Genomic DNA, 57,487 nt, shown 5'->3' with positions numbered 1-57,487 from the left:
GAAAGATGCTGCTGTACCGATCAGCCTGAATCTGGCCAAGTACGATGCGCCGGAGCAACGTTATTGCCCGGCTGGTGTGTATGAAATCGTCGGCCAGGACGAGGGCAGCCCGCGCTTGCAGATCAACGCGCAAAACTGCGTGCACTGCAAGACCTGTGATATCAAGGATCCCAGCCAGAATATCAACTGGTGTACGCCAGAAGGCAGCGGCGGCCCCAACTATCCCAATATGTAAGCGGCCCTTGTCGCTGCTTGTTGCAAAAGCCCGGCATATCGCCGGGCTTTTTTGTGCAATGCAATGTTTTTTACCTGTCTACCTTGACAGGTAGCAGGCCTTGTTGGCAGGATGGTCAGCATGATTACTTTCTCCGCAGTCTTTAACGCCTATTTTTATTGGTACCGCAGCTCACGGCGGCTCCAAGGGGCGTCTCTGGACTAAGAAAAAGTACAAGAGAACGAACAAACCCGATAAATGCCGCCGCGGTCACTCCGGCGGCATTTGTTTTTTCAGCAGACAAATCAGCTCCGGACCCACCCAGGCAAGCCCGACTGGAGATGCAGGTCATGAATGAAGTCAGTGATGCAAGGCAGATAGCCCGAGAAAGCGCCAGTCTGGCGCTGGACGGTGCTGCATGGTCCGTAACCCTGTTGACCGATGGCGAGGCCTTGGCCAACGCTGTCGCACCACAAGCGAACAGCCTGTATCGCTACCTGCAGCAAGACCAGACAGCGGCCACGCCGCTGCTGGAATCGCTGCTGCCGGACATTCGTGCCTTTGCCATGCTGCTGGCTTCCACGCGCCGGCACCACCGCTGTTCGCCCGAACGCTTTGCCGATGCGACGGACTGGCTGGCGGCCCGCATTGTCGTGCTCGAACTCAGCCATGTTGCCGTGACCTTGCCCGAACTGACTCAGCTGGATGAAGCGAACCGCCGCCTCAAGCTGCTGTCGGAACAGTTGCAGCTTACACTGTCGCCGGCAGCCCCCGTGCTGCTGACCGCACCTGAGGCCGAACCCGGCGTACTGCGTGGTTGGAGCCGACAGCGGCAGAGCGGCATGCTGGGCACGGTGCATGGCATGCAATCCATGCTGATGGCCTCGCGCCTGGTGGCGCAGCAATGTCGTCAGCGGCTGCAACCCTTCTGGCACGGCCTGCAGGTAGCACGCCGCGGCTGATACACCGATAAGCGGGAATGTTATGCAACTGCAAACGCGTGATGATGAGCGCAAACTGAATAATCTGACCCTGGTGGTGTATATCCTGCAGGGCTTGAGCCTGTTTACCGGCGTACCCATGCTGGTCGGCGTGATCATCAACTATCTCAAGCTGGATGATAGCCGTGGTAGCTGGTATGAAAGCCACTTCCGCTGGCAGATCAAGACCTTCTGGCTGGGGCTGCTCGGCACGGTGCTGGGCTATGCGCTGGTATGGATATTGGTCGGTTTTGCCATTCTGGGCCTGACCTGGCTGTGGTGCCTGTACCGCGTGCTGCGTGGTTTTCTGGCTTTCAATGACGGCAAGCCGCTGCCGCTGTAAGGCTGGATAAAAAGACGGGCAACCGTTGCCGGCTGCCCCAAGAGGCCCTGAGCCGGTTGCCGGAACGTAATCCGTCCCAATGAAAAACCGTGTGCTGACACGGTTTTTGTGCTGCAGGGCCTGCGTCGCTATCACTAAACTGACTAGGTCTGGCTGGTGCGCAAGGCGGATTGTCACCCCAGACGAAGCGCAACCATGCTAGCTGCCGGTGCGCTTGGCCGATAGCAAAATGACAACGTCACTTGTCGTAGGTCAAGTTCTACCATAGCAGAACAAAACCCCGACAAAACAAGGCTGTGGCGTAATGGCTCCGGCTTTGGCACAATGCGCAACCTTCAGTCCGATGTGAAATCATGCAACAAGAAGATCTGCAACGGCTGGTCAGCACGACCATGCCTTTTGGCAAACACCAGGGCACCCTGCTTTGCGACTTGCCCGGCAACTATCTCAACTGGTTTGCCCGCGAGGGTTTTCCCAAGAGCGAGATTGGCCGCCTGCTGCAATTGATGCAGGAGATCGACCACAATGGACTGAGTTATTTACTGGACCCGTTAAGAAAGCGTTAAAAGCATGGCAATTCAATGGTTTCCCGGCCACATGAACAAGGCGCGCAAAGATGTCATGGAGCGCCTGAAAGACATCGATGTGGTCATCGAAATGCTGGATGCGCGCTTGCCGGCGTCCAGCGCCAATCCGATGCTGGCGCGCATGGCCAAAGGCAAGCCGCGCCTGATGATACTCAACAAGCAGGATCTGGCTGATCCGGCCATCACCACGCAGTGGCTGGACTGGTATCGCGCCAAAAAGCAGACCCAGGCCATTGGCCTGGATGCCGGAGAGCGCGCGCCATCGCAAAAGCTGGTGGCAGCCTGCCGCGAACTGGCCCCCAATCGCGGCGGCCTGGACAAGCCGTTGCGCGTGCTGATCTGTGGTATTCCCAACGTGGGCAAATCCACGCTGATCAACAGCATGAGCAGCCGCAAGATCGCCAAGACCGGCAATATGCCAGGGGTAACCAAGAACGAGCAGCGCATCATCCTGGACGATGATGTTGAGCTTTACGATACGCCCGGCATGCTGTGGCCCAAGATCGAAGTGGAAGAGGGTGGCTATAATCTGGCCGCCAGCGGTGCCGTCGGTCGCAATGCCATGGACGAGGAAGAAGTCTCGCTGGAGCTGCTCAAATACCTGCTGCAACACTACGTGCCACAGCTGACTGCCCGCTATCGCCTGGACGAGGTGGACGGCCTGCAAGACTGGCAGGTGTTGGAAATGATAGGCCGCAAGCGTGGTGCCATGCTCGGTGGTGGTCGCGTCAATATCCAGAAAGCTGCTGAAATCGTGCTCACCGATTTTCGCGATGGCAATACCGGCCGTATTACCCTGGAGCGTCCGCAGGAATGGATCGTGTGGGAAAAGCGTGCCAAGGAGCTGGCCGCACAGAAAGCTGCTGCCCGCGAAGCCATGATGAGCGAAAAGGAAAAGCGCAAGCACGCCTCTCGCGGCCCACAAGATTGATATCGGTTTTGTCGATAACCGGATAGCGCAGAATGCAGCTAGGAGCATGGCGCAATCCTGTTTCGATGTTCGTTTTGAAGTTCATATCACCAGATATGTTTTTGCTCTAGTTTTGTAAGAGAGGCGTTGTCGTGGCTTTTTATGCCATGTGACTTATGGGTTCCAGCCACAATATGTGGGTATGTAGCCTGAATAGACAGTAGCGCTACGGTCCTCTTCTCTTTACCTTGCTCGCCAGTTTGGCTTTCGTCCAGATGCCTCATGAGGCCTGTAGTTCACTGAACTGGTAAATCTCAGTGCACTGTCCGCTCTAGACTAGACATTCGCATATCCCCTACAGGAGGTGATTAATGAGCTTGAAGAAAGACCATACTGCCTTGGCATTCTTTGCTCTAGCCATCATTGGTTTCGTAATTACTTGGTACTACAACCTGCAGTACCTGATGCAGGGTGGTGGTCTGGGGCCTGCCGAGTTCTTTGTTGCCGCCTTTGCCAATCCGCTCACAACAGCTATCACCATTGATGTCTATCTGTCAGCCATTGCATTTTCCGCTTGGGTAATCAGCGATTCACGTCAATCACAGCTTAAGTGGCCATGGGCTTATATATTTCTCTGTTTTTCGATTGGCTTGGCGGTGTCATTCCCCATGTATCTGGCTTTTCGAGAGCGGGCCAAAAATAAGGTCAGCTTCGCCAATCCCTGAATCGGCGCTAACGATTCGGTGTTTTTGCAGCGCAAACTTGCTTATCAGCAAATCCGCCGATCATCCATCAGTCGACTGATCCAGAACTGACGTGGCCATAGCCATGGCAGCCTAGTGTTCAATTGTCTGGCTTTCCGCTTTACTCATTCCTTATTTGCTGCAGGCCAATTTGCTGTGTTCTGGGTCGGGCTGATCTCTATGCCAGTGTGCTGCCAAAGCGGACAGTAGCTGCCAGCATGGTAGCCGACCTACCTTGCACCTCTGTTTCGTCCGCATGGCAGGCCCGGTGTGCTGCCAGCGACACGATTGGGCTAATCCTATCTGGCAGCTAGAGGTGGCAAGGCATGACGCCTGACAAATCGATTTCCCGGCGGCGGCAGATTATTGCGGCGGTCGTGGGCAATACGCTGGAGTGGTACGACTTCATCGTCTACGGCTTCATGACCAGCATTATTTCCAAGCTGTTTTTCCCGGCCGACGGCAATGAATTCATTTCTTTGCTGATGGCGACAGCCACTTTTGGGGTCGGCTTCTTCATGCGGCCTGTGGGTGGTGTGCTGCTGGGCATCTATGCCGACCGTAAGGGCCGCAAGGCGGCCATGCAGTTGATCATGGCCATCATGGCCCTGGTGTCCTTGCTGATTGCCTGCGCGCCACCCTATGCGGCCATCGGCATGGCAGCCCCGTTGCTGATCGTGCTGGCGCGGCTGCTGCAAGGTTTTGCAACCGGTGGCGAATATGCCAGTGCCACGGCCTTTCTGGTGGAAGCGGCACCCGCTGATCAGCGCGGCCTGTACGGTTCCTGGCAGTTGGTGGGACAGATGCTGGCCATTCTGGGCGGTGCCGGCATGGGCGCGCTGATTACACATAATCTGGATCAGGGCCAGCTGGAGAGCTGGGGCTGGCGGCTTCCGTTTCTGATCGGTTTGTTGATTGCCCCGGTAGGTTGGTGGGTGCGCCGCCACATGGACGAAACCGAGGCCTTCCTCGAAGCCAGCCAGCCGCAGGCGACTGCGCCCGGTCTGGGTGGGCAACTGCAACAGAACCGGCGCAATATTCTGCTGACCATCGGCCTGACCATTCCCGGTACGGCAGGGTTTTATGTCCTGCTGGTGAATATGCCGGGCTATGTGCATCGCCAGTTTGGCTTGCCGCTGGATCAGGCCTTTGCCATCCAGATGCTGGCCGTGGCCTGGATGACCATCCTGATTCCCTTTTCCGGGGCCTGGTCCGACCGGATAGGCCGACGCCCCTTGCTGTTATGGCCCTATTTCATTTTCTTGCTCATGGTCTATCCCGGCTTTGCCTGGCTGGCCGACGCGCCGAGCATGGGCCGGCTGCTGGTGGTGCAGCTATTGTTCTGCACGCTGCTGGGGCTGGCTTTCGGACCAGCACCAACAGCGGTATCTGAGCTGTTCCCGGTACGGGTGCGCTCTACCGGCGTTTCCATTGGCTACAATCTGGCCGTCATGATTTTCGGCGGTTTCGCCCCCTTCATCGTCACCTGGCTGGCCGGTAGCACGGGCTCGCCGATTGCGCCGGTTTACTATCTTTTGCTCTCTACCGCACTGGGCGTGATTGCCTGTTATTTTCTGCCTCGTGGCCGCCCGGCGACGACTGAAATCGTGCCGGCCTCGCTGGCCACTTCCAATGCTGCATCCGGGAAATCACTATGACTCAGCCTATTTCAGCTCTTGATCCCATCGTGGCGCTGGATGCGCTTCCCCTGTCGCAGGCGATCCACCAGCGGCAGCTGTCTTGTGTCGAAGTGATGCGCAGCTATCTGCAGCATATCGACCGGGTCAACCAGCAGGTGAATGCGCTGGTGTCGCTGCAGTATGAGGCCTCACTGCTGCAGCAGGCCGCGCAATGCGATACCGAGCTGGCTCGTGGAGAATCCCGTGGCTGGCTGCATGGCATGCCACAGGCGATCAAGGATCTCTCTGCCACGCGCGGCATCCCGACGACCATGGGCTCAAGCCTGTACCGCCAGCATCAGCCAGCCAGTGACGGCATCATGGTGGAGCGCATGCGGGAAGCGGGGGCCATCTTCATTGGTAAAAGCAATACCCCGGAATTCGGTGCCGGTTCGCATACCTATAACGCGGTCTTCGGCGCCACCGCCAATGCCTATCAGCCAGAGCTGTGTGCTGGTGGCAGCTCAGGCGGTGCCGCCGTAGCCCTGGCCCTGCGCATGCTACCGGTGGCCGATGGCAGCGACATGATGGGTTCGCTGCGTAATCCGGCGGCTTTCAATAATGTATTCGGCTTTCGCCCCAGCTGGGGAACAGTGCCGCTGGGGCCAAGCCCGGAGCTGTTCTTGCAGCAACTGGCGACCGAAGGGCCGATGGGGCGTACTGTGCCGGATATTTTGGCATTGCTGCGTACTCAGGCTGGTGCGGATGTCAGAGCGCCGCTGGCGCATGGTGCCATCGCCGGGCTGGAGCAGTCGCTGCAACAGGATGTCAGTGGCTGGCGGCTGGGCTGGTTGGGTGACTGGAATGGCTACTTGCCGATGGAGCAGGGGGTGTTGCAGCAGTGTGAGCAAGCCTTGCCCGACTTTGCCGCTCTGGGCTGCCAGCTTGAGGCTTGCACGGTGAATTTTGATCCGTCGCTGCTATGGGAAAGCTGGGAAGTCCATCGCCACTGGCTGATGGCGGGTAGTCTGCTGGCGGATTATCAAGACCCGCAGCGTCGCCAGCAGCTCAAACCCGAATTGCAATGGGAGATCGAGGGTGGTTTGCAACTGACCGCGCTGGATGTGTACCGCGCTTCGCGCATACGCAGTGACTGGTATCGTGCCGTATTGCAGTTGTTTGAGCAGTTTGATTTTCTGTTATTGCCCAGCGCCCAGGTTTATCCGTTTGCGCTGGAACAGCACTGGCCACGCATGGTGGGTGGCCGCGTCATGAGCAGCTACCACCGCTGGATGGAGGTGGTCATCGGGCCGACCATGGCCGGCTTGCCCGTGATGAACGTGCCGGTTGGCTTGGGCAGCAACGGCTTGCCGATGGGTGTGCAAATCATTGGTCGCCCACGGGCAGATATCGAAGTATTGCAACTGGCCCATGCTTACGATGGGCAACGGCGCTGGGTGCAGACCATCCTGCCTGAGCTGCTGCAGGCGACAGCCCGCTAGTCTGGGTGGAGGTCGGTCCATGAAAAAACCGCGAGGGGCAGACCCGCTCGCGGTTTGTTTTGCTTGCCAGCCGTTGGCGGCTTACTTCAGTGCGTGAATGGCCGGCAGATTGCGCCAGGCACCGCGTACGTCCATGCCGTAGCCAAAGACATAGCGGTCCGGTACATCCAGACCAACAAAGTCACAAGCGATCGGTTTTTCCTTGGAGATCAGCTTGTTGGCAAACACGCCGCTGTAGAATTCCTTGGCACCCATACCCATCACCTTGTCGCGGATGGCCGCCATGGTATGACCTTCGTCCAGGATGTCATCCAGCACCAGTACCACGCGATCGCGTACATCTTCCTTGGGGGCCTGTTTCCATACCAGTTCGCCGCCGTGGGTCTTGTCGCCATAGCGCGATACATGCACGTAGTCGAAATCCAGCGGGAAATTCAGGCGCGGCAGCAACTGGCCGGTAAACACCACGGCACCACCCATCACGGACAGGACCAGCGGATAGGTTTCACCCAGTTTTTCGGTGATTTCCACTGCCATGCGATCGACGGCAGTGCTCACCTCTTCTGCGGTGAACAGAATGTCCGAGCTATTGATCAGACCGCGAGCTTCGGCAATGTTGGGCATGTTGACTCCTTGAAAAAATACAAACGCCGCTCCGTCTACAGAGCGGCGTAATGGAAAATTAGCAGATCAGTTCCGCAGGTCTTGCAGATACTGAGAAAATTCCTTGGCCACTTCGTGGTGCTTCAAACCATAGCTGACGGTAGCTTTAAGATAGCCCAGTTTCGAGCCGCAATCGTAGCGGGTTCCCTTGAATGGCAAGGCCAGTACCGCCTCTTCTTTCAGCAGGGCGGCAATGCCGTCGGTCAGCTGGATTTCACCGCCCGCTCCGGGGGGGGTGTTCAGCAGCTTGTCGAAAATGCGCGGGGTGAGAATGTAACGCCCTACCACGGCCAGATTGGACGGTGCCACATCCGGGTGCGGCTTTTCCACGATGCTCAAGACCTGCTGCTGTCCCTGGGCATTACTGCCGGTTTCGACAATGCCGTAGGAACCGGTTTCCTCGCGGGCCACGGTTTCCACCCCCAGAATCGAGCTGTGCGTGGTATCGAACAGGCTGACCATCTGCTCCATCGCACCTGGCTCACCATCGATCAGGTCGTCGGCCAGGATGACGGCAAAAGGCTCATTGCCCACTACCGGGCGTGCGCACAGCACGGCATGGCCCAGGCCCAGTGCTTCGGTCTGGCGGATATAGATGCAGCTGACCGAGGGCGGGATGATGCCGCGCACGGTGTCCAGCAGCTTCTGCTTGTTCTTGTTTTCCAGCTCGGTTTCCAGCTCGTAGGCCTTGTCGAAGTGGTCTTCGATGGAGCGCTTGTTACGGCCGGTAATGAAAATCAGCTCGGTGATGCCGGCGGCAATGGCCTCTTCTACCGCGTACTGGATAAGGGGTTTGTCCACTACCGGCAGCATTTCTTTCGGGCTGGCCTTGGTGGCGGGCAAAAAACGCGTACCGAGACCGGCTACCGGGAATACCGCCTTGCTGATTTTCTTCATCGTCGTAGAAGTCTTCAATTGAAAATATTTCTGACTGGCGCGCATTCTATCCTGTCTTGCGCGCCGCACCAAACAACAACTCAATCCCGCGGCCATTGCCGCAGCGTTTTTGCCACGCTGGCGATCAGGGGCGGCCAGTCACCAGGGGTGGCCTGCCGCCAGATACGCATGCTGGCATACCAGGGTGAAGTTTCACCCTGGGCCATGAAGAAGGGGGCACTTTCCGCCCGCATCAATACCCATACCGGCTTGCCCAGTGCCCCCGCCAGATGGACGACCGAGGTGTCCACACTGATCACCAGATCCAGCTGACTGATGATGGCAGCGGTATCGGCAAAGTCGCCAATCTGTGGGGCAAATACCCGGTCTTGCAACGCGGCAGGCAGCTCGCCCAGTTGTAGCGAGACAAAGTCAGCGGTCATGTCGTCCAGCAGAGGCATAAAGTCAGTCAGCGGCACGGATTTGTTCTGCCGGCCATGGTCGGCAATGCCAACCCCCCAGCTGCCGGTTTCCCAGACAATGCCAATGCGTAGCCGGCCAGGCTGGCGTGGCGGTAGTCTGGCATCCCAGCTTGTAGCCAGTGCCGGATCGGCTTGCAAATAGGGCTGATCAGACAAGTTTGCCAATGTGACATCCAGTTGCAGCGGCAGCGACATCAGCGGCAGTTGCCAGTCATGCGGCGGAGGTGTGTCCTCCAGCGGCACCAGTTCGATATTGTGTAATTGGGCAAACAGCCGCAGGCAGGCATTCTGGCAGGCCAGGATTAGCCGGGCAGCGGGATGGCGGCGCTGCAGTTTGGGCAGGAAACGCACCATCTGCAGGGTGTCGCCCAAGCCTTGTTCGGCCCAGATCAGCAGGCTTTGCTGGCCCAGCGGCTGCCCTTGCCAGGCCTTTTCACGATAGCGCGGCTGCATGATGGTGCCCCAGCGTTGTTCGTACAGCGGCCAAGCTTCGCGGTAACGGCCCTGCAGCAGCAGGGCCACCGACAGGTTGAAGGCGAGGAAGGCATCGTCGGCCTGTAATGCCATGCCTTGCTGGTAGGCGCTGACCGCCTCGTCCAGTCGTAGCGCGCAGGTCAGCGCATTGCCCAGGTTGTTCAGCCGTCCCGCACTGGCACCCGCCAGTTGCAGTGCATTCTGGTGGCAGATAGCCGCATCGTCATAGCGCAGGGCATATTGCAGCACCACTCCCAGATTGCTCCAGGCATCGACATGCTCGGGTTCCGCCTGTAGCACTTCCAGCAGCAGGTTTTCTGCCAGCGCCAATTCGCCCAGCTCCTTGAGCAGCACGGCCAGATTGCATTTGATATTGCTGGAGGAAGGATTAAGCGCGGCGGCAGCCAGATAGTCTTCCAGTGCCAGCGGATATTGCTTCAGCCGCATCTGCGCCGTGCCACGGTTGAACAGGGCCTGCCAGTCCTGGGCATTGCGGCGCAGGCATTCGCTGAAGGCGGCGATGGCCTGCTGCTGGTCTCCGGCGGCTGCCAGACGGTTGCCCCGTTCGAAAGCGCTTTCGGTCATGCTCGTCCTTTCAACTGGCTGCCGCTTGCAGCATGGCTTGCAGGGCGGCTTCATCCAGCACGGCTACGGCCAGTTCCTGGGCCTTGGCCAGCTTGCTGCCGGCGTCGGCACCGGCCACGACAAAGTGGGTTTTTTTCGACACGCTGCCAGCCACTTTGCCACCGGCTGCTTCAATCAGTGCCTTGGCCTGATCCCGCGACAGTGTGGGCAGGGTGCCAGTCAGTACAAAGGTTTTGCCATCAAACAGCGGGTGGGTGTTCCCCGTGTCTTGTGGCAGGCTGTGCAGGATTTCTGTGCGCAAGTCAGCCAGCTGTTGCAAGGCGCTACGATTGGCCGCTTCGTCCAGCCAGTCGGCCAGCGCATTGATGACCTCGGCTGGCAGTTGCAGCAGCAATAGCTGGCGGCGCTCCATGCGGGCCAGTTGCTCCAGCCCGCTGATTTGTGTCGCCAGCTGCTGGCTGCGCACCTCGGTCAGGCGCGGAATGTTCAGTCGCGCCAGCAGGACTGCTGGCTCCAGCCGCTCGGCCAGCTTGGCTGAAGGCGCATGCTCGTCGGCCGGAGCGACATAGTGCAATAGCGCGTCCAGTGCTGCTTCGTTATTCTCTTCGGCAAAGAAGTCGGCCAGCGACTGGGCTACCACGCCGCCAATATCCGGCAGGGCGGCAAACAAGGCCGCTGGGGCACGACGGATCAGTGCCAGCGAGCCCAGCCAGTCGGCCAGGGTCTTGGCGGTGGATTCGCCGACATGGCGGATGCCCAGCGCAAACAGCAGGCGGGCCAGGGGTGGCTGGCGGCTGGCTGCGATGGCCTGCAACAGATTTTCTGCCCATTTGCTGGCGACCTTGCCGGCTTTGACGGTTTCCGGCGTCACGCCTTCATCTTCGTCGGCGCGGCGCTTCATCTCCAGCAAATCGTCCAGCGTCAGTTGATACAGATCGGCCACGCCGTGGACATAGCCATATTCCACCAGCTTGTCGATATAGCGTTCACCCAGGCCGTCGATGTCCATCATGCGCCGCCCGGCAAAGTGCTGGATGGCCTGGCTGCGCTGCGCCTTGCAGCTGAGTCCACCGGAGCAGCGGGCAATGGCTTCGCCTTCTTCGCGTACCACATGGCTGCCGCACACCGGGCAGTGGCTGGGCAGGCGATAGGGCGGATATTGTGCTTCCTCACCCTGGATGAACAAATCACCGCCAGCGGCCGGTCGCAACGGTCGGCGCTCCAGCACCACGGAGACCACTTCCGGAATCACATCGCCGGCGCGACGCACGATCACCGTGTCGCCGACGCGTACATCCTTGCGCAGCACTTCGTCTTCATTGTGCAAGGTGGCATTGGTGACGGTAACACCGCCAACGAATACCGGCTGCAAGCGGGCCACCGGGGTAATGGCACCGGTGCGGCCCACTTGTGCTTCGATGGCTTCTACCAGCGTCAGTGCCTCTTCGGCGGGGAATTTGTGGGCGATGGCCCAGCGCGGTGCGCGCGAGACGAAGCCCAGTTCTTCTTGTTGGGCACGACTGTTCACCTTGTACACCACGCCGTCAATTTCAAAGGGCAGGGTGGCGCGTCGTTGCAGCACGTTTTCGTAATAGGCCGCCAGACCATCCGCGCCGCTGACGACCGGGCGCAGGCTGGCTTCGACGACTGGAAAACCCAGTTGCTGCAGCCAGTCCATTTCACCAGCATGGCTGAGTGGCCAGTCGGCACCTTCCACTTGGGCGATGGCATAGGCGTAAAAAGACAGCCGCCGTTGCGCGGTAATGCGCGAATCCAGCTGGCGCAGGCTGCCGGCGGCGGCATTGCGCGGGTTGGCGAAGGGCTTGTCACCGCGTTGCTGCTGTTCGGCATTCAGGCGTTCGAAGTCGCGCTTGAGCATCAGCACTTCGCCACGCACCTCCAGCAGCGCGGGTGGCTGCTCCCGCTCCAGCTTGAGTGGAATGGCGTGGATGGTGCGAATATTTTCGGTGACGTTCTCGCCGGTGATGCCATCGCCACGGGTGGCGGCCTGTACCAGTACGCCTGCACGATAAAGCAGGCTGATGGCCAGGCCATCAAATTTGGGCTCGGTGGCGTAGCGGATCGGGGATTCGGCCAGTTCGCGCCGGATGCGTTCGTCAAATTGCACTAGTTCGGCGTGGCGCTGGGCAAAGTCGTCCCGTTGCATGTCGGAAAAAGCATTGCCCAGCGACAGCATGGGCACACTGTGGGTGATCTGGCTGAATTCCGGCAGCGGTGTGCCGCCTACCCGCAGGGTGGGGGAATCAGCTGTTTTCAGTTCTGGATGAGCATTTTCCAGCGTTTGCAGTTCACGGAACAGCCGGTCGTACTCGGCATCCGGCACGCTGGGGGCATCCAGCACATAGTATTCATGGCCATAGCGGGTCAGCTGCTGGCGCAGGGCATGGGCGCGGGCGGCGAGGTCGTTGGTGGTCATCGGATAGTCTCAAAACGGAAAAAGGCCGGCATGTGCCGGCCTGCGCGCTGTGGATTCAGGCGAACAGCCTGAGTGCGGCGACACTGCCTGGTGCAATGCCGCGATCGTCCATGCTGCTGTAAATATGCACCAGTTGGTCGCGGATACGCGACAGTCCGACATCGGACAAGACGCGGCGGTTGTCATCCACCAGTTGCGCGTCGAATTCGGCGGCCAGCTGTTTGGCAAACAGCACGGCGCGGTCGAATACTTCCACACCACCGGCCACGCGCGGCACATCAAACAGCAGCGTCAGCGCCGGGAAGGACTTGTCCAGCAGGGTGTGGAAGGTAAACGGCATCTGGTCGGCTGCCATCAGCGAATACAAGGTGTTGCCAGAGTCGGCCAGGTAATGGAAGGCACCGTCCGGCTCCAGCTGCAGGCCACCGGCCTCGACAAAGCTGCGCAGGCGGGTGCCTTCCACGGCTTCGCGCGGGACGACATTGATGCCGATCAGCACGTCGACATCGGCGCAAAAGCGATCCAGTTCGCGTGCGGCCACCAGTTTTTGCTGGCGTTGCGGAAAGCTGACTGCGGCATCGTGTTCTTCGGCGAAGCGCGATACCTGCTGGCAGAAGCCAGCCAGTTCCGGTTCGGTAACCGAGCCGCTGCGATCCACCATCTGCATGCCGATGTTGATTTGCTTGTAGCGGGTGCCGGGCACGGCTTCGGCCGGTTTCCACAAGCCTTTTTCGGTGCGGCCGATGATGTGGGTGCGCTTGCCGACATTGAAGCGCGGCATGGCTGCCAGCTCGTGCGGTTCGTGGAAAACGACCTCGGCGATGAAATCAAGCGAGGGGTCGAGCAGGGCGGCGACCAGCGCCTGATGATCGGCCGATTCAAACTGGCCGGACTCGTCGTCTTCGCGTTGCGGCATCGGCTCCGGTATCGGTGCCGGGCGTTCTACCGCTGGCGGCAGGGTGAGGGAAGTGTCTTCCGGGATTTCCGGTTCGAACGGTTCGTCGTCGTAACCGGCCGGCAAGTGGGCGCTGTCGACCAGCACCGGTTCCATGCGGTCGGCACGTACGCCATCCCGGACATTGTTTTTCGGGACGTTCAGCAGGACGTCGTCATGAGGGCGCGCGAAAGCCTGGCTGGTTTTCTTGCGAAAGCGCCACTCCTGAAAAACATTGAATCCGAACACCAGGGCGATGACTGCAACGCCCAATATCAGTACACCAATCTGCAATTCGCTCATTAGGCCGTCCGCGTTAAGGCGAATAATTTGCCAATAGTATAACGAAAGCGGGCTGTTGCAGGCTATGGCCGGCACAAACTAGCTGCTTTTGGGCGCATTAACCGCCAGTCATCGACATGATACGGATGAGTTTGCCCGGATTTTCGCGAAATTCGTGCCGTTCCGGCTTCAGCTCGATGGCCTGGCGGATGGCAGCGCGCAAGCCTTCATCGCTGATGCCGGCGCGCAGTAATGGCCGCAATTCGAAACTTTCCTCCTGCCCCAGGCACATATACAGCGTGCCGTCGACCGACAGGCGGACGCGGTTGCAAGTGGCACAGAAATGCTGGGAAATCGGAGTGATCACTCCCAGCGTGAATGCCCCATCGACGCTGCGCCAGTAACGTGCCGGACCACCGCCCATTTCACTGTTCTGTGGAAACAGACCAAAACGCAGGCGCAATTGTTCCAGTACCGGCTGCAAATCGAGATAGGCGGTATTGCGGCCGCTGTCGCCCATCGGCATGGCTTCGATCAGTCGCAGCACAAAACCGTTGGCGATGCAGAAACCGACCATGGCTTCGATGTCCGCCTCGTTGACATCCTTCATGGCCACCATATTGATCTTGATGGGTGACAGGCCGGCGGCGCGGGCTGCCTCCAGGCCGGCCATGACTTGCGGCAGGCTGTCGCGGCCGGTGATGGTGTTGACGCATTCGCGCCGTAGCGAATCCAGGCTGACATTGACACGCTTGACACCGGCGCGGTACAGCGCGTCGGCATGACGCGCCAGCTGGGTGGCGTTGGTGGTGAGCGACAGGTCTTGCAGGCCGGGCAGGGCTGCCAGCCGGCCCGCCAGTTGCGGCAGGTTGCGCCGCAGCAAAGGTTCGCCGCCTGTCAGTCTGACCCGGCGCGTACCCAGGCTGGCAAAGGCCGCCACCACGCGTTCGATTTCGTCGAAGGTGAGCCAGTTTTCCGGTTCTTCGAAGTCCTTGAAGCCTTTGGGAATGCAGTAGCTGCAGCGCAGGTCGCAACGATCCGTTACCGACAGGCGGAGATATTCAATGCTGCGTCCGAAGCGGTCCTGCAGGATATTCATGATGGTGCGACCAGGTTAAGTCACCACGGGGCTGCCGTGATGGTTGATATTGAGCAGAATAGCGCCAAACCTTGCTGGGTAAAAGGCGTTAGGAATTATTGTCGTTTGTCGTGGTCCACTGCTCTTTGTCCTGATTTGTCGGCATTCTGCTACGGTTATGTCTGTGAAAGACGTGGATTTTTCTTAACATTGATTGCAAATTAGTTCTAGTATGAACTATACTGATTCGAACAAAAGGTTGATGACGCTATGAGTCATGCAAAAAAGGAGCCGTCTCTGTCGCTTATCCGGGAACTCGCGCGGACATTCCAGGCGTTTGAACAATTGTCGGCTTTTCATATCCGCCAGATGGATCTCACGCCGCCACAATTTGATGTGGTGGCGACACTGGGCAATACGCCGGGCATGAGCTGCAAGGAACTGTCGGAAAAAACGCTGATCACCAAGGGAACGCTGACCGGGGTGATCGACCGCCTGATTGAAAAAGGCGTCGTCAGTCGCTGCGCGCAGGAACAGGATCGCCGCAGCGTCATGGTGGCATTGACCCCGCAAGGCGAGGCTTTGTTCCAGCACGTGTTTCCGGCGCACATCGCCTATATGAAAACCGCCTTCGACCTGCTGGAACCGGCGGACATGGACGAATTGTGCCGTCGGCTGGCTCAGCTGCGTTCTGCATTTAACCAGGTACTGGAGCAAAAAAAACATGAAATCGAGTGAGCGTTATTCCTCACCGGCCATCGCATTGCACTGGCTGATTGCCGGGCTGATTGTCGTTACCTTTATTGTTGGCCTGCTGGTATCCGACATGCCATTGTCGCCAGCCAAATTCAAATACATCGCCTGGCATAAGTGGGCAGGCATCACCATTCTGGCGCTGGTCGCCGTGCGCTTGCTGGTGCGTCTGCTGAAGCGCCCGCCAGCCTTGCCGGCACACATGAATGGTCTGGAGCGTCTGCTGGCACATGGTGGCCACCTGGCACTGTACCTGTTGATGTTCGCTGTGCCGCTGACTGGCTGGCTGATGAGTTCAGCCTATGGTTTCCCGGTGGTGCTGTTCAAACTGGTGCAACTGCCTGATCTGATCGCCCAAAACGAACAGTTGGCGGCCACCCTGAAGACTGTGCATGAAACCCTGAACTGGATCATGGCCGCCTGTGTGGCAGGCCATGTGCTGGCCGCCATCAAGCACCATGTCATCGACAAGGACGGCATGCTGTATCGCATGAGCCTGCACAGCCCGCGTCAATAAACCCTTACCTGAAGTGAGAACGAGCATGAAACAACTGAGACTGATTCCTGCTGCATTGCTGCTGGTCGCCCCGCTGTTGCAGGCCGCGCCGCTGGACACAGGCAAGAGCCAGATCAACTTCAGCATGAAGCAGCTGAATGTGCCGGTGACCGGCAGCTTCAAGAAATTCAGCGGCACCGTGGTGCTGGACCTGAAGAAACCAGAAACCGGCAAGGCCGACATCAGCATCGACACCGCCAGCATCAGCCTGCCGACCGCCGAAGCAGTGGGCGAGGCCAAGAAGGCAGACTGGTTCAATGTGGCTAAATTCCCGTCGGCCCGCTTTGTCAGCAGCAGCATCAAGAACCTGGGTGGTGGCAAATTGCAGGTGGCTGGCAAGCTGACCATCAAGGGCAATACCCGTGATGTAACGGCTCCCTTCGTGGCCCGTCAGGAAGGTGCCTTGACCGTGGTGGAAGGCGTGCTGCCGGTATCGCGGCTGGCTTACAAGATTGGTGAGGGCGACTGGGCCGATACCGGCACCGTGGCCGATGAAGTACAGATCAAGTTCAAAGTGGCCATTCCGGCCGGCAAATAACACTCAGGAGAGTTAAGTCATGATGAAGAAAGCCTTGTTCGCTGTTGCGTTTTCGGCCTTTGCTGGTGCCGCCCTGGCTGCCCCGGTGAGCTATAGCGTGGACCCGACACACACCGTGGCCCAGTACGAAGTGCGTCACCTTGGTTTCTCGGTACAAACCGGTGTATTCACCAAGACCGCCGGTAATGTGGTGCTGGATACCGAGGCCAAGAAGGGTGCCGTAGACATCACCATCGATACCAACTCGCTGCAAACTTACCTGGCTGCGCGTGATACCCACCTGAAGAGCAAGGATTTCTTCAATGTGGCCCAGTTCCCCACCATCACCTTCAAGTCGACCGATCTGAAGTTTGCTGGTGACAAGCTGGCTGCTGTTAACGGCAACCTGACCATTCTGGGCGTGACCAAGCCGGTTACCCTGACCGTGACCAACTTCGGTGGCGGCAAGAACCCGATGAGCGGCCAGGAAACCTACGGTGCCAACGCCGAAACCACCATCAAGCGCAGCGATTTCGGCATGAAGACTTTCCTGCCGGCGATTGCCGACGATGTCACCCTGAAAGTGAGCATCGAAGCCGTCAAGGCACAGTAATCCCGCTATTGCTGTAGCAAGACCAAAGCCCGCAGATGCGGGCTTTTTTCATGGAATGGCGGGGTGCTCAGTGCGACTGCAGGCTGAAGCTGATTGGCACCAGAATGCGCGATGCGATGGCCGTGCCATCCTGGCGGGCCGGTACAAAGCGCCAGTCGGCCACCGCGGCGCGGGCCGCTTCGTCCAGCCGGCGCGAGTGGCTGCCGTCGACGATGTCGATCTGGCCGGCGCGGCCTTCGGGTGTGACCAGCACCCGCAGCACGACACGGCCTTGTTCGCCCAGTTCACGCGAACGCTCCGGATAGGGCGGCTCGGGGTTATGCAGATAGGCCGTGCGGTATAGCGCGGGATGATTCTCTGCACCGCTGGTCGCCGGCATAGTGACGGCTTTGCCTGGGGGGCTTGCGGCCAGCTTGTCGTTGGCAGGGCTGCTGGCCGGAGTGGCCGGTGCCGGGCTGGCTATAGCCTGCTGTGGTTTGCTGTCCGCCGGCAGGCGTGGGCCGGGTGTCGGTGTGGGCGGGGTGGTGAGCAGGGGCGGTGTGGAGGCTTGCACATGCTTTGTTGGCGGGCTGACGGTGTGCGGCGTCTGCGGCATCCGCGCCGGCATTGTTTGTAACTGTAATTGCAGGCCGGTTTGTGCCGGGGCCGCTGCGGGCGCTGCCGGCCAGAACGCGTGGCCGTAGCCCAGCAGCCCGGCATGCAGCAAGAGCGACAGCAGCAAGGCCGTGGACAGGGACAATGACAGGTGCGGCAGTCGCGGCATGTAGTGACTCAGCAGCGCATGTTGGCCGACGGGCGTGCGTATTGCCACCAGGCGACTGCCATCGACAGCAGATAAAAAACCAGGAACAGCATGAAGGCGGGCACGAAGCTGGCGAACCAGTCCAGTGCGCTGCCGAAGGCCTTGGGGATGAAGAAGCCGCCCAGCGTGGCCGAGACCGAGCTGATGCTCATGGCGGCCACGCCGCGCCGTCCGCCTCGGGCATAGGCGTCGGCAATGCTCTCGCCGCTGCTCTTGGCCTGCCGGCCGGCCTCGATCAGAAATACCTTGGGTGACAGCTGGTAGGACGAGCCATTGCCCACTCCAGCGGCAAAGAACATCAGCAAAAAGGCACACAAGAACAGGATGAAGCTGCCGCCGTCGAGCTCACCGGGCAGGCTGGCCAGAATGAGCAGGGTGCCGATGACCATCAGTGCATTGCACACCAGCGTGGTGATGCCGCCACCGATGCGGTCACCGCACCAGCCGCCTATAGGCCGGGCCAGCGCGCAGATCATCGGCCCCATGAACAGATAGGGTGTGGCATTGACCAGTGGGAACAGCGCGTGCGCCAGCAGCGGAAAGGCCGCGGAAAAACCGATGAAGGTGCCGTAACTGCTCAGATACAAAAGGCAGATATACCAGGTGTGGCGCTCTTTCATCATCAGCCACTGGTCGTGCAGGGTCAGCCGCAGCTTGGGCAGGTCGTGTGCATACAGCAGGCAGAGGGTGGCAATCAGCAGGATGGGGATGATCCAGATATAGCCGGCGTTCTGCAGCCAGATGGGATGCACCTGCGCACCACGGCCCCAGATTTGCGGCTCGCCGGCCAGGCTGCCAAACAGCGGGACGGCAATGGCCAAGGGCACCACGATCTGCACCACCGACACGCCCAGATTGCCCATGCCGGCATTCAGGCCCATGGCAAAGCCCTTGGCCGACTTGGGAAAGAAAAAGCTGGTGTTGGACAAGTGTGATGACGACGCGGCGCCGCCAATGCCGCAGCAGGCGGCCACCAGCAACAGCAAGGGGAAGGGCGCGCTGATGTCCTGCACCAGCCAGCCCACGCCCAGCGCGGGAATCAGCAGGAACAGCGTGGAAATGCCCAGCCAGGTGCCACCGCCCACCCAGCTCCAGATGCAGGCGTAAAACAGCCGCATGATGGCCCCCACCAGTGGTGGAATGGACACCAGCAGAAATTGTTGCTGGCCAGTCATGGCAAAGCCGACTGCCGGCAAATTGCTGACCACGATGCTCCACATCATCCATACATTGAAATTCAGATGCAGGGCGAGGGTGGAGAGCAGGAGATTGCGATTGGCAATCCTGCGGCCGCGGGTTAGCCAGAAAATGATGTTTTCCGGCTCCCAGCGCTTGATGCTTACCGTCATGCCCGAGGTCTCGAAGAAGTCAAAATGTGCGTCATGGCAACGCAAGTCGCGCAGTATGAGCGCCACCTGTCGAGCATAGATTGCGATGTATCAACTGCGCCATGTTGAAACTTGCGTAGATGCGTCATGCAATTTCGCGCATCTTCAGTGCCTCGACAATATCCACCGCCACGATGCGGCTGACGCCCTGTTCCTGCATGGTGACGCCCACCAGCTGCTCGGCCATTTCCATGGTGAGACGGTTGTGCGAGATATACAGGAATTGGGTGCGTTCGGACATTTGCTTGACCAGATCACAGAAGCGGCTGGTGTTGGCATCGTCCAGCGGCGCATCGACTTCGTCGAGCAGACAGAACGGAGCCGGGTTGAGCGAGAACAGTGAAAACACCAGGCTCATCGCCGTCAGCGCCTTTTCGCCACCGGACAGCAGGTGGATGGTGCTGTTTTTCTTGCCCGGCGGCTGGGCGATGATCTGCATGCCGGAATCCAGCAAGTCTTCACCGGTGAGCACCAGCTCGGCACGGCCACCGCCAAACAGGGTGGGGAAAAACTCACGCATCTTGCCATTGACTGCTTCATAGGTGCTTTGCAGCATCTGGCGTGTTTCACCGTCTATCTTCTGGATGGCTTCTTCCAGCGTGGCCATGGCCTGGTTCAGGTCTTCGGCCTGGCTGCCCAGATACTCGCCGCGTTTGCGGGCTTCTTCCAGTTCTTCCAGTGCGGCCAGATTGACCGCCCCCAGCCCTTCCAGGGCGCGGGCCAGGCGGGCGATTTCTGCGGCCAGTGAATTGGGCTTGATGGCATCGGTGAGGTCGGCCAGCAGCGCGGCCTCGTCGGCCTGGGCTTCTTTCAGCTCCTCGGCGAAACGTTCCATGGCCAGGCGGGCTTCCTGGTGCTTGAGCAGCCAGTCGGAACGGCCTTCGCGCAGTGCCGGCAGGGCGGCGTTGACCTCGTGCTGGCGCTGGGTCAGCTGGCGCAGCTGCTCGGTCATGCCGTTCAGGCGGTCACGGGTGTGCGCCAGTGCTGCTTCGTGCTGTTCGCGCAGTTCCAGCGCTTGTTGCATGGCCTCTTCCGGCACGGTGTCGTCGACGGTCTCGGCTTCTTCGGCCAGGGCTTCCAGCCGCTCGGCCAATTGCTGGTCGCGCTCGTCCAGTTCGCTGGCGCGGCGCGCCAGTTCGCCGGCTTTCTGCTCGGCGGTGTTGAGTTCCAGGCGGATTTCATGCAGTTGCCGTTCGGCATCGCGGGTTTTGTTGCGGGCCAGTTGCAGGCCGGTTTCGGCATTCAGCCGGTCCAGCCGCACTTCTTCCAACTGCACGGTCAGCTCTTCCAGTGTCATGGCCGACTCTTCACTCAGCAGTTCGCCTTCTTCGATTTCCAGCGCAGCCTGCTGTTGCTCCTGGCGGATGCGCAAGCGCTCGGCCTCGATAAAGGACAAGCGTGCAGCCCCCTGGCGGGCCGCCTGATCCAGCTTGACGTGCTCCAGCGTCACCGCATTGAGCTCGGCTTCCAGCCGGGTGAGCGAACCTTTTTGCGCCCTGACTGCTTCGGCCAGCATGCCGTTCATGCTTTGCAGCGATTCACGGCGCTTTTGCAGTTTGTCGATGTCCGGTGCCAATTGCTGCTGGCGGCTATGGGCGGCTTCCAGTTGCTGCTTGCGCACCATCACGCCGGCGCCGCTGGCCTCGCTGTGAAAGCTGACACTGCTGGCACTGACCCGGTGGCCCTGTGGAGTCAGCAGGCATTGGCCGGCCAGCAGCTGGGCGCGGCGGGCGATGGCCTGGGCCAGGTCATCGGCCAGATACACGCCATCCAGCCAGTCGGCCAGCGCGGCGGTAAATGGCGCGCTGGCGCTGATCTTGTCCAGCAGGCGCGGCCAGGGCTGGGCGGCCGTGGCCGCTGGCTGTTGGCCATCCACCACGGTCAGCGCTGCCGGTGGCTGCTCGGCGCAATGGGCGGCACGGGCGGTGAGTCGCTCGCCCAGTACCGCTTCCAGCGCGCCCTGCCAGAGCGGGTCGATCTGCACTGATTGCCAGAGCTGCGGGCTGTGGCTCAGGCCTTGTTGTTCCAGCCAGTCGGCCAGTTTTTCACCGGCGGCCTCGCGTTCCAGTACAGCAGTCAGCGCGGCCACTTCGGCTTCGGCCCGCGCCAGTTCGGCACGCTGGCTGGCCAGTTGCTCGTCCAGCTTTTCCCGCTCGGAGGCGAGGTCGGCCAGTTTGGCTTCGTCGGCCACCACCCGTGCGCGCACCGCGTCCTGTGCCGAGCGCGCCCGTTCCACTTCGGCTTGCGCCGCCGCTTGCTGGACGTGGTCGGGGAGGTTGAGTTCGGTCAGCTCGCGCTGCAACGATTGTTCGCGGCCGGCTAGCTGTTCCAGTGCGCGACGCTGGTGCTCGGCCTTTTGCCGCGCCAGGTCGCGTTCGCGGGTGAGGTTGGCCTGCTGTGCCAGCAGCTGTGCCTGCAACTGGTCGCGGGCACGGAATTCGGCCTCGGCCATCGGCAGCAGGTCGGCACCGTCTTCCAGCGCCATCTGCGCCTCTTCCAAACGCATCTGGGCTTCTTCGCGCCGTGGCAGCCAGTCGTCCAGTTCCATGCCGGCCTGACGGCGGCTTTCGGCCAGTTGTTGGCGTTCGCTGCGGGCGGCGGCCAGTTCGCGCTCGACCCGTACCTGGTTTTGCTGGCGATGGCGTTGCTGTTCTTCCAGCCTTGCCAGTGCCGCATTGGCTTCAAACAGCCGCTGTTGTGCTTCATGTACCGCATCGCTCACCGCGTAGTGGCTTTCGCGCACGGTTTCCAGTTCGCTATCCAGATGGGTGAGCGCCGCTTCCATGGCGGCTTCTTCGGTTTCGATGCGCGACAGCTCAGCACGCGCGTGGGCTTCGTTGCGGCTTGCCTCTTCGCGGCGGGCCAGCGCCAGCAGGTTTTGCTTGTGGGTGAGGGTGCCGCGCAGGTCGTGGTACTGGGCGGCCACTTCGGCCTGTTCGCTCAGCCGTTCCACCTGGCGCTCCAGCTCCTGGCGCAGGTCTTCGATGCGCTCCAGATTGGCACGGGTGTCGGCGATGCGGTGTTCGGTTTCGCGGCGGCGTTCCTTGTATTTGGAGACGCCGGCGGCTTCTTCCAGATAGGCGCGCAGCTCTTCCGGGCGGGCTTCGATGATGCGCGAGATCATGCCCTGTTCGATGACTGCATAGCCACGTGCGCCCACGCCGGTGCCGAGGAACAGATCGGTGATGTCGCGGCGGCGCACTTGCTGGTTGTTGATGTAGTAGCTGGACTCGCCCTGGCGGGTCAGTACCCGCTTGATGGCCACTTCGGTGTACTGCCCCCACGGGCCGGTGAGCTGGCCGTCGGCATTGTCGAACACCAGTTCCACCGAGGCGCGGCTGACCGGCTTGCGAGTGGAGGAGCCATTGAAGATCACGTCCTGCATCGACTCGCCGCGCAGCTGCTTGGCGCTGGATTCGCCCAGCACCCAGCGTACCGCGTCAATCACATTGGATTTGCCGCAGCCATTGGGGCCGATTACCGCCACCAGCTGGCCGGGGACCGGAATGCTGGTGGGATCGACAAATGACTTGAAGCCGGAGAGTTTGACGTGGGTCAGGCGCAAGGCGTCCTCGCAGGATGAATGAAGCAACGGCGGCATTTTATCAGGGTGGCGGCATTTGGTCGGATTTGCTGCAGATCAAGCGTCAAACTGCGCCAAGAGTTGTCAGCGCTGTTGTCAACTTTGTTGTGCCATAATGCCCGCATGGAACCGTTATCGCTGACCGATCACTTTCTGATTGCCATGCCCAATATGGCTGATCCCCTGTTTGCCCGCTCGCTCATTTACCTGTGCGAGCACGGCGAACACGGTGCCATGGGCCTGATCATCAACAAGCCATCCGGCATCGCCATGGTGCAGTTGTTCGAGCAGATCGACCTGCCGCTGGAAAACGATCCGCTGCGTGGCGAGTCGGTGTACTTCGGTGGGCCGGTCCAGCCAGACCGTGGCTTTGTGCTGCATGCGCCAGCCGGGCATTGGCAGTCCAGCCTGCAGGTCAAGGACGGCATGGCGCTGACCACGTCCAAGGATGTGCTGATTGCCGTTTCCGAGGGCCGTGCCCCGGAGCGCATGCTGATTACCCTGGGCTATGCCGGCTGGACCGCCGGGCAGCTGGAGCAGGAAATCCGCGACAACAGCTGGCTGACCGTCAAGGCCGAGCCTTCCATCCTGTTTGATCTGGCGGCAGAGCTGCGCTACGACGCCGCCATGTCCTTGCTGGGATTTGATCCCTCCTTGCTGTCGGGAGATATCGGGCATGCTTGAGGGAACGGTACTGGCTTTTGATTTTGGCGAACGGCGCATCGGCGTGGCCATGGGTGAAACCATGCTGGGCATTGCCCATCCGCTGCTGACCATCGATACCGAAATCACCGACGCCCGCTTTGCTGCCATCGGCAAGCTGATCGACGAATGGCGACCGGCGCAACTGGTGGTGGGCCTGCCCATGCACCAGGACGATACCGAACACCAGATGACCCAGCTGGCACGCCGTTTTGCCAACCGTCTCAAGGGCCGCTTCGGCCTGCCGGTGTGGCTGGTGGACGAGCGGCTGACTTCGGTAATTGCCGAATCCATGCTGGAAGAGGCCGGCGTGCGTGGCCGCAAACAGAAACCGGCGCTGGACCAGGTGGCAGCCCAGGCCATTCTGGCCACCTGGTTCGAAAGCCCCGGCATCGCCGTCTGAATCATCCATCATCATGCATCTATCGCCCCGTTTGCAGACATCCATCCTGATGCTGGCCTTCCTGCTCAGCCTGTCAGGGCTGGTATACCTGCTGCTGGACCCGGCACGCAGTGCCAGTCAGTGGCAGCCGGCCCCCGGCCATGTCGAATCCAGCCGTATTCTGGTCAATAGCCCGCCCGAGCATCCCGACCAGATCCACTGGGAGCCTTATGTGCAGTACCTGTACACGGTAAACGGCGAGCTCTACCACGGTGATCAGCTATACGCCGTGGCTGCCGGCCTGCCGGGCGATCACAGCAGTGCCGAAGACATCACCCGTCGCTTTCCTGCCGGCAAGGCCGTGGTGGTGTATTACAACCCGCACGAGCCGACGCGCGCGGTGCTGATCCGCGCCGGCGACAGCAGCATCGGCAGCGGGCAGTTCATTCTGGCGGCGCTCAGCACCCTGTTTGGCTGGGCCTTGCTCGACCGTCTGCTGCAACGCTGGCGGCTGGGGCGCGGCAAGCGGGCGGCAGCGCATGGTTGAAAAGCTGCTGCAAAGCCTGATGCTGCTGGCCGGACTGGCCGCTTTCGGCTATCTATGGTGGCTGGGGGCCAAGGGCGATGCGTCGAGTAGCTGGCCCAGTGCGGTCGGCATCGTGCAGCAAAGCCAGCTGGAACAGCGCCAGGTCAATGCCGGTGGCGATCGCGACAATACCTGGGAATACTTTCCCCACATCAGCTACCACTACCAGGTGCAGGGGCAGGACTATCAATCCACTAACCGGCGCTTTCCCAACCCCGGTTACAGCCGCAGCCAGCAGGAAGTGGCTGCCATCCTGGCGCGCTATCCCGCCGGCGCGCAGGTAAGGGTGTATTACAACCCGGCCAATCCGGCCGAAGCCTGCCTGGAAACCGGTCAGCACTGGACCGCCTGGGTGGGCAAGGCGATTGCGCTGCTGATGGCCGTAGTGGCTGCCTGGCTGCTGTGGCGCGGGCAAGACTGAAGCGTCAGCAGGGAGGCCGGACATCCGGCGGCCCTTGTCAGCAGGTTTTTCCATGCCAATCGACTGCCGTACCGGATAAAGCAATTTATCCCCCCGCCCGATTAAGCCATAATGCCAGCAAAACCAAGCCGCATGGCACTTGCATCCACGCCATGCCATAACAAGGGGACCGACTATGTTGGCCATTATCGGAGGCAGCGGTCTAGCCAAGCTGCCGGTTCTGGAAGTAACCCATCGCCAGGTAGTGAGAACACCGTACGGTGATCCATCCTGCGCGCTGACTTTTGGCCGCATCGGTGAGCAAAACGTGGTGTTCATCGCCCGCCACGGCCACGGCCACTCGCTGGCACCGCATGAAATCAATTACCGCGCCAATATCTGGGCGCTGCACAACCAGGGCGTGAAAGGCATTCTGTCCATCGGCTCGGTCGGCGGCATTCGCGCCGACATGGGACCGGGCACGCTGGTGGTGCCGGACAACATCATCGATTACAGCTGGGGCCGCAAGCACACCTTTTTTGATGGCCCGGAGCGGCCGGTGGTGCATGTGGATTTCAGCAATCCCTACGACGACGGCCTGCGCAGCAAGTTGATCGAGGCGGTCAAGGCCAGCGGCAAACCAGCCGTCAACCAGGGTATCTACGCCTGCACCCAGGGCCCACGACTGGAAACCGCAGCAGAAATCCTCAGGCTGGAGCGCGATGGTGCCGATATAGTCGGCATGACCGGCATGCCCGAAGCCTGCCTGGCCCGCGAATTGAACCTGCCCTATGCCCACCTGTGCCTGGTCGTGAACTGGGCCGCCGGCAAGGGTGGCAGCGCCACGGTGAATTTCGATCCCGCGACGGCCGAAGCCGGCATCAGCGATGTCACCGCAGTGCTGCTGGCGATGCTGTCTTGAGCGCAGCCCCGGCTATCAGGTCAGAGCGGTTTGCCGTAGCCACGGCAACCATGGATGGATTGAAAGGTAAATAATGAGTGAGTTTGCAGGGCAACTGGCCTTGGCGCGGTATTTTGATCCGGCCAGTGGCGCAGCGACTGAAACGGAAGTTCTCGTACTGGAGCAGGCTGATCGACAATGCCTTGTCATGCGACTGCCATTGCCGCTGGTCGACTTGCTGGCCAGTCTGTCCTCGGGCAATGCGCCTGCGGTGGCGGAAATATTTCATCTGGATTCATCGCAGCTGCATGGCTTGCATGCCGCTACGCCGAGTGAGCTGGAGCAAGTGCATCGCTGGGCAGCGCGCTACTGGGTGGCGCGGCATGGCGCCAGCAAGTTCGACCAGACTCCGCCTTTTGTCCCTGGACAAACTACCGTTCCCCCATCCGGCAAGGTGATTGGCACGCCCGAGCTGCTGGCCATGACCGATGCCGTGATGGATGGCTGGCTGACCACCGGCCGCTTCAATACCCGCTTTGAGCAGGCGCTGGGGCAGTTTGTCGGTGTGCCGCATGTGCTCACCACCTCGTCTGGCTCTTCGGCCAATCTGCTGGCCTTCATGGCCCTGACCTCGCCACGGCTGGGTGAGCGCGCCATCCGTCCGGGTGACGAGGTCATTACCGTGGCCGCTGGTTTTCCCACCACGGTCAATCCGGCCATCCAGTTTGGTGCCATCCCGGTTTTCGTCGATATCCAGCTGCCTACCTACAATATCGATGTCAGCCGCATCGAGGCCGCCATTTCGCCCAAAACCCGCGCCATCATGCTGGCCCATACCCTGGGTAACCCGTTTGATGTCGCGGCGGTGAAGGCGCTGGCTGACAAGCATGGCCTGTGGCTGGTGGAAGACTGCTGCGATGCCCTGGGTGCGCGCTTTAACGGCCAGCATGTCGGTACTTTTGGCGACCTGGCCACCGTCAGCTTTTATCCGGCCCACCACATCACCATGGGCGAGGGCGGTGCGGTGTTTGGCCGCTCTGCCGAGCTGATGGCCATTGTCGAATCCTTCCGCGACTGGGGCCGTGACTGTTACTGCAAAACCGGCTGTGACAATACCTGTGGCAAGCGGTTTGGCTGGCAGTTTGGTGAGCTTCCCTTCGGCTACGACCACAAATACGTGTACACCCATGTCGGTTACAACCTGAAAATCACCGATATGCAGGCGGCCTGTGCCCTGGCCCAAATGGACCGTCTGCCCGGTTTCATTACTACACGCCAACAGCATTTCGACTACCTGAGCCAGGCGCTGCAACCACTGGCCGATCGCCTGCTCCTGCCACAAGCCACGCCAGGCAGTGAGCCTTCCTGGTTCGGCTTCCCGCTGACCTTGCGTCCCGAAGCGGGTGTGGCGCGGGTGGACCTGCTGGCCTATCTGGATAGCCAGAAGATTGGCAGCCGCCTGCTGTTTGGTGGCAACTTGCTGCGCCAGCCCTATATGAAAGGCGTGCCGCATCGCGTCAGCGGTGGTCTGGAGCAAACCGATACCGTCATGCACGATACCTTCTGGATCGGACTGTATCCTGGGCTGACCACGGCGGCGCTGGACTGGACGGTTCAGCAGTTGCGCAGCTATCTGGGTGTATTTGACTAGGCCGGGCCAGAACTCAACCGTTTCCGTTTCGAGGAAGACTGCATGACGACTCCACGTGTCACCATCGGGATGCCGATTTACCGTGAAGCCCGCTACCTGGACATGACCCTCCAGTCGCTGCTGGCGCAAACATTCGGCGATTTTGAACTGATCATCTCGGATAATTGTTCTGATGATGGTACTTACGAAATCGCCGAACGCTATGCCAGCATGGATAGCCGTATCCAGTTGCTGCGTACCGAGCAAACCATTGCCGCCCCCCAGAATTTCTACCGCATTTTCGAACGTGCGCGTGGCGAATACATGATGTTTGCGGCTGGTCATGATCTCTATCACGCCAGTTTCATTGAGCGCTGCGTGCAGCAGCTGGATGACAATCCCAATGTAGTGCTGGCCACCGCCGCCACCGCCTGGTTCAACGATAGTGGCGTAGGGTCGGTGATTGGCGGTGCTTACGATACCCGTGGCGTTGATAAGCTTTCACGCATGACGGTGGTGGTATGGGGCCTGACCTTTGCCTATCAGCTGTATGGCCTGAACCGTATGTCTGCCTTCCGCCAGGTGCAGTATCGTGATGTGCAAATGCCCATCATGGGCATCGACCACGTCATGCTGTTCGAAATGGCCAGCCTGGGTGAGTTCGCCCACAACCCGGAAGTGCTGTTTTTCCTGCGCCAGGCGCACGACTTTGGTGACCCGGAAGCCTACAAGCGCAAGCTGATGCTGGACGGGGTGGATGGATTCCAGAGCTTCGAGAACCAGATCAATGCCTATATGGATGTCATCCGGCGTAACCTGCCGCCAGGAGTCGATCGCGACATGTTCATCAATAACGTGGTGAACTGCTGCCTGCTCAAGTATCGCAATACCCTGCAATGTTATGGACTCGACTTCACCCAGATCAGCGAACAGACTTCGCCGATCCTGGCGCAGTACCTGACGGTGCAAAAAGACATGGCCAATTTCATGAATATCCTGCTCGGCGAGCGCTACGGCCACATCGCCTGAGGTCAACAGCAATGGCTGATGGAGAACAACAATGAAAGCAGTGATTCTGGCGGGTGGTCTGGGGACGAGAATATCCGAAGAAAGCCATTTGAAGCCCAAGCCGATGATCGATATCGGAGGTAAGCCCATCTTGTGGCACATCATGAAGATCTACTCTTCACATGGCATCAATGACTTCATCATCTGCCTGGGTTACAAGGGCTATGTGATCAAGGAGTATTTCGCCAATTACTTCCTGCACATGTCAGACGTCACCATTGATTTCTCCAACAACCAGATGGAAGTGCACGAGCGGCATGCCGAACCCTGGCGTGTGACCTTGCTGGATACCGGTGAAAACACCATGACGGGTGGCCGTCTGAAACGTGTCCGCAACTATCTGGCTGCGGGTGAGAGCTTTTGCTTCACCTACGGCGACGGCGTAGCCGATATCGATATTACCGCCGAGGTGGCCTTTCACCGTGAGCATGGCAAGCTGGCCACCGTGGCTGCCGTGCAGCCGCCAGGGCGTTATGGTGCTTTGCTGACGGATGGCGCGCAGGTGACCGGTTTCCGCGAAAAACCACCAGGTGATGGTGGCTGGATCAATGGTGGCTTTTTTGTGTTGCAGCCTGAGGCCATTGATTTTGTGGAGGCCGATGCCACCAGTTGGGAAGGCGAGCCCATGGCCGAGCTGGCCCGCCATCAGCAATTGATGGCATTTGAGCACAATGGCTTCTGGCAGCCGATGGACACCCTGCGCGAGAAGTCGCAGCTGGATGATTTGTGGCGCTCGGGTAACGCCCCGTGGAAAGTCTGGCCATGAATCCGCAGTTCTGGCGCGGCCGCAAGGTGTTGCTGACCGGGCATACCGGCTTCAAGGGCAGTTGGCTGAGCCTGATGCTGGCTGGTTTTGGTGCCCGGCTGGCCGGTTATGCCCTGCCGGCAGAGCCGGTTTCCCTGTTTCGCCAGGCCGGGCTGGACGCCTTGTTCGAGCTGCATGCCGAGCAGGACATTCGCGATCCCGCCATGCTGGCGCAGGTGATGGAGCAATTCAGCCCCGAATTGGTGATCCACCTGGCCGCCCAGCCGCTGGTGCGGCGCAGCTATGCCCAACCAGTGGACACCTGGTCGAGCAATGTCATGGGTACGGTTCATCTGCTGGAGGCGGTACGGCATTGTCCTGCGGTGCAAGCTACGCTGGTGGTGACCTCGGACAAATGCTATCAAAACCAGAACTGGAACTGGGGCTATCGCGAGTCGGACCCGCTAGGAGGCCATGACCCCTACAGTGCCAGCAAGGCTGCTACCGAGCTGGTGGTGCAGAGCTATCGGCAAAGTTATTTCGATGCTGCAGGCCCCTTGCTGGCCACGGCCCGTGCCGGCAATGTCATCGGCGGCGGCGACTGGAGCGAGGACCGCCTGATCCCTGATATCGTGCGCGGCATGCAGCACGCCAGCCCGGCGCGTATTCGCTTTCCTGGTGCCACCCGGCCCTGGCAGCATGTCCTTTCCTGCCTGGATGGTTACCTTACCTTGTCCGAACGCTTGCTGGCCGGCGAAAGAAATCTTGCCCAGCCATTCAACTTTGGCCCTGCCGCTGCCGATAACCTAACAGTGCTGCATGTTTTGCAGGCCTTGCAGGCCAGCTGGCCGGCGCTGCGCTGGGAGCTGGGTGACGAATCGCCTTTGCATGAAGCCGCGCTGTTGGCCCTGGATGCCACACGAGCCAATCTGCAACTGGCCTGGCGACCGGCCTTGAGCCTGGAGCAGGGTTTGCAGTGGACTGCCGACTGGTATCGCCAGGTCGTGGATGCACCTGATCTGGCGCGAGCGCTCACTGAGCAGCAGATCGCAGATTATCTCGTCCTGTCAGCCCGCAGCTGAGCGCTGGCCGGGTAGCAAGGAATACCGTGAGCAGCAAATTTGAAATCCAAGCCCTGCCGCAGGCGGGCGCTTACCGGGTAAGCCGCCAGCCCATCGCGGATAGTCGGGGTTTGTTTGAGCGCCTGTATTGTGCCGAGGAGCTGCAAGCATTGATCGGCAAGCCGCTGGCCCAGATCAATCGCTCGCTCAGCACCCGTGCCGGCACCCTGCGCGGCATGCATTTCCAGTATCAGCCCCGGGCAGAAGTCAAACTGGTGTCCTGCCTGCGCGGTGCCATTTTCGACGTGATCGTCGACATCCGTGCCGGTTCGCCAACGTATTTGCAATGGCATGGCGAGGTCCTGAGTGAACAGAATCATGTGGGTATCATTGTGCCGCAAGGGTTTGCCCATGGTTTTCAGACCTTGGTTGACGATGCCGAAACCTTGTATTTCGTGGACGAATTTTTTGATCCGGAACATTATGCCGGCCTGAATCCGCTCGATCCTGCGCTGGCGATTGACTGGCCGTTGCCAGTCAGCGAAATGTCGGAGCGGGACCGCACTTACCCGCTGCTGCCAGACTTTCAGGCGGTGTGCTTATGAGCAAGTCCGTGCGGCGTATTGCCATTAGCGGTGCCAGTGGTTTTATTGGCCAGCATGTACTGGCAGCCTTACAACACAGCGATGACGAGATCGTCGCGCTGTGTCGCGATCCTTCCCGCCTGCAGCAGTGGCAGCCACGGGTGGAAGTACTGCAGCTGGATCATGCCAAGCCACCGGCCGATGCTTATGAGCAGATGGGCCGGCCGGATGTCTTGCTGCACCTGGCATGGCAGGGTTTGCCCAATTATCAGTCCTTGCACCATTTCGAGCAGGAATTGCCACGGCAGTATGCCTTCTTGCGCCAGCTGGTGGCCGAGGGACTGCCGGCGCTGGTGGTGGCCGGAACGTGTTTTGAGTACGGCCTGCAGTCAGGGGCCCTGTCCGTGGCACAGTGGCCACAACCTGCCACACCCTATGCGCTGGCCAAGCATGTCCTGCATCAGCAGCTGCGTTTTCTGGCGCAGCAAACCGGCTTTTCCCTGAGCTGGGCGCGGCTGTTCTACATGCATGGTAGCGGCCAGCCACCCCAGACCTTGTGGTCACAGCTGGAGGCCGCCGTGGCAAGAGGCGAGACACGTTTCAATATGTCGGGTGGGGAGCAGCTGCGTGATTATCTGCCGGTGGCCGAAGTTGCCCGGCAATTGCTGGCGCTGGTACGCGCCCCCGGCCAGCCTGCACTGTGTAATATCTGTTCCGGCCAGCCGGTATCGGTGCGGCGTCTGGTGGAAGGCTGGATTGCCGAGCAGGGCTGGAACATAGACTTGAACCTGGGTCATTACCCTTATCCGCAACATGAGCCAATGGCCTTCTGGGGTGTCCCGGCCAGGTTCGAGCCCAAGAATATATGAGGAGTGTGCCGTGAAAGCCGTGGTCAAACCCCGCATCCATCTGGATGACAGAACCCCTCTGGAGACGGTGATTCCGTTATCCACCCCGTTTATCCTGAATGTTGATCCGGCCAGTGCCTGCAACTTCCAGTGTACTTTCTGCCCCACTGGCGATCGCGGCCTGATCAAGGATACCGGCCGTTTTCAGGGGCGGATGAAGCTGGAAGTGTTCCAGAAGATCATTGACGACCTGGCAGCCTTTCCGCAGCCCTTGAAAGTGCTACGGCTGTACAAGGATGGCGAGCCCTTCCTCAACAAGAATCTGGCGCAGATGGTCGACTACGCGCGCCGTAGCGGGCGCGCCGCCTATATCGATACCACTACCAACGGTTCTTTGCTGGAGCCGGAACGTGTGCTGCCGGTGATTGAGGCCGGCCTGGATCGCATCAATATCTCTATTGATGGCATGAACCGAGAGCAATACCTGCGCTTCACCAAGTTCGATATCGATTTCGAACAGATGGTGGCCAATATCCGCCATTTGTATGAGAACCGGGGCGATTGTGAAGTATTCATCAAGATTCCCTCGGAACTGATCACCACGGCGCAGCGGCAGCAGTTCCTGGATATTTTTGGCGAGATCGCGGATCGCATCTATATCGAGAACTTTGCGCCATGCTGGCCGGAGTTCGATGTTGAGGCCAGAACCGGCATCCAGATTAGCCGGGGCATCTACGACCAGGATGTGAGTGAAACCAATACCTGCCCCTATATCTTTTATTCGATGTCGGTGAATGCGGATGGTCAGGTCAGCTCCTGCTTTCTGGACTGGGGGCGCAAGCTGCTGATTGGTGATGTGCGCGAGCAATCGCTGGTCGATATATGGAATTCGCCTGCGATGAACGATTTGCGCATTCTGCATCTGGAAGGAAAGCGCAAGTCGCATCCGGTATGCGGCAAGTGCGGCCAGCTATCGCATTGCTTGCCGGATAATATCGATGCCCACGCGCCCATGCTGCTGGAGCGCATGCAGCGCTTTCTGGGGCGGAGCTAAGCAGTGTCCGGCGCTGTTGGCGACATGCTGACCATCGTGCATCTGACTGCCCACCTTGGGGGCGGGGTCGGCAAGGCCATGTGCAGCCTGGTCGCGGGGGGCCGGCAGGGGATCAAGCACCACTTTCTTTGCCTGGAGCGCCCGGAAAAGCAATTGTGGATAGAGCAGTTGCGCCAGCTGGGTGCCCAGGTATCGGTGTGCCCGGATCGGGCGCAACTGGAGCATATTCTCCGGCAGGCCGACGTCGTGCAGCTGGAGTGGTGGAATCACCCGGCCACGCTGCACTGCCTGGCTGGTCTGGATGGCATCCCGATGCGGCTGGTGAGCTGGTGTCATGTATCTGGCTTGTTCAGCCCGGTCCTGCCGCTGGGTTTGCTGGAGGTGTGCGATCAGGTGGTGCTGACATCTGCCTGTTCGCTACAGGCAGAAGGCATCGCCAAGCTGCAGGCCCGGCGTCCACGTCGGCTCCGAGTGATCTCAAGTGGCAGTGGCCTGGCCAATCAGCCGATACCGGAACGTGCTGTCAGTCAGCCCTTGCAGGCCGGTTATCTGGGTAGCCTCAATTTCTCCAAGCTGCACCCGCGCTATGTTGAGTATTTCCGTCTGGTGGCAGATAAGACGCTGGCCATCCGCATGGCGGGCGATGTGCTGAATCAGGCGCTATTGCAAGAACAGGCCGCCAGGATGGACAGGCCGGGCTTATTGCAGTTCGAAGGGTTTACCGCCCGGCCCGGTGAATTCCTCTCCCAAATCAACGTGCTGCCCTATCTGTTGAACCCCACACATTACGGCACGGCAGAAAATGCCTTGCTTGAAGCTATGGCCATGGGAGTGCTGCCCATCGTGTTGGCCAATCCGGCAGAACAGGCGATTGTGCAGCATGGCCACACCGGTTTTGTCATCGAGACTCCACAGGAAATGGCACAAGTCCTGCACATGCTGCAGCAAGATCCTGCACGCCGGCTGGAGATGGGCCTGGCTGCAGCCAGGCAGGTACGTGCGCAGTTTACCGATACGGCCATGGCGGAATCCTTTGCTGCGTGTTATCAGGACCTGATGTCACAAGATAAAGGCATGCACGCATTTTCCCGGGCCATAGGCAGTCAGCCCGAGCAGTGGTTTCTCAGTTGCCAGCCACAGCCTCAGCAATTTTTACAGCAGCAATGGAGTGAGTTGCTGAACGGAGATGGGCGCTATGCCGTGCTGGAGCAAACCAAGGGCAGTGTTTTCCATTTCCATGACTGCTTTCCCGAGAATGCGCAGTTGAGCGGCTGGAGTAAGGCATTGGCATGTATCAACGCGAATTGACTGACATGGACGACCTGGCCCATGCGCAGGCGCTGCTGGGCGAGATCTGCAGCCGCGTTATCCCTGCGGCACCGCGCAAGGTGGACAAGCCGCTATGGCTTTATGGCGCAGGTAATCTGGGGCGAATGGCTTATGCCTACCTGCAGTGGCTGGGCATCCCGGTAGCCGGGGTGGTCGACCGCCAGGCCGCGCATTGGCGTGGGCAGGATGATTGGCAGGGAATCGCCCTGTACGCACCTGATGAGCTAAGCGATACCGATCAGCAGCAAGGCCTGCTGGCCGTGACCATTTCCACCTTGCCCTTCAGTGTATTGCAGCAGCAATTACGGGCTGCCGGCTGGAACGATGTATTGCCGTTTTATGATGTGGCCGAGGCCTATCGCGACCGACACCCTCTGAGCAATGGCTGGTTTGCGGACACGCTGAGCCAACTGGAAATACAGGGCATGCAGCAAGCACTGGCACGATGGGACGATGCCCATTCGCGTGCACATTATCTGCAGTTTCTTGCCTGGCGCTGTTTGCGTGAAGACTGGGTGGATGCCAGCCATCCTGTGCTGCCTGAACAGCGCTATTTCATCCCCGAGCTGCGCGCCTGCTGGCAGGCACGGGAATGTTGGCTGGATGTGGGAGCGCATCACGGAGAGGTCAGTCAGCGTATCCACTCGGAACGACAAGGTGCGGATGACCGCTTTATCCTGATCGAGGCCGATCCTGCCAATGCACAAGTCATCCGGCAGCAATGCCCATCCTTTGAGTTGTTGCCGCTCTGCGTTGGCGACAGCAACCGCCTACAGCCCTTTCTGGGCGGACAAGGCTATGCCTCGCAAGTCACTGCATTGGCAACCGAGCTGGTGCAGCAAGTGACGCTCGACAGCCTGCGCTTGCCTGCCAGCATCATCAAACTGCATCTGGAAGGGCATGAACTGGCGGCTTTGCGTGGCGCGCTGCAGACCTTGTTGCAGCAAAGACCGGTGCTGATGATGACTGTCTATCATAACCGTCAGGGTATGGCCGAGCTGCCCGCATGGCTCGCGGAGCATTTGCCGGACTATCGTTTGCTGTTCCGCCTGCATGGCTGGTGCGGAACGGCTGCCGTGATTTACGCCTTACCATCGGAAAGAATGCACTCATGAATCAGGCTGAATTGTTTCGGCATCTCCAGTCGCTGTCTCATCCCGATCAGCTCTGGACATTACTGCGCCGGCAAACATCTGATTGCACACTCGCCCCCAGCGCTCTGGCTGGTCTTGGTGCTTGTGTGCTGTATGGCGCAGGTTTTTTTGCCAGAGAAGTGCTGCAACAGTGGCAGCAGGCCGGATATCAACCACAAGGGTTGGTGGATAGCAACCCCGCCAAATGGGGAGGGGAGTTGGAGGGGATGACCATCCAGTCTCCGGCTGTGCTGGCACAGCTACCGGCAGGAACGGCGGTGGTGATTGCTGCGATGCAGGTGCATGGCCTGGGTGAGCCATTGCAGGAGCTGGGCCTGGATGTCTGGTATGCCGAGCGTGACGGTAGTATTGGCCGCACGCCTGGTCATTGGCTGTTACGGCATCCAGAACGGGTAGACAAACTGTGGTCTTCCTTGCAGGAAAACCACTCGCGCCAGGTGTTGTTGTATACGATGGCTGCCAGATTGTTCCAGCAGTTCCATTTCCCCATGCAGGGCAATATCTTCCTCAACCCGCTTGCCAGTTCGCCCCAGTATTTTGATCATCGCGTCTGGCAGCCTCGTGGCAGGCAAGTCTATGTGGATTGCGGTGCATTCGATGGTGACTCGATTGTCGCGTTCGTCCGCGCACTGGGTGATGAACATCAGATCATCGCTTACGAGGGTGATCGTCAGAATTACCTGAATGCACAAGCCAACTTGCAGCGCTACCAGATTGCAGCACAGATGCGGCATTGCATTGTGGGTGGTCAGCACGATACCGGTCTGAGTTACAACTGCCGTGATCTTCCTGGCGAACAGGCGGTGGAGCGGATTACACTCGATCAGGATCTGTTTGCACGGGCAATCCATCCGACATTGATCAAGATGGATATCGAGGGGAGTGAGCTGGCTGCGCTGGAAGGAAGCAGGCAAATCATCCAGCAAGTACGGCCGCGGCTGGCTATCTGCAGTTATCACACTACCCGCGATCTGATCGAAGTACCCATGTTCATCATCGAACACGGGGAAAACTACCGCCTGATCTTGCGGCACCATTCACCTAATACCCTGTGGGAAACCGTTGCTTACGGCGAACCTTTGCCCGCTTGAGGCTTTGCCTGCCTGCTCGAACATTTCACCCTCACGGCATGTCGGCCATGCCAGAAGAAAGTAAAGTTTATGCTGACTTTGTTTATCCTCATTCAATCGGTAGAAGAGATCCAACGAGTTTGGGATCACTGGCAGCAGAATGCAGGCTCGCATGAAGTGATCCTGCTGATCGATGTGCAGCTGCAGAATGCGCCTTTGCCCGCGCATACCCTGCCTGTAGTTTTTGTCAGTTTCAACAACGGCCTGCCCATGCTTGCCGGGGCGGACCTGGGTGCTGCCGGTGAGTGGCTGGGTTTTGCCTCGCCGGGCAGCTATCTGCTGCAACAGCCCTGGAGCGAAACACCCGATGCCGACTGGGTGGTGACCGACTGGTGGGCTTCCCTGCAAGACAAACTGCCGTTCCGCCACGAACGCAGCATGCAGAATGAACAGGACTACCGCCTGCATGTGCTGCAGGACCTGGGCGCCTGGCAGCAACTGCTGCAATGCAGCCACGATCCGGCCTGGCTGCTGCTGGACCAGCCGGTCAGCTGGTTGCGCAAGGAATGGTTGCTGCAAGATGCCGCGCCGGGCGCTTGCATGGTGCCGTGCGAGTGGCTGCAGCACAGGCTGCTGACTGATCTGCAGCAAGGCAAGGCGGTACGCTTGCAGGTGCTGCCGGTTGCCGCCGCGCTGTTGCCGGTGCTCAACAGACTGCCGGAACAGGTGCAAGTGCAAGCTTCGCAACGGGAAATGGTGAGTTGGCTGCTTGTGCTGCTGGGCCAGAATCCGGGCCAGTCTGCTCTGCGCCAGACAGTGCTTGCCCTGGTGCAGCAACATCGCCCCTGGCTGTTGACGCCGCGGGCTGCCGAAGGTTCGGCCTATGCAGTGCTTGCCGACGTGTTCCGAGAGAATTGCCCGGATGCACCATCCCTGGCTCGAGTATTGAAACAGGGGCGGGAGTGGGTGCTGGTCAGTGAGGCGCAGTTCGACAGCATTCAGGTGATCAGTCATCAGCAGGCTGCTGTTTGGGAGGCCCGCGCCGATAGCTTGCGACCTGCGGTCATGCGCAGCGAACTGGTGCGGGTAGACCAGATATTGATCATCGAGGCTTTCGATGCCACCTGGCTGGATGCCGAAGGCTGCATCTTCCAGTTGATGGCGCTGTATCGCCAGCCAGATGGCCGCTGGGTCTTGCCTGCGGTATTGCAACATTGGACAGAGGCAAAGCTGGATGCACTGACAGCCATGCTCAATGCCATGCAGCAGCAAGCACAACGCAATCAGGTGGTGTTGCTGGATGGCGATTTTGCCCGTGAACTGGGCGATATCGGCAATGGTCGCTTCCTGCCGGGCATGGAAGGCTATGCCACGCTGGTACAACACACGGCACGCTATCGTTTCGCGGCCGGGCAGGGCAGGTTGGGGCGGGTGCTGGATTGCGCTTCCGGTGCCGGCTATGGCTGGCAATTGCTGCACGATGCCGACTGCATGGATAGCTATACCGGTATCGACCTGAATCCCGATGCCATTGCCTTTTCGCGCCGTTTCATTCCGCATGCACCAGCCAGTTGCCAGTTTGAAGCCCGCTTGCTGGATACCCTGCCCAAGGCGGCTTACGACACGGTGATTTCCTTTGAAACCATCGAGCACACCGACGACCCGGAAATCTTTCTGTGGGACCTGTCCGAGCGCATCGCGCCAGGTGGCCGCCTGCTGTTGAGTCTGCCCACGGAGCGTTGGGCAGGGTCGCATCTGAATCCCTCGCACTGGACCAACTGGAATGAGCAGCGGGTACGCCGCCTGTGTGAACGGGTGTTTGATTCGGTACACGTGATCAGACTGCGGCTGTCGCTGATTACACCGGAAACCTTCCAGTCGGGGCTATTGCATGAAGGGCTGGCAGAGGCGGGAGAGGACGAGGGTTTTGTCATTATCTTGCAGCAGCCGAAAGTGCGTCAGCATGGTACACGCGTCGTGTTGCAGCGCCGTTTCGCCATGGGCGATGCCTTGCTCGCCAGCAGCTTGTTCCCGGCATTGCGCAGCAAATATCCAGACCATCAACTGGTGATGAAAACGCAGGTCGTGGAAGTATTCCAGGGCGTGCCCGAGCTGGATATTGTCGGCTGCATGTCCTTGAGTGTGCGGCCGGAAGACATCCACATCAATCTGGATAATGCCTACGAAGAAGCGCGGGCATTGCACATCATTGAGGCTTATGCGGCTAAGGCGGGTGTCGCTGCGGCGGCACCGCAGTTGCCACGGCTGTCACAGGATTACCGTCTGCTGGCAGGTAAAGTGCTGGAGGCCGGCTGGCTGGGCAAGCGCACACCGGGCTATGTGCTTGCCATTCACATGGCATCGGCATCGCCTGACCGCATCTGGCCTTTGCCACATTGGCTCAAGCTGCTTGCCGCATTGCAGCAGCATGATATTGCCCTGGTCTTGCTAGGGGGCAGCAAGGATCTTCGTCTGCAGGCGCTGCCAAGGGCCCTGCAAAAGAACGTCATCAGCATGGTGGCGGAGGGCAGCATTGCCGAAACCGCCGCCGCGATTGCCGTGGCCGATGTGCTGATCGCACCTGATTCTGGTCTGATCCATATCGCCAATGCGGTGGGAACGCCGGTGGTCGGCCTGTTTGGCATGGCCTTGCCAGAGACCCGTCTGTCTTTGCAGGGCAAATCAATTGGCCTTATCGCAGATATCGAATGCAAGGGTTGTCTGGCCGAGCTGGCTCCCGACGCCCTGCCGCTGTGCCGGCGTGGCCATGCTTATTGCATGGATGAGTTGCGGCCTGCCGTCGTGCAGCAAGCGGTAGAGCAGTTATTGAGCCAGATACAGCCTTGCCAGTGGCAACCGCGACTGTTACAGGCCTTGCCGCTGCCGCAGGATGAAAAAATCTATCTGCAGGCCCAAAAAACCAGTTTACCTTTGCAGCCCACACCGCAGGTGGAGAAGCACGCTGCAGCCACATCGTCGTCTGCGGTAGAGCTGTCCGGGCTGTCCGGCTTGCCTTTGCTGCCAACGCGCCGCCTGCAGCCCAAACCATTTGCCACTGCCGCGACATTCCCGCCACAGGAAAAGATCCGTCTCGGCATTCTGTCTGGCGATGTGCTGGATGGTGCCTGCATGCGCTTGCGCCTGTTTGACCCGTTCAGTCTGCTGTCTCCCTGGCTGGACACCGTGTTTTTCCCCGGCAACGGCATGTACGATTGCACCCACGAGGCGGTGGATATCGATGCATTTACCCAGTGGGCTGATCTGTTCGTGATCCAGCGCGCGATTTGCAGCGAACGCAATCAGGATTTTGTCAGCAAACTGTTTGCTACCGGCAAGCCCATCATTTTCGAGCTGGATGACTGGCTGCCCGCCTTGCCTGCTTCACATCCGCAGTTCAATGACTTCTCACCCTGCGACTTGTGGCGCTTCTGGCAGCAGCATCTGCCGCAGTGCACGGCGGCAACCGTCAGCACCGAGCCCTTGGCTCAGCAGCTCAAATCACTGATCCCTGATGTCAGAGTTGTGCCAAACACGCTGTCCAGGGCTTATTACACCAGCTTCTCGCCCCGTAGCAGAAAGCCGGATGAGCCGATCACCATTGGTTTTGCCGGTACCTCGACCCATGTCGGCGACGTGAAGATGATCAACCAGGCATTGCTGAGCATTCAGCAGCGCTTTGGCCAAGGCCAGGTCCGCTTTGTGTTCTGGGGCTGCGTGCCGCTTGGTTTTGAAAACGCCTCGAATGTGACGGTAGTCAACAAGTCGGTTCCCTATCCGGATTATCTGAAGGAGCTGCAGCGACTGGGGCTGGATATTGCGCTGGCACCGCTGGAAGACAGTGTGTTCAACCATGGCAAGTCCGATCTGAAATGGCTGGAGTACACCGCAGTCGGTGCGGCGGCGGTGCTGAGTGATGTGGCGGCCTATCAGGAAGCCAAGCAACTGGGGCTGGCCGAAGTGGTCGCCAATGATGCCCGCAGCTGGGAAGACGCCATTGCCAGACTGATCGAAGACCAGGCCTATCGGACCCAGTTGCAAGCACGCTCCTACGACTACCTGCAGCAGTACGCCACGATGGAAGACCAGCTTGGGCACTGGGTGCGCTTGTTGCAGGATGTACTGCCGCCTAGCCTGAGCCAGGTACTGGATAGTTATGCGGCCGAGCATCATGGTCCGGTGCACAGACAGCCCGTTTCATTGATGCACGCTGATGATTACCGAGCCTGGAATAAATGGGAACAAAGCCATCAAATACGGGAAATCGATGCGGAAATGATGGCTGGGCGGATGGTCATGCAGTGGCGGCAACAGCCTGAGTTCTTGCTCATCATGCAGGTCCCCTATGCCGAGCGTGACCGCCTGGCTACAACCATCGACAGCTTGCAGCAGCAAATGTATCAGCGCTGGAAACTGATCGTGCTGGCTGACTGGGAACAGCCGGATCCGATCTTCACCGGCAATGACACGCTGGGTTGGCTACAGCTGGATACGCTGGATGATCCCCAGTTGCTGAGCACTGCGCTGAACGGCTTGCTGGGCGAGGTGCGCAGTGACTGGGTGATGTTGCTGCCGGCAGGGGTGGTCTTGGCTCCGCAACTGCTGCTGCGCATGGGCGACGCTATCCAGGCGCAAGCCCAGGCGCTGGCGATTTATACTGACCACGACAGCTACACCCAGCCGGGATGTTATGTTCAACCTAGCCTCAAGCCTGATTTTTCGCTCGATTATCTGCGAGCCTATGACTACGTGGATAGTGCGGTTGCCTTGTCTTATCAGGGATTGGCCAGCCTGGGCGGTTTTGAAGCCTACCCGGGGGCCGAGGTATGGAATCACTTGCTGCGGCTGGCGGAAAACTACGGGCTTGGCGTCGTCCATCATCTGGATGAAGTCCTGTTCCACTTGCCGGCACAGCCGCTTGGTGTGCGGCACGAACGTGAAGCCGCGCGTCAGGTAGCGCTGGAGAACCATCTGCAAAGACTGGGGATCGCGGCAACGGTAAGTAGTGGTTATGTGGACAATACCCTGCATGTGGATTACCAGCTGAGCGGTACGCCGCTGGTGTCCATCATCATTCCCACCCGCGACAAGCTGGAGTATCTACAGCCCTGCGTGGAGAGTCTGTTTGCCAATACCACGTATCCGCACTTCGAATTGCTGATTGTCGACAATCAGTCGATTGATCCTGACACGCTCGATTTCTACGCCAGCCTGCAGCAAGACTACCCTGGGCGGGTGCGCATCATCGAATATCCGCAGGCCTTCAATTTTTCCGCCCAGTGCAATAGCGGCGTCGCTGCTGCACAGGGTGAATATGTACTGCTATTGAACAACGATACCGAAATCATCCAGCCGGAGTGGCTGGAGCGGATGCTGGGCATTGCCCAGCGCCCGGAAGTCGGTGCCGTGGGGCCACGACTGGTTTATCCGGAGATCGGTCGCATCCAGCATGCCGGCATTGTGCTCGGCCTGCCCGCCGGCATGTTGTCGGTAGCAGATCATGTGCATGAAAAAGCAGCCCTGGATGAACCTGGCTACATGAACCGTTTGTTGACCGAACAAAACTACTCGGCGGTGACTGCGGCGTGCTTGCTGGTCGCCAAGGATAAATACCTGGCGGTGAAGGGTTTTGATGCGGCTGATCTGACCGTGCTGTTCAACGATGTCGACTTCTGCCTCAAATTGCAGCAGCAGGGGCTGCTGAATGTTTTCACGCCCTATATCACGCTGGTGCATCATCATGCCAAGAGTATCGGCAAGCAAACCTATGATCCGACCATCGCCCTGCGTGCGGCAGCACGTGAGCAGCAGGAACTGGGTGTCATGCTCAAACGCTGGTTGCCCCGACTGGCGCATGACCCGGCCTATAACCGCCATCTGAGCCTGCGCTCCAAGAGCATGCTCATCGAAAACACCTGCACGGTCAGCTGGTCACCACGTGAACAAGGCAAGACCAAGGTATTGGGGCTGCCCATTGCCGGCGGCAGTGGCGAATACCGCGTATCAATGCCTTTCCAGGCGCTGCAGCAGGCGGGTCGAATGGATACCGATCTGATTTCACCGGTCAAGGGCGGTGCCATGCCGGTACTGTCCGTGGTGGAAATGGCCAGGCTGAATCCGGAAATCCTGCTGGTGCACACCATCCTGTCTGATGGCATGCAGCATGCCTTGCAGCAGTACCGGGAGTACTTGCCAGACATGCGCGTGGTATTCGGGCTGGACGATCTGGTGGGAGCGCTGCCGGAAAAGAACATCCTGCACCGCCTGTGGCGCAAGACCATGCCGGATGCCCGCCCGCGTTTGCGTGCCATGCTCAAGCACTCGGACAGCCTGATTGTGTCGACCGAGCCACTGGCGGATGCCTGCCGCAACATGATTGATGATATCCACGTCATTCCAAACCGCCTGGCGCGGCATATGTGGGGCGACTTGACGTCTGGCCGCCGCCAGGGGCGCAAGCCGCGTGTCGGTTGGGTCGGTGCCCAGCAGCATCAGGGTGATTTGGCGCTGATTCTTGAAGTCGTCAAACAAACAGCGCATGAAGTTGACTGGGTATTCATGGGTATGTGTCTGCCGGAAATGCGCCCCTATATCGCAGAGGAGCATGGTTGGGTACCCTTCCAGGACTATCCTGCCAAGGTGGCAGCACTGGATCTGGATCTGGCCATTGCTCCGCTGGAAGTCAATGTCTTCAATGAGTCGAAGAGCAATCTGCGCTTGCTGGAATATGGCGCCATGCGCTGGCCGGTCATCTGCACGGATATTTATCCGTACCAGACCAATGCTGCGCCAGTATGCCGTGTGCCCAATACCACCAAGGCCTGGGTCGAGGCCATCCGCGCCCGCATCCATGACCTGGACGCAGCTTATGCGGAGGGCACTGCCCTGCGAGCCTGGGTGGATCAACATTACTGGCTTGATGATCACCTGGATGACTGGCAACTGGCACTAAGCGGCCAGATTCCCAAAAAATAATCACAGGGCCGCTAAAGTTTGCCAACGGGGGGCCGATAACTAGTCAAGGCCCACACTGTCGCCCCCCCGAATGCTCTAAGGAGAATCATCATGGCACTTACCGTCAACACCAATATTGCGTCGCTCACCGCACAGAACAACCTGAGCAACTCCAGTTCTTCGCTCAACCTGTCCCTGCAACGCCTGTCCTCCGGTCTGCGCGTAAACAGTGCCAAGGATGATGCTGCCGGCCTGGCCATTTCCCAAACCCTGACCGCTGCCATTCGTGGCAACAACCAGGCCATCCGTAACGCCAACGACGGTACTTCCGTAGGCCAGACGGCTGAAGGTGCCTTGGGTCAGATCGGTAACAACCTGCAGCGTATCCGTGAAATCGCCACCCAGTCGTCCAACGGCTCGGTTAGCGACACTAACCGTTCGCAGCTGCAAAAAGAAGTCGACCAGCTGACCCAGGAAATTTCGCGTATCGTACAAACCACCCAGTTTAACGGTACCAAACTGCTGTCTGGTGGTAACACCCTGACTTTCCAGGTGGGTTCGTCCGGTTCTACCGACAACACCGTATCGGTATCGGCATCTGACCTGACCACTCAGCTGTCGTCCTACAACTCTTCGTTGACCAATACCAATACCATCAACGTATTGACCCAGACTGGCGCCCAGGCTCAGCTGTCGGCACTGGATGCGGATATCGGATCGGTATCGAACATTCGTTCCACCTTCGGTGCGGTACAAAACCGTTTTGATGCAGTGGTTTCCAACCTGCAAAACTACGTGACCAACCTGACCGCCGCCAACAGCCGTATCGTGGATGTGGACTTCGCATCGGAAACCGCCAACCTGACCAAGAACCAGATTCTGCAACAGGCCGGCACTTCCATCCTGAAGCAGTCCAATTCGCTGTCGCAATCGGCACTGACACTGCTGCAGTAAGCTACACTGAAGCCATAAGCTGAAAATCGGCCTCGGTTGGCATGCTAACCGGGGCCGTCTGCACAGGAGTAGTTGCCATGCAAATATCATCGACGAATGGTCCCGTTCTGCCTTTGGCGACCACCCCGACTGCGCGTCAGCAGAATCAGCTGATTCAGGGTAATACCGCAGATGCCACCGCCAGTTCGGTCTTGCCCAATTCTGCCGCCGGCGTGACTGCGGTAGGGCAAAGCCAGGCGCAAAACACTACCAATGATGGAACTCAGCAGAAAAAATCAGATCCATCTGAGCTGCAGAATTCGGTAAAGCAGCTGAATGATGTGGCCAAGCTGTACTCCAGTCAGCTAGAGTTCTCTGTCGACAAAGATACCAATATCCAGGTCGTCAAGGTTGTCGATCAGGAAACCCAGAAAGTGATCCGGCAGATTCCCTCGGAAGATGCCATCCGTATTGCCAAGGCAATCGGCGATTTCAAGGGTTTGCTGCTCAAGGATAAAGCCTGACGGCGGTAGCGTTCAGTATGTAAGGAGGTAGTGCCCCATGGCTTCCATCACGACCAGTGTCGGCTCGCTGGATGTACAGTCTATCGTCAGCCAGTTGATGACCATTGAGCAGCAGCCTCTGCAAGCCAGTCAGCAGCGCTCCAGCAAATACAATACCCAACTGAGTTCGATCGGCCAGATCAGCTCCGCCCTGTCGGCCTTGCAAAGCGTCTCCGGCAAGATGTCGACCGGATCATTCCTGCAGCAATTCAAGGCTGCTTCCACCGATACCAGCATTGCCAATGTCACCACCACCACCGGTGGGGTGGCGGGTAGTTATGCGCTCAACGTGACGCAGTTGGCCAAATCGCGCCAACTGGTGTTTGACCAGTTCGGTGGCAGCAATGTGACAGACCCCAAGGCAACCTTGAGCGGGGCACCCACCTCGCTGACACTCACTGTCGCTGGCAAGGACACCGTGATCAATCTGACGCCCAGTGCGACAGATACCGTCAGCCTGCAGTCCATTTCTGACCGCATCAACCAGAGCGGTGCCGGGGTGAATGCCTCGGTGGTGCAAAACAACGGCCAGTACAAGCTGGTGCTGGCTTCTGCTGTTTCCGGTAGTGATAACGCTTTCAGCATTAAGGCAGGTGGCAGCGACTCTGGCACGACAAGCGGTTCAACCCTGGCCGGCCTGACGCAAAGTGCTACGGCTGCCAGCGAATCGACTGCAGCGGGCGATGCCTTGCTGACCGTGAATGGCGTCAGTGTCTCCTCGGGCAGCAACCACCTGACCAACGTCATTTCGGGTGTCAATGTCGATATTACCAAGCTGGGGCAGTCCACCGTCACCATGGCCTCGGATAGCAGCGGCATTACTTCTTCGTTGCAAGGTTTTGTCGATGCCTACAATCAGGTGAAATCTGCGGTAGACTCGGCACGTTCCGGCAGCCTGAAGGCGAATGCATCGGTACTTGCCATCCAGCAAAAACTGACCAGCATCCTGAGTACGCCGATTCCGGGTGTCGATGCAAATACTTCGTATGCCTACCTGTCCCAGGCCGGTATCGCCATTCAGAAGGATGGCTCGCTCAAGCTGGACCAGACCGCCTTCAACAAGGCGCTGAGCGCCAACCCCAGCGCGGTGGCCAATCTGTTCGGCAACACCAGCAATACCGGCTTTGGTGACCGGCTGAGCGCGGCGGTCAATGACTTGCTCGGCCCGAATGGGGTGATTGAAACCAGCAAAAGCTCGATCAATAGCCTGATTAGCTCTGAAACCAGTTATCAGACCAGCATGAGCGCCAAGCTGAGTGCGCGGCAGACTCAATATACCCAGCAATACACAGCGTTGAATGCCGTATTGTCGAAAATGCAGCAATCGACCAGTAACTTGTCCAGCCTGCTGGCTTAGGACAGATAGAGACGGTAAAGAACCATGCTGAATTCCAAAATGCTCAAGCAGTTCAACAAGGCCTATGAAGATGATGCGCTAAAGGCAGCCGTGTACGGTGCCAGCCCGGTGGGCCTTGTTGTACTGCTCTACGAAGGTGCCATCAAGGCGATCAGTCAGGCCGGCTATGCCATAGAGTCGCAGCGTTATGATGAAAAATCCCGGCTGATCTCCAAGACCATCGACATCATTGATGGCCTGCGTGAGTCGCTGGATTTGCAGCAAGGCAGCGAGGCGGCAAGCAATCTGAATGACCTCTACATCTATATGAAGCAGCGTCTGAGCATTGCCAATCTCAAGAATGATCTGGAAATCCTGGCAGAGATTCGCCGCCTGCTGGAAACCATCCTGCCTGCCTGGCAGGAACTGAATCGTTCCGGCATGGCGACAGGCGCGGCCAGCAATGCCTATTGAGCCGGCCCTGACGAGGAGTTGCCATGAGCGCTGATTTCAATCCCCTGCAAATCGATGCCATGCTCGCCAGCATGGCAGCTGCCCTTGCGGCTTGCGAGGCGCAGGATTTTGAATCGGTGACGCGCCTGGCGGCCGAGCAGGAAAGCGAACTGGCCGCCTTGCTGCACCAATTGCAGCCCATCGCCGCCGGTATCCCGGAAGAGACCCGCGCGAAACTGCGACAGCTGGTGACACAGCGCGAGCTGCTGCAACAGCATATTGCCGACTGGATTGCCCAGATGCGCGAAGAAATGCAAACCGTCAGCCAGAACAGTCGTCTGCTCAAGACATATTCTTTATAAAGGCTGGCTTGGGTTGTTGCCGGTTTCACCATACACTTAGAAAAAGTGCAGCGTGAGGTTCATACCATGTCCGGTTCGCTCTTTTTCTATATGGTTGGCTTGTTCCTGCTGGGGCTGGCTGCTGCCTGCGGCTATCTGTACTGGCGTCTGCATCAGCTGGAAGGCCGGCGCGATAGCCTGACGGCAATGTATCTGGATCAGCACCAGCAGCAGATCAGCGCCTTGCAGCGCGATCTGGCCCGGCTCATGGCCCGGCTGGAACAGCAGTCGCGCACTGAGCCGGCTGTGCTCAGTCCCTATAATCAGGCCATCGAAATGATCAAGCAGGGTATTCCCGCTTCCGAAGTCGCGATGCAATGCGGTATTTCGCGCAGCGAAGCCGAGCTGATCATTTCTCTGTACCGCAATAACTCCACCTCATGATTCCATCCCTGCCGCCCGCGATCACCACCGGCACCCTGGCGCCGCAAACCGTTTCCTCCGTCCGCTTGTTGCTGGAGGGGGGCCGGGCGCTGCTGGATGCCAGCGTACTGCCGGCCAAGCTGCCGCCGCTGCTACTGGGCGAGCAGGTGGATGCCCAGGTCGTTGATAGCAAGGACAATGGCCAGCAACTGTCGGTGCTGATCAAGAACAGCCTGTTTAACCTGATCGTGCCACAAGGGATGACGGTCAGTGGCAATACCCTGTCGCTGAAAGTGGCGACCCTGTCGCCGACACTCAGCTTTGCCTTGCAGGAGCAGAGCAAGGAGCTGCCGCAAGATGGCTCGGTGGAAGTGCAATTGAGCCCAGCCTCCAAGTACCTCACCGGCATGTTGCAGACCAGCAAGCCGGGCTTGCCGGCAGCCGATCTCAGTCTGGACGCGGCCACACAAACGCCCGCCAATCTGGCACAGAATCTGAAAAACAATGTCAGCCAGAGCGGCTTGTTTTATGAGTCCCATCTCAAGGAATGGCTGGACGGCCGCCACAACCTGAGCCAGGTACAGCAGGAGCCGCAGTCGCGCCTGCTCAGCAAGCTGAATGATGATCTGGCCAGCAATGCCTCCAGCAGTAATGCCACCGCAAGTAATACGCTGAGCCCCAGAACGGTGGCACCAGAACTGGCCAATCTGGTACAGCGCCAGCTGGATATCGTGGAAAACCAGCAACTGCAGCTCAACGGCTATGCCTGGCCAGGACAGCCCATGCAATTGCAGATTCAACAGGAAGAAACCCAGGAGCGCACCGGCAGCCTGGGTGCTGACGAGGCTGGTGTATGGAGTACTTCCTTGTCGCTCAGCCTGCCGGCGCTGGGTGGTTTGTCGGCGCGGGTGCGGCTGGTAGGGCAGAGCGTGCAGGTATCCTTTGTGGCCGAAGAAGACGAAGCTGGCGGCCTGATTCAGCAACATGCAGCCCAGTTGCAAAGCGGCATGGAAGCGGCCGGGCTGACGCTGGCCAACCTGATGGTGAAACATGGCACAGTCTCCCAAGGCTGAAGAAGGCCGCAAGTCGGCCGTTGCGCTGGCCTACCGCGAAGGCCAACGCTCGCCTACCGTCGTGGCCAAGGGCTATGGCCAACTGGCCGAGCGCATCATTGACCGGGCCAAGGATGCCGGTGTCTTTGTGCACGACTCGCCCGAGCTGGTATCGCTGTTGATGCAGGTCGATCTGGACCGGCATATTCCCGAAGAGCTTTACCGCGCCGTGGCCGAAATTCTGGCCTTTGTCTACTTCCTGGAAAACAAGGCAACCGGTGCTGATTTTGAGTTCGAGTCCTGGCTGGCCGGGCGTCAGAACAAGCAGCCATCCAGCTGAAACCCCACCTGCCATCTGTGTGTGGCCATCTGCTTTATTCCCAATGCTTGCCCTTAAAAGCCGCGGTTTGCGGTAATCTTATGCTTTGCCTTCGCATACAGCTGGAGTGGATATGAAAGTCGGTTATATCGGACTGGGCATCATGGGCCTGCCTTGCGTTTTGAACCTGTTGAAAGCCGGACATGCGGTCACCGTTTGGTCGCGACGCCCGGACAGCGCAGCAGCGGCACTCGCTGCCGGAGCCAGCTGGGCGGATAGCCCGGCGCAACTGGCCGCCCAGGTGGACGTGCTGGTCAGTAATGTCTCCGACACCCGCGATGTGGAGCAGGTGCTCTTGGGCGAGCAGGGGGCCGTGCATGGTGCGACAAAGGGGCTGGTGTGTGTCGACATGAGCACCATTTCTCCGATTGGCGCGCGCGACATCGCCGCCCGACTGGCCGCTGCTGGAGTGGATTTTCTTGATTGCCCGGTATCCGGCGGCCAGGTGGGCGCTGTGAATGGCAGCCTCACCATCATGGTGGGCGGCAAGGTCGAGGCGCTGTCCAAAGTCCGCCCGGCACTGGAGGCCATGGGCAAGACCATTACCCATATCGGTGATTCAGGTGCCGGCCAGGTGGCCAAGGCCTGCAATCAGATCGCCGTTGGTGTGGGCGTGGCTGCCGTGGCTGAAGTCATGAAGCTGGCCAAGGCCTGCGGCGTTGACCCGGCACCGGTACGCGAGGCCCTGTTGGGGGGCTTTGCCCAAAGCCGGGTACTGGATATCCATGGCCAGCGCATGATTGATGACAACTATGCGCCGGGTTTCAAAGCCCATTTGCACCTGAAAGACATGGGCATCGTGCTGGATACCGCCCGTCAGCTGGGCATCCGTCTGCCGGAAGCCGAGCGGGTAGCAGGCCTGATCGGCCAACTGGTCGAGCAGGGAGAGGGCGAGCTGGACTCTGCCGCCATCGCCCGCTTGATCTGGCAGCAGAACTAAGCCGCTTGCAGGCTTGGCTAGCTGTGGGCGACATGGCTTGAGTGAGATTAAGGACCCCGCGTAGGCGGGGTTCTTTGTATCTGCTGCTGGATAGTCCGCCCCCGGCCAGGGGCTAATTATCTGAACCGCTCCGCAGTTTGCGGAGCGGTTTCAGTTTTCGCACGACACGGCCTGCTCAGTCCTGTTGCCGTTCTGCCAGCCACCGCGCGTGAGCGGCCAGGTCCACCGGGCGATAGACCTCACGCTGGCTCGCCGGGTAGTGCTGCAGATCATTATCATGCCGGCCACCGCTGGCCGGGCGCAGCGGGCGCGGGCTGAAGCCACCGCCGCAGTTGGGGCAGACCTGCTGCAGCAAGGCCACGCATTCTGTGCAGAAGGTGCATTCAAATGAACAGATACGGGCATGAGCTGCGTCGGGCGGAAGCGGCGTACGGCAGTGTTCACAGTTTGGGCGAAGTTCCAGCATGCTCAAGTCTCCTGATGGTGATGTCACAGCCTAGCTGCCATCGCTTGGGGGGAACAGGCCTGGCCCGGACATCATCCAGCCAAATCCGGACAGCCTTGTTGGCGGGGTAATAGTGGCCTCGGCCATGCTTCCATGGCGCGGCAAGCTGAACGCTGGGCTGAGGTATACGGCATTGCGATCCGCGTTCGCTCGCTGTTCGTGCCGTGCGGATGTGCACATCCAGCTAAAGCACACTCCGGTGTACTGTGGTGCGCCAGCAAAGATCACTGTGCGCGGAGTAGGGCGCTATTGTCCGGTGCAACATCCTTCCGCCTGGCAGAAGGCAACTGAACGATATGCCGGTTGCGGCACTCTAACCGTGTCTGCCAAGCAGGAGGCTGCCATGGATGCCATTGATATTCTGGGCCTGATGAAAAACCACCCGCCACCAGAGCCAGTCAGCCTGTCTGCCATTCCCTTGCTGTTGGCGCAGGCCATTGCCGGCATTGCGGCGAAATTGAGTGTAGAGGAGCTGGACAAGCTGGTCAGGGCTGGCGCGGCCCTGTATGCCCACGAACAGGATGTGTGCTTCAGCAGTGTTGCCGCCGACTTATTGGCGAAGCAGCTTAACGAGTCGCCTTGACTGGCTTGGCCGGGGCCTTTTCGGCTGGCTCGGGCAGGTACTGCACCATCAGTGCCAGTTGGGTCCGGTAGCCGTTTTCCTGCAGCATGCCCAAACGCTCATGCCAGGTCAGGCTGTCGCCGGCATGCCGCATGCCGCCATTGCCGCTGAGCAGAATGGCCGCACTGCCGCCATTGCGCCTGACTTGCTGGGCGATAGCCCGTAGCATGCTGAGATTCACATAGGGCTGATCATAGTCGCTGACACGCAGCATGCCCATGATCCGGTAACGGTGTGGCGGGTCGCCGGCGTCCCATATTTCCACTCCGTCCACCAGCCGCTTGCTGCCCCCCTCTCCATCAATCACCTTGTTGCCGTTGCGATATTCGTAGGTGGTGTAGTCGGCCGTGGTGCACGCCACCAGGCAAAGGGCTAGCGCGCCCAGTGCTGCCAGAAGGGCAGGCCGTCTGATTAGTAGCGGGCGCAGCGCCGAGGCCGGCAATGGTTTCAACATCAAAGACTGATCCGAGGTGAGGGTGGCGGCAAGCGCAGAGCCGCATGCCTGTGGGGCTGGAGGTGCATGCCCGGCACGTGTGGTGCGCTGTTTTGTGCAGGCATCTTAACGCTAGTGCGAACGTACGGGCGGACTGGCCGCCCCGCGGGCGGGTAAAGAAATGCAAAACCGGCTGGCTGCTGGTGGCTGCTCGCTCCGCGCAGTACTCAGTCATTCCAGCAGCGCAGGCCATTGGCGCGCATGAAGTCGGGATTTTGCAGCAGGGACTCGGCAAAAGCGTTGTTGGCAATCAGCTGCTCACCCCGGCGCTTGAAGAGCGCGCGCATCTGTAGCCCGATGGGCTGGCCATATTTCTTGAAGCTGATCAGGTACTGGATGTTGAACCCAGCCATGCCGCTGGCAGGGATATCTGGCGTGGCTTGCGTCGCCGGACTATCCCAGCCCTTGCCACAGTGCGTGATCAGCTCAAACAGGAGCTGTCCGTTGGCCAGACGGATACGCCTGGAAAAATAAACAGCGGTCCGTGCTTGATCAACCCACTGCTTTTTCGCCAGATTGGCGTTCTCTGCCAGCGCGTCATTGCGCGGGATGCGGGATTTCCTCACATCCGGGTCCGCATGAATATGCCGATAAAACCGGTCGGCCGCACGGCATTCGCTACAAGCACCTGCCTGCAGGAAGGCCATTTCCTCACGCGCTACCGGTGCCACGACAGCCAATGGTGGTGATGACGGGAGATAAGGATCACTGCTGCTGGCCGGGATGGTATTGAGCAAATCTCCATAGCTACACCCGCCCAGCAAGATGCTTATTCCCATTGCCAACACGATCCGGCGCATGACTCATTCCTTATGTGTGAGCCGGCATTCTAGGTGGCAAGCGCGGTGGATGAATACCATTCCGATGTAAAGATTGTAAGCATGACCTTCAGCTGGCCGGCGGCCCGCCTGTCACCACCATGCACAAACCCGTGTTTTCCATGGCAGGCATGGCGCGTGTGCCGCTTTCCCTGCCGATGAAGTACGGCCCATCACACTGGCGATCCAGTCACGGCGCTGCCTGGACATACCGGTATTGATGCAGGGCAAGGGGATGGTCATCGCCGGTGGACGGTGCAAGTCGCCCCCGTAATACTGGCAGCGCTCTCACACCTCCATTGATGTTGTTGATATCGCTCACCTTCTCCCGGGTGGGCGATTTTTCTTTCCCCTTTGCGCTAGCACGCGCTGGTCAGAATGGTAGCGTCAGCCAGACGCGGTTAATGCCTTCCTCGCCCTTGAGCTTGTGGTTCATGTGTTTGGCCAGGACTGGTCATGTGCTTTGTTGGTAGTGGGCTGGCACGACTTGAAATGAATAAAGCCCCGACTGGCGGGGCTTCTGTTGGTGCGGTGCCACGCTGTGACACGGCATGAAGGTTTACTCGATATTCTGGATCTGCTCGCGCATTTGCTCGATCAGCACCTTCAGTTCGACCGAGGCCTGGGTGGTTTCGGTGGAGACCGATTTGGAGCCCAGGGTATTGGCTTCGCGGTTCAGTTCCTGCATCAGGAAGTCCAGGCGCTTGCCGGTCTGGCCGCCGGTCTTGAGGATGCGTTTGACTTCGCTCAGGTGGGTGGTCAGGCGGGAGAGCTCTTCATCCACGTCGATCTTCTGGGCGAACAGGGCAAATTCCTGCTTGATGCGGTCATCCTCGACATTGCCCAGCGCTTCTTGCAGGCGGCCGGACAGCTTGTTCATATAGGCTTCCAGAATCAGCGGCAGCTTGGGCTTGATGCCGGCGATGATGGTTTCCATCGAGGTGACGCGCTCTTGCAGGATGAGCTTGAGTTTTTCACCTTCGCGGCCGCGCGAGGCATTGAAGTCTTCCAGGGCGGTGGCCAAGCTTTGCAGGCAAAGCTGTTGCAGTACTTCCGGCGGCAGTGAGTTGCTTTTCAGGATGCCGGGCCAGCGCAGCAGCTCGCCGACGGACAGGCCCTTGGCCTGCGGGGCACGTTGCTCGACCTGGGCGGCCACTTGCAGCAGGCTGTCCAGCGCCTGGGCGTTGAGTTCCAGCGTGGTGGTGTCGGTTTCCAGCTGGTTCAGGCCAACACGGCATTCCAGCTTGCCACGGGTCACGCGAGATGACACCATCTCACGCAGCTGTGGCTCGATGACGCGCAGCTCTTCCGGCAGGCGCATCTGTACATCCAGATAGCGGTGATTGACTGCGCGGACTTCCAGGCTGAGCAAACCGCCGGGAAAGTCTCTGCTGATGGAGGCAAAGCCTGTCATACTTAGAATCATTGTGGGTCCCCGATAGTGATGTCAGTCAAAACGATACCGGGCCCGAATTGCTGTTGTAGCTCAATTCCGGGCCAACGAACACTATAGCAACTGCCATGTCATGACTCAATCCAGCCAACTGACTGCCTTGCCGGTAGGTTATCGCCTGGCGGAGTACACCATCGTTCGCCAGCTGTCCGTAGGCGGCTTCAGCGTCGTCTATCTGGCGCTGGACGATGCCGACCGCAAATACGCCATCAAGGAGTATCTGCCGCGCAATCTGGCCGAGCGCGATGATGAAGGCATGGTGACCGTGCCGCACGAGCTGGACCGCGATGCCTTCAATCTGGGTTTGAAGTGTTTTTTTGAAGAAGGCCGCATTCTGGCGGAAATCAGCCACAGCAATGTGGTGCACGTGAGCAATTTTTTCCGGGCCAACCAGACCGTGTATATGGTGATGGAGTATGCCGATGGCCGTTCGCTGGGGCGTGAGCTGGAGGTGACCGGTGGCCGCATCGAAGAGCGGCGCTTGCGCAAATGGTTTGCCGCCCTGTTGTCGGGCCTGCGCGAGGTGCATTTGCACCGTCTGCTGCATCTGGATATCAAGCCGGCCAATATCTACCTGCGCCGTGGCGGGCATCCGCTATTGCTGGATTTTGGTGCTGCGCGCCAGACGCTGTCGCGCCGCGACAAGTATTTCGCCTCGATGTACACGCCCGGCTTTGCCGCGCCGGAACAGTACGAGAAAGACCAGCCGCTGGGGCCGTGGACTGATATCTACGCCATCGGTGCCTGCCTGTATGTCTGCATGGGCGGCCATACCCCGCAAATTGCCGAGCATCGGCGCGAAGCGGACAAGCTGGTGCCGGCAAGCAAGCTGTTCCGCCATTATTATTCCAGAGAGTTGCTTGAATTGACGGATCAATGCCTGAACCTGGCTCCTGACGAGCGTCCACCCAGTGTGATGGCGATTCAAAAGCGCCTGCTGGATGCCGATTACAGTGACCCTGAGCCTATGCCCGAATCCACCCAGGCCGCCAAGCGGCTGGTAGGCTGGATCAAGGGGCTGGCCGGCGGCCGTTCTTCCTGAGGAGTTGTCGATGAAACTATCCATTTTTCAGGAAAGCCGTATCGGCGGCCGTAGCTACAACCAGGACCGCCAGGTGATTGCCCATTCGCGGGAAGCCGTGATGCTGGTGGTGGCCGATGGCATGGGTGGCCACCTGCAAGGCGAGGTGGCGGCGCAGATCACCATCGATCTGATGAGCGAACTGTTTTATCAGCAAGCCACCCCCACGCTGTCGCATCCCAACCGTTTTCTGGTCAATGCCATCAGCTCCACGCACCAGGCCATCCTGGACTATGCCGCAGACCAGCGTCTGCCGGAAATTCCCAGTACCACCGTGGTGGCGGCCATCATCCAGCAGGGCATGCTGTACTGGTGCCATGTGGGTGATTCGCGGCTTTATCTGCTGGATAACAAGCAGGGCATGCGTTTGCGTTCGCGCGATCACTCCCAGGTGCAGCGGCTGATTGACCAGGGCAAGCTGACCGAAGAGGGCGCACGCACGCATCCGGAGCGCAACAAGATTTATAACTGCCTGGGCGCCACCAGCGATCCGGATATCGACATCGGAGAAAAGCAGTTTTTGCAGCCCGGTGCCTCCATCGTGTTGTGCTCGGATGGGCTGTGGTCGCAGATCAGCGATAGCGAGATGGAAAAGGTGTTTATCGGCCGCGCGGTGGGGCAGGTGATGCCGGCGCTGATGAATGTGGCCGAACGCCGTGCCGGCAGTGCCGGTGACAATCTGTCTGCGGTGGCGGTTACCCTGCTGGATGATAGCGCCGACATCACTGGCAAGGCCGATGCGCTGGATACGCTGCTGACGCCGCCACGCCATGCCGGGCGGGTGATTCTGGACCCGAATCTGGAACTGATGCACAAGGAAATCCTGGCCAGCCGCGTGGCAGCGCCTTCCGGCAAGCAAAGCTGACGCCGGCTGGGCCGGCATTTTCAACCCGGCGCTGCCTTGTAGGCAGCGTTATTGTTTTCAGGCCGGTGGTGGCCACCGACCGGTTACCACCTGATGCCGTTTTATATTGGAAAGTACGATGCGACCCTCTCAACGCAATACCGATGCCCTGCGCGAAATCCGCCTGACCCGTCATTACACCAAGCATGCCGAAGGTTCGGTACTGGTGGAGTTTGGCGATACCAAAGTCATCTGCACCGCCAGTGTGGATGAGTCGGTGCCGGGCTTTCTCAAGGGTAAGGGCAAGGGCTGGGTGACGGCCGAATACGGCATGCTGCCGCGCTCGACCGGCAGCCGCATGCGCCGGGAATCTGCCGCTGGCAAGCAAAGCGGCCGCACCCAGGAAATCCAGCGCCTGATTGGCCGTTCGCTGCGGGCGGTGGTGGACATGGAAAAACTGGGCGAGCGGCAGATCCAGATCGATTGCGACGTCATCCAGGCGGATGGTGGCACTCGCACCGCCAGCATTACCGGTGCGTTTGTCGCCCTGCACGATGCCATCAGCGGCCTGATTGCCCAGGGCAAGCTGAGTGAAAGCCCCTTGCGCGATTTTGTCGCCGCCATCTCGGTGGGCATTCACCAGGGCGAGGTCGTGCTGGATCTGGATTATCTGGAAGATTCCGACTGCGAAACCGACATGAATGTGGTGATGACCGGCAACGGCCGCTTTGTCGAAGTGCAGGGTACGGCCGAGGGCGAACCGTTTTCGGAAGAGGAAATGGCCAGCATGATGCGCCTGGCCAAGCAAGGCATCGCCGAGCTGATTACCCTGCAGAAGCAGGCATTGGGCGTGTAAGGACAGGCTCCAAGCCGCTGTGTCCACGGCAATGAAGCGAAAGGGGCCTTGGGCCCCTTTGTCATTTCTTGCGCTTGCCTTGCTGGATGAATTGTTGCAATTGCTGATAGAACAAGGGGCTGGCGAGCGCCATATTGTCTTCTTTATGGCGGCGTGCCGGGCTGGGGGCCGAGCTTTGTATGCCGACCAGCGTCATGCGGCCGTTGAGCCGAGCCAGCATGGGCGAGCCGCTATTGCCCTCCAGCGTGTCACAGCGGTGGGTCAGCCGGCCGTCTGGCAGCAGGCCGGTAGCCTGACAGTTGCTGTGCACCAAGAGGTGGTTCAGATCATCCAGCGGGTAGCCGCCATTGGTGACTTTCCAGTTGGCCGCCTGCAGTTGTTGCTGTAGTGCGGCACTGTCGCCGGCAAATACCGGTATCACGCCACGGCTGCGGCCCAGTGGCTGGCTTAGCCGGACAAAGGCAAAGTCGCGGTTGGCGATTTTTTTCGGGATATAGGTGCCGTCGGGGCGGTGTTCCAGCCCGGCCAGGAAGCCCTTGTCGACCTGCACCTCGCTGATGCCGCTTTGCTCGGCATATTCACTGCCTGACAGCCCCACGGTAAAGCTGACGGCCGGATCGAAACGGCCACGTTTGTTGATGAAGCAATGGCCAGCGGTGACGACGACATCCTCGGCCACCAGGGTGGCGGTACACACCAGATGGCTGCGGGTTTCCAGCTGCCCCACCGGCTGCCATTGTGTGCTGTCGGGGTCGGTCTTGACGCGTTCATCCTTGCCAAAAAACAGGATGAGCTGTTCGTCCGTGGGTTTGGCCTGGGACGGCAGCGGCAACAGGCAGAGAGACAGGCAAAGCAGGGTGATGCGCAGCATGGGATGGGCTTTCAAATGCAAACGGGGCGCCGAAGCGCCCCGCAGGTATGGCTACAGCCAACGGTAGTTAGCTGTTGATTCCATGCCGATTACTTGGCAGCGGAAGCGGCCTTCTTGGCTTTGGCTTTCTTGGCCGGA

At 59.5% G+C, this 57,487-nt stretch carries 55 protein-coding genes (1 of these 55 cut by a window edge); 41 read left to right on the top strand and 14 right to left on the bottom strand.

All coding sequences use genetic code 11. From position 1 onward, the window contains the following. The 8 genes from DBR44_RS12785 to DBR44_RS12750 all read left to right on the top strand — a co-directional run. Nucleotides 1–235 carry the 3' end of an electron transfer flavoprotein-ubiquinone oxidoreductase gene (locus tag DBR44_RS12785; protein ID WP_124644443.1) on the top strand. 1,385 nt of this gene lie to the left of the window's left edge, so only the last 235 of its 1,620 coding nucleotides appear in the window; its start codon lies off the left edge, out of view; its stop codon occupies nt 233–235. Nucleotides 236–564: 329 nt separating this feature from the next. Further along, nucleotides 565–1,176, top strand: coding sequence for a hypothetical protein (locus tag DBR44_RS12780; protein WP_124644425.1), 612 nt, complete (start codon nt 565–567; stop codon nt 1,174–1,176). Nucleotides 1,177–1,198: 22 nt separating this feature from the next. Next, complete coding sequence (locus DBR44_RS12775) at nt 1,199–1,537, top strand: hypothetical protein (protein ID WP_124644424.1); 339 nt, start codon at nt 1,199–1,201, stop codon at nt 1,535–1,537. A 353-nt stretch (nt 1,538–1,890) separates the two neighbouring features. Continuing rightward, nucleotides 1,891–2,103, top strand: a complete 213-nt coding sequence (locus DBR44_RS12770) for a DUF3820 family protein (protein ID WP_059285267.1) — start codon at nt 1,891–1,893, stop codon at nt 2,101–2,103. A gap of 4 nt (nt 2,104–2,107) precedes the next feature. Next, complete coding sequence (gene ylqF / locus DBR44_RS12765; RefSeq protein ID WP_124644423.1) at nt 2,108–3,055, top strand: ribosome biogenesis GTPase YlqF; 948 nt, start codon at nt 2,108–2,110, stop codon at nt 3,053–3,055. A 350-nt stretch (nt 3,056–3,405) separates the two neighbouring features. Further along, nucleotides 3,406–3,759 (top strand): DUF2834 domain-containing protein, encoded by a 354-nt coding sequence (locus tag DBR44_RS12760; protein WP_124644422.1) that lies wholly within the window; start codon nt 3,406–3,408, stop codon nt 3,757–3,759. 344 nt (nt 3,760–4,103) lie between these two features. Further along, entirely contained in the window at nt 4,104–5,435 is a 1,332-nt protein-coding gene (locus DBR44_RS12755) for an MFS transporter (protein ID WP_124644421.1), read from the top strand. Further along, complete coding sequence (locus DBR44_RS12750) at nt 5,432–6,898, top strand: amidase (protein ID WP_124644420.1); 1,467 nt, start codon at nt 5,432–5,434, stop codon at nt 6,896–6,898. The genes DBR44_RS12755 and DBR44_RS12750 overlap by 4 nt, the downstream gene beginning before the upstream one ends. An 81-nt stretch (nt 6,899–6,979) precedes the next feature. Here DBR44_RS12750 and DBR44_RS12745 read toward each other — a convergent pair whose 3' ends face one another. From DBR44_RS12745 to moaA, 6 genes are all read right to left on the bottom strand, one after another. Next, entirely contained in the window at nt 6,980–7,522 is a 543-nt protein-coding gene (locus DBR44_RS12745) for a hypoxanthine-guanine phosphoribosyltransferase (RefSeq protein ID WP_124644419.1), read from the bottom strand. Between the two features lie 66 nt (nt 7,523–7,588). Next, complete coding sequence (galU, locus tag DBR44_RS12740) at nt 7,589–8,458, bottom strand: UTP--glucose-1-phosphate uridylyltransferase GalU (RefSeq protein ID WP_124644418.1); 870 nt, start codon at nt 8,456–8,458, stop codon at nt 7,589–7,591. 80 nt (nt 8,459–8,538) lie between these two features. Beyond that, on the bottom strand, nt 8,539–9,978 hold the full coding sequence (locus tag DBR44_RS12735; protein WP_124644417.1) for a tetratricopeptide repeat protein: 1,440 nt from the start codon (nt 9,976–9,978) through the stop codon (nt 8,539–8,541). A 10-nt stretch (nt 9,979–9,988) separates the two neighbouring features. Further along, nucleotides 9,989–12,415, bottom strand: a complete 2,427-nt coding sequence (gene ligA / locus DBR44_RS12730) for an NAD-dependent DNA ligase LigA (protein WP_124644416.1) — start codon at nt 12,413–12,415, stop codon at nt 9,989–9,991. A 55-nt stretch (nt 12,416–12,470) separates the two neighbouring features. After that, nucleotides 12,471–13,652: a cell division protein ZipA C-terminal FtsZ-binding domain-containing protein gene (locus DBR44_RS12725; RefSeq protein WP_124644415.1), complete on the bottom strand. Its 1,182-nt coding sequence runs from the start codon at nt 13,650–13,652 to the stop codon at nt 12,471–12,473. A gap of 97 nt (nt 13,653–13,749) precedes the next feature. Beyond that, entirely contained in the window at nt 13,750–14,724 is a 975-nt protein-coding gene (gene moaA, locus DBR44_RS12720; protein ID WP_124644442.1) for a GTP 3',8-cyclase MoaA, read from the bottom strand. A 330-nt stretch (nt 14,725–15,054) separates the two neighbouring features. On the opposite strand from moaA, the gene DBR44_RS12715 reads away from it, so the two are divergent. The 4 genes from DBR44_RS12715 to DBR44_RS12700 are packed head-to-tail and all read left to right on the top strand — an operon-like array spanning nt 15,055 to nt 17,148. Beyond that, complete coding sequence (locus DBR44_RS12715; protein WP_233578534.1) at nt 15,055–15,447, top strand: MarR family winged helix-turn-helix transcriptional regulator; 393 nt, start codon at nt 15,055–15,057, stop codon at nt 15,445–15,447. Next, complete coding sequence (locus DBR44_RS12710) at nt 15,434–15,979, top strand: cytochrome b (protein WP_124644413.1); 546 nt, start codon at nt 15,434–15,436, stop codon at nt 15,977–15,979. Before DBR44_RS12715 ends, DBR44_RS12710 begins: the two co-directional genes overlap by 14 nt. A 25-nt stretch (nt 15,980–16,004) precedes the next feature. Next, on the top strand, nt 16,005–16,556 hold the full coding sequence (locus DBR44_RS12705; protein WP_233578531.1) for a YceI family protein: 552 nt from the start codon (nt 16,005–16,007) through the stop codon (nt 16,554–16,556). A gap of 19 nt (nt 16,557–16,575) precedes the next feature. Then, the gene (locus DBR44_RS12700; RefSeq protein WP_124644412.1) at nt 16,576–17,148 is read left to right on the top strand and encodes a YceI family protein; all 573 of its coding nucleotides are present in this window, start codon (nt 16,576–16,578) and stop codon (nt 17,146–17,148) included. Between the two features lie 67 nt (nt 17,149–17,215). Here the strand turns inward: DBR44_RS12700 and DBR44_RS12695 are convergent, their stop codons facing one another. The 3 genes from DBR44_RS12695 to smc all read right to left on the bottom strand — a co-directional run bounded on the left by DBR44_RS12695 (nt 17,216) and on the right by smc (nt 22,930). Further along, entirely contained in the window at nt 17,216–17,911 is a 696-nt protein-coding gene (locus DBR44_RS12695) for an energy transducer TonB (RefSeq protein WP_124644411.1), read from the bottom strand. 8 nt (nt 17,912–17,919) lie between these two features. After that, nucleotides 17,920–19,299: an MFS transporter gene (locus tag DBR44_RS12690; RefSeq protein ID WP_124644410.1), complete on the bottom strand. Its 1,380-nt coding sequence runs from the start codon at nt 19,297–19,299 to the stop codon at nt 17,920–17,922. A 124-nt stretch (nt 19,300–19,423) separates the two neighbouring features. After that, nucleotides 19,424–22,930: a chromosome segregation protein SMC gene (smc, locus tag DBR44_RS12685; RefSeq protein ID WP_233578529.1), complete on the bottom strand. Its 3,507-nt coding sequence runs from the start codon at nt 22,928–22,930 to the stop codon at nt 19,424–19,426. 114 nt (nt 22,931–23,044) lie between these two features. Here smc and DBR44_RS12680 point away from each other — a divergent pair, with 114 nt between their 5' ends. The 25 genes from DBR44_RS12680 (at nt 23,045) to DBR44_RS12560 (ending at nt 49,806) form a co-directional block, all read left to right on the top strand. Next, the gene (locus DBR44_RS12680; RefSeq protein ID WP_124644408.1) at nt 23,045–23,605 is read left to right on the top strand and encodes a YqgE/AlgH family protein; all 561 of its coding nucleotides are present in this window, start codon (nt 23,045–23,047) and stop codon (nt 23,603–23,605) included. Continuing rightward, nucleotides 23,598–24,026, top strand: coding sequence for a Holliday junction resolvase RuvX (ruvX, locus tag DBR44_RS12675; RefSeq protein ID WP_124644407.1), 429 nt, complete (start codon nt 23,598–23,600; stop codon nt 24,024–24,026). Before DBR44_RS12680 ends, ruvX begins: the two co-directional genes overlap by 8 nt. A gap of 13 nt (nt 24,027–24,039) precedes the next feature. After that, complete coding sequence (locus tag DBR44_RS12670) at nt 24,040–24,552, top strand: DUF3592 domain-containing protein (protein WP_124644406.1); 513 nt, start codon at nt 24,040–24,042, stop codon at nt 24,550–24,552. Beyond that, a complete protein-coding gene (locus tag DBR44_RS12665) occupies nt 24,545–25,012 on the top strand; it encodes a DUF3592 domain-containing protein (protein WP_124644405.1) in 468 nt (155 codons plus the stop codon). The genes DBR44_RS12670 and DBR44_RS12665 overlap by 8 nt, the downstream gene beginning before the upstream one ends. Nucleotides 25,013–25,187: 175 nt before the next feature. After that, entirely contained in the window at nt 25,188–25,913 is a 726-nt protein-coding gene (locus DBR44_RS12660; RefSeq protein ID WP_124644404.1) for an S-methyl-5'-thioinosine phosphorylase, read from the top strand. A 187-nt stretch (nt 25,914–26,100) separates the two neighbouring features. Continuing rightward, a complete protein-coding gene (gene rfbH / locus DBR44_RS12655) occupies nt 26,101–27,543 on the top strand; it encodes a lipopolysaccharide biosynthesis protein RfbH (protein ID WP_124644403.1) in 1,443 nt (480 codons plus the stop codon). Nucleotides 27,544–27,585: 42 nt separating this feature from the next. Further along, nucleotides 27,586–28,551 carry a glycosyltransferase family A protein gene (locus DBR44_RS12650; RefSeq protein WP_124644402.1) on the top strand — a complete coding sequence of 322 codons (966 nt, stop codon included), beginning with the start codon at nt 27,586–27,588 and terminating at the stop codon, nt 28,549–28,551. A gap of 31 nt (nt 28,552–28,582) precedes the next feature. Next, entirely contained in the window at nt 28,583–29,356 is a 774-nt protein-coding gene (gene rfbF, locus DBR44_RS12645) for a glucose-1-phosphate cytidylyltransferase (protein WP_124644401.1), read from the top strand. Further along, nucleotides 29,353–30,417, top strand: coding sequence for a CDP-glucose 4,6-dehydratase (gene rfbG, locus DBR44_RS12640; RefSeq protein WP_124644400.1), 1,065 nt, complete (start codon nt 29,353–29,355; stop codon nt 30,415–30,417). The genes rfbF and rfbG overlap by 4 nt, the downstream gene beginning before the upstream one ends. Nucleotides 30,418–30,443: 26 nt before the next feature. Continuing rightward, complete coding sequence (locus DBR44_RS12635; protein WP_124644399.1) at nt 30,444–31,001, top strand: dTDP-4-dehydrorhamnose 3,5-epimerase family protein; 558 nt, start codon at nt 30,444–30,446, stop codon at nt 30,999–31,001. Further along, a complete protein-coding gene (locus DBR44_RS12630) occupies nt 30,998–31,849 on the top strand; it encodes an NAD(P)-dependent oxidoreductase (protein ID WP_124644398.1) in 852 nt (283 codons plus the stop codon). The genes DBR44_RS12635 and DBR44_RS12630 overlap by 4 nt, the downstream gene beginning before the upstream one ends. Nucleotides 31,850–31,859: 10 nt before the next feature. Then, complete coding sequence (locus DBR44_RS12625) at nt 31,860–32,882, top strand: radical SAM protein (RefSeq protein ID WP_124644397.1); 1,023 nt, start codon at nt 31,860–31,862, stop codon at nt 32,880–32,882. 3 nt (nt 32,883–32,885) lie between these two features. Next, nucleotides 32,886–34,190, top strand: coding sequence for a glycosyltransferase family 4 protein (locus tag DBR44_RS12620; protein ID WP_124644396.1), 1,305 nt, complete (start codon nt 32,886–32,888; stop codon nt 34,188–34,190). Beyond that, nucleotides 34,172–35,326, top strand: coding sequence for an FkbM family methyltransferase (locus tag DBR44_RS12615; protein WP_124644395.1), 1,155 nt, complete (start codon nt 34,172–34,174; stop codon nt 35,324–35,326). Before DBR44_RS12620 ends, DBR44_RS12615 begins: the two co-directional genes overlap by 19 nt. After that, nucleotides 35,323–36,456, top strand: a complete 1,134-nt coding sequence (locus DBR44_RS12610) for an FkbM family methyltransferase (RefSeq protein ID WP_158613610.1) — start codon at nt 35,323–35,325, stop codon at nt 36,454–36,456. Before DBR44_RS12615 ends, DBR44_RS12610 begins: the two co-directional genes overlap by 4 nt. A gap of 69 nt (nt 36,457–36,525) precedes the next feature. Further along, nucleotides 36,526–43,407 carry a glycosyltransferase gene (locus tag DBR44_RS12605; RefSeq protein ID WP_124644393.1) on the top strand — a complete coding sequence of 2,294 codons (6,882 nt, stop codon included), beginning with the start codon at nt 36,526–36,528 and terminating at the stop codon, nt 43,405–43,407. 90 nt (nt 43,408–43,497) lie between these two features. After that, nucleotides 43,498–44,340: a flagellin gene (locus DBR44_RS12600; protein ID WP_124644392.1), complete on the top strand. Its 843-nt coding sequence runs from the start codon at nt 43,498–43,500 to the stop codon at nt 44,338–44,340. A 77-nt stretch (nt 44,341–44,417) separates the two neighbouring features. Then, a complete protein-coding gene (locus DBR44_RS12595) occupies nt 44,418–44,843 on the top strand; it encodes a flagellar protein FlaG (protein ID WP_124644391.1) in 426 nt (141 codons plus the stop codon). Nucleotides 44,844–44,880: 37 nt separating this feature from the next. After that, nucleotides 44,881–46,239, top strand: coding sequence for a flagellar filament capping protein FliD (gene fliD / locus DBR44_RS12590; RefSeq protein WP_124644390.1), 1,359 nt, complete (start codon nt 44,881–44,883; stop codon nt 46,237–46,239). Nucleotides 46,240–46,263: 24 nt separating this feature from the next. Next, on the top strand, nt 46,264–46,692 hold the full coding sequence (fliS, locus tag DBR44_RS12585) for a flagellar export chaperone FliS (protein ID WP_124644389.1): 429 nt from the start codon (nt 46,264–46,266) through the stop codon (nt 46,690–46,692). 23 nt (nt 46,693–46,715) lie between these two features. Next, entirely contained in the window at nt 46,716–47,033 is a 318-nt protein-coding gene (locus DBR44_RS12580) for a hypothetical protein (RefSeq protein ID WP_124644388.1), read from the top strand. A gap of 66 nt (nt 47,034–47,099) precedes the next feature. Continuing rightward, nucleotides 47,100–47,456 (top strand): DUF2802 domain-containing protein, encoded by a 357-nt coding sequence (locus DBR44_RS12575; RefSeq protein WP_124644387.1) that lies wholly within the window; start codon nt 47,100–47,102, stop codon nt 47,454–47,456. Beyond that, on the top strand, nt 47,453–48,508 hold the full coding sequence (locus DBR44_RS12570) for a flagellar hook-length control protein FliK (protein ID WP_124644386.1): 1,056 nt from the start codon (nt 47,453–47,455) through the stop codon (nt 48,506–48,508). Before DBR44_RS12575 ends, DBR44_RS12570 begins: the two co-directional genes overlap by 4 nt. Further along, nucleotides 48,486–48,827, top strand: coding sequence for an EscU/YscU/HrcU family type III secretion system export apparatus switch protein (locus DBR44_RS12565; RefSeq protein ID WP_124644385.1), 342 nt, complete (start codon nt 48,486–48,488; stop codon nt 48,825–48,827). Before DBR44_RS12570 ends, DBR44_RS12565 begins: the two co-directional genes overlap by 23 nt. Nucleotides 48,828–48,939: 112 nt before the next feature. Beyond that, on the top strand, nt 48,940–49,806 hold the full coding sequence (locus tag DBR44_RS12560; RefSeq protein WP_124644384.1) for an NAD(P)-dependent oxidoreductase: 867 nt from the start codon (nt 48,940–48,942) through the stop codon (nt 49,804–49,806). 175 nt (nt 49,807–49,981) lie between these two features. Here the strand turns inward: DBR44_RS12560 and DBR44_RS19945 are convergent, their stop codons facing one another. Next, nucleotides 49,982–50,272, bottom strand: coding sequence for a DUF1272 domain-containing protein (locus tag DBR44_RS19945; protein ID WP_124644383.1), 291 nt, complete (start codon nt 50,270–50,272; stop codon nt 49,982–49,984). 382 nt (nt 50,273–50,654) lie between these two features. Between DBR44_RS19945 and DBR44_RS12550 the strand changes: the two genes are divergently transcribed. Next, nucleotides 50,655–50,894: a hypothetical protein gene (locus DBR44_RS12550; protein WP_124644382.1), complete on the top strand. Its 240-nt coding sequence runs from the start codon at nt 50,655–50,657 to the stop codon at nt 50,892–50,894. Here DBR44_RS12550 and DBR44_RS12545 read toward each other — a convergent pair. From DBR44_RS12545 to DBR44_RS12535, 3 genes are all read right to left on the bottom strand, one after another. Then, the gene (locus tag DBR44_RS12545; protein WP_124644381.1) at nt 50,878–51,387 is read right to left on the bottom strand and encodes a hypothetical protein; all 510 of its coding nucleotides are present in this window, start codon (nt 51,385–51,387) and stop codon (nt 50,878–50,880) included. The two genes, DBR44_RS12550 and DBR44_RS12545, sit on opposite strands and share 17 nt — an antisense overlap. A gap of 206 nt (nt 51,388–51,593) precedes the next feature. Next, the gene (locus tag DBR44_RS12540) at nt 51,594–52,226 is read right to left on the bottom strand and encodes a hypothetical protein (protein ID WP_124644380.1); all 633 of its coding nucleotides are present in this window, start codon (nt 52,224–52,226) and stop codon (nt 51,594–51,596) included. Nucleotides 52,227–52,803: 577 nt separating this feature from the next. Next, nucleotides 52,804–53,670 (bottom strand): YicC/YloC family endoribonuclease, encoded by an 867-nt coding sequence (locus DBR44_RS12535; RefSeq protein WP_124644379.1) that lies wholly within the window; start codon nt 53,668–53,670, stop codon nt 52,804–52,806. 100 nt (nt 53,671–53,770) lie between these two features. On the opposite strand from DBR44_RS12535, the gene DBR44_RS12530 reads away from it, so the two are divergent. The 3 genes from DBR44_RS12530 (at nt 53,771) to rph (ending at nt 56,478) form a co-directional block, all read left to right on the top strand. Beyond that, the gene (locus tag DBR44_RS12530) at nt 53,771–54,739 is read left to right on the top strand and encodes a serine/threonine-protein kinase (protein WP_124644378.1); all 969 of its coding nucleotides are present in this window, start codon (nt 53,771–53,773) and stop codon (nt 54,737–54,739) included. A 10-nt stretch (nt 54,740–54,749) separates the two neighbouring features. Next, the gene (locus DBR44_RS12525; protein WP_124644377.1) at nt 54,750–55,643 is read left to right on the top strand and encodes a PP2C family serine/threonine-protein phosphatase; all 894 of its coding nucleotides are present in this window, start codon (nt 54,750–54,752) and stop codon (nt 55,641–55,643) included. Nucleotides 55,644–55,761: 118 nt separating this feature from the next. Next, nucleotides 55,762–56,478, top strand: a complete 717-nt coding sequence (rph, locus tag DBR44_RS12520; protein WP_124644376.1) for a ribonuclease PH — start codon at nt 55,762–55,764, stop codon at nt 56,476–56,478. Nucleotides 56,479–56,539: 61 nt separating this feature from the next. Here rph and DBR44_RS12515 read toward each other — a convergent pair whose 3' ends face one another. Beyond that, entirely contained in the window at nt 56,540–57,349 is an 810-nt protein-coding gene (locus DBR44_RS12515; RefSeq protein WP_124644375.1) for a serine protease, read from the bottom strand. Nucleotides 57,350–57,487: the final 138 nt, after the last annotated feature.

It is taken from the genome of Aquitalea sp. FJL05 (genome assembly GCF_003852595.1).
In the GTDB taxonomy this organism is placed as follows: Bacteria; Pseudomonadota; Gammaproteobacteria; order Burkholderiales; family Chromobacteriaceae; genus Aquitalea; species Aquitalea aquatilis.
This window is presented reverse-complemented; position numbering and strand designations above follow the sequence as displayed.

Coding starts and splice junctions, on each gene's coding strand:
- DBR44_RS12780 (WP_124644425.1), top strand. CDS start 565: ATGAATGAAGTCAGTGATGCAAGGCAGATAGCCCGAGAAAGCGCCAGT.
- DBR44_RS12775 (WP_124644424.1), top strand. CDS start 1,199: ATGCAACTGCAAACGCGTGATGATGAGCGCAAACTGAATAATCTGACC.
- DBR44_RS12770 (WP_059285267.1), top strand. CDS start 1,891: ATGCAACAAGAAGATCTGCAACGGCTGGTCAGCACGACCATGCCTTTT.
- ylqF (WP_124644423.1), top strand. CDS start 2,108: ATGGCAATTCAATGGTTTCCCGGCCACATGAACAAGGCGCGCAAAGAT.
- DBR44_RS12760 (WP_124644422.1), top strand. CDS start 3,406: ATGAGCTTGAAGAAAGACCATACTGCCTTGGCATTCTTTGCTCTAGCC.
- DBR44_RS12755 (WP_124644421.1), top strand. CDS start 4,104: ATGACGCCTGACAAATCGATTTCCCGGCGGCGGCAGATTATTGCGGCG.
- DBR44_RS12750 (WP_124644420.1), top strand. CDS start 5,432: ATGACTCAGCCTATTTCAGCTCTTGATCCCATCGTGGCGCTGGATGCG.
- DBR44_RS12745 (WP_124644419.1), bottom strand. CDS start 7,522: ATGCCCAACATTGCCGAAGCTCGCGGTCTGATCAATAGCTCGGACATT.
- galU (WP_124644418.1), bottom strand. CDS start 8,458: ATGAAGAAAATCAGCAAGGCGGTATTCCCGGTAGCCGGTCTCGGTACG.
- DBR44_RS12735 (WP_124644417.1), bottom strand. CDS start 9,978: ATGACCGAAAGCGCTTTCGAACGGGGCAACCGTCTGGCAGCCGCCGGA.
- ligA (WP_124644416.1), bottom strand. CDS start 12,415: ATGACCACCAACGACCTCGCCGCCCGCGCCCATGCCCTGCGCCAGCAG.
- DBR44_RS12725 (WP_124644415.1), bottom strand. CDS start 13,652: ATGAGCGAATTGCAGATTGGTGTACTGATATTGGGCGTTGCAGTCATC.
- DBR44_RS12710 (WP_124644413.1), top strand. CDS start 15,434: ATGAAATCGAGTGAGCGTTATTCCTCACCGGCCATCGCATTGCACTGG.
- DBR44_RS12705 (WP_233578531.1), top strand. CDS start 16,005: ATGAAACAACTGAGACTGATTCCTGCTGCATTGCTGCTGGTCGCCCCG.
- DBR44_RS12700 (WP_124644412.1), top strand. CDS start 16,576: ATGATGAAGAAAGCCTTGTTCGCTGTTGCGTTTTCGGCCTTTGCTGGT.
- DBR44_RS12695 (WP_124644411.1), bottom strand. CDS start 17,911: ATGCCGCGACTGCCGCACCTGTCATTGTCCCTGTCCACGGCCTTGCTG.
- DBR44_RS12690 (WP_124644410.1), bottom strand. CDS start 19,299: ATGACGGTAAGCATCAAGCGCTGGGAGCCGGAAAACATCATTTTCTGG.
- DBR44_RS12680 (WP_124644408.1), top strand. CDS start 23,045: ATGGAACCGTTATCGCTGACCGATCACTTTCTGATTGCCATGCCCAAT.
- ruvX (WP_124644407.1), top strand. CDS start 23,598: ATGCTTGAGGGAACGGTACTGGCTTTTGATTTTGGCGAACGGCGCATC.
- DBR44_RS12670 (WP_124644406.1), top strand. CDS start 24,040: ATGCATCTATCGCCCCGTTTGCAGACATCCATCCTGATGCTGGCCTTC.
- DBR44_RS12665 (WP_124644405.1), top strand. CDS start 24,545: ATGGTTGAAAAGCTGCTGCAAAGCCTGATGCTGCTGGCCGGACTGGCC.
- DBR44_RS12660 (WP_124644404.1), top strand. CDS start 25,188: ATGTTGGCCATTATCGGAGGCAGCGGTCTAGCCAAGCTGCCGGTTCTG.
- rfbH (WP_124644403.1), top strand. CDS start 26,101: ATGCGACTGCCATTGCCGCTGGTCGACTTGCTGGCCAGTCTGTCCTCG.
- DBR44_RS12650 (WP_124644402.1), top strand. CDS start 27,586: ATGACGACTCCACGTGTCACCATCGGGATGCCGATTTACCGTGAAGCC.
- rfbF (WP_124644401.1), top strand. CDS start 28,583: ATGAAAGCAGTGATTCTGGCGGGTGGTCTGGGGACGAGAATATCCGAA.
- rfbG (WP_124644400.1), top strand. CDS start 29,353: ATGAATCCGCAGTTCTGGCGCGGCCGCAAGGTGTTGCTGACCGGGCAT.
- DBR44_RS12630 (WP_124644398.1), top strand. CDS start 30,998: ATGAGCAAGTCCGTGCGGCGTATTGCCATTAGCGGTGCCAGTGGTTTT.
- DBR44_RS12615 (WP_124644395.1), top strand. CDS start 34,172: ATGTATCAACGCGAATTGACTGACATGGACGACCTGGCCCATGCGCAG.
- DBR44_RS12610 (WP_158613610.1), top strand. CDS start 35,323: ATGAATCAGGCTGAATTGTTTCGGCATCTCCAGTCGCTGTCTCATCCC.
- DBR44_RS12605 (WP_124644393.1), top strand. CDS start 36,526: ATGCTGACTTTGTTTATCCTCATTCAATCGGTAGAAGAGATCCAACGA.
- DBR44_RS12600 (WP_124644392.1), top strand. CDS start 43,498: ATGGCACTTACCGTCAACACCAATATTGCGTCGCTCACCGCACAGAAC.
- DBR44_RS12595 (WP_124644391.1), top strand. CDS start 44,418: ATGCAAATATCATCGACGAATGGTCCCGTTCTGCCTTTGGCGACCACC.
- fliD (WP_124644390.1), top strand. CDS start 44,881: ATGGCTTCCATCACGACCAGTGTCGGCTCGCTGGATGTACAGTCTATC.
- fliS (WP_124644389.1), top strand. CDS start 46,264: ATGCTGAATTCCAAAATGCTCAAGCAGTTCAACAAGGCCTATGAAGAT.
- DBR44_RS12580 (WP_124644388.1), top strand. CDS start 46,716: ATGAGCGCTGATTTCAATCCCCTGCAAATCGATGCCATGCTCGCCAGC.
- DBR44_RS12575 (WP_124644387.1), top strand. CDS start 47,100: ATGTCCGGTTCGCTCTTTTTCTATATGGTTGGCTTGTTCCTGCTGGGG.
- DBR44_RS12570 (WP_124644386.1), top strand. CDS start 47,453: ATGATTCCATCCCTGCCGCCCGCGATCACCACCGGCACCCTGGCGCCG.
- DBR44_RS12565 (WP_124644385.1), top strand. CDS start 48,486: ATGGCACAGTCTCCCAAGGCTGAAGAAGGCCGCAAGTCGGCCGTTGCG.
- DBR44_RS12560 (WP_124644384.1), top strand. CDS start 48,940: ATGAAAGTCGGTTATATCGGACTGGGCATCATGGGCCTGCCTTGCGTT.
- DBR44_RS19945 (WP_124644383.1), bottom strand. CDS start 50,272: ATGCTGGAACTTCGCCCAAACTGTGAACACTGCCGTACGCCGCTTCCG.
- DBR44_RS12550 (WP_124644382.1), top strand. CDS start 50,655: ATGGATGCCATTGATATTCTGGGCCTGATGAAAAACCACCCGCCACCA.
- DBR44_RS12545 (WP_124644381.1), bottom strand. CDS start 51,387: ATGTTGAAACCATTGCCGGCCTCGGCGCTGCGCCCGCTACTAATCAGA.
- DBR44_RS12540 (WP_124644380.1), bottom strand. CDS start 52,226: ATGCGCCGGATCGTGTTGGCAATGGGAATAAGCATCTTGCTGGGCGGG.
- DBR44_RS12535 (WP_124644379.1), bottom strand. CDS start 53,670: ATGATTCTAAGTATGACAGGCTTTGCCTCCATCAGCAGAGACTTTCCC.
- DBR44_RS12530 (WP_124644378.1), top strand. CDS start 53,771: ATGACTCAATCCAGCCAACTGACTGCCTTGCCGGTAGGTTATCGCCTG.
- DBR44_RS12525 (WP_124644377.1), top strand. CDS start 54,750: ATGAAACTATCCATTTTTCAGGAAAGCCGTATCGGCGGCCGTAGCTAC.
- rph (WP_124644376.1), top strand. CDS start 55,762: ATGCGACCCTCTCAACGCAATACCGATGCCCTGCGCGAAATCCGCCTG.
- DBR44_RS12515 (WP_124644375.1), bottom strand. CDS start 57,349: ATGCTGCGCATCACCCTGCTTTGCCTGTCTCTCTGCCTGTTGCCGCTG.